The organism is Microbacterium excoecariae (assembly GCF_011326725.1).
Taxonomy (GTDB): Bacteria; Actinomycetota; Actinomycetes; order Actinomycetales; family Microbacteriaceae; genus Microbacterium; species Microbacterium excoecariae.
This window is the reverse complement of the sequence record NZ_JAANCO010000001.1, coordinates 1,521,366-1,576,860: the sequence shown is the minus strand read 5'-3', so window position 1 is coordinate 1,576,860 and position 55,495 is coordinate 1,521,366. Positions and strand designations below refer to the sequence as shown.

Here is a 55,495-nt window from a genome sequence, read left to right as displayed (position 1 = left end):
CGGGACGCCGGCGGCGGCGGCCTCGATCGCGGCGGTCGAGCTCACGGTCACGAGGCCCTCCGCCGACTGGAGGGCCTCCGACATCGGCGCGTACGACACGACGAGGTTCGCCGGGGCCGCGCCGTGCTCGGCGACAAGATCCGGGTACGCGTCGGCCTCGCGGTGGGTCTGGTGCTCCCCCGGGCGCCCGCGCAGCTTCACGACCACACGCCGATCCGGATCCGCGCGCGCGGCGTCGAGGAGGATCCCGGCCACGCGGCGGCGGTCGTCCGGCTCCCGGGGCACGATCGCCTGCGCGGCGAAGACGAGGTCCGTCCCGCCGGCCGGGGCCGATTCGCCCGCGCCCCGCGCGAACGGCAGCGTCGCGAGGGCGAAGTCCTGCGGGATCCCCCGCTCGCGCGCGAGCGCCGCGAACTCGCGCACCTCCCGGTGGGAGTGGAGGACGAACAGGTCGCAGCCCCGCCGAAAGTGGAGCGCGCGCCACGTCGCGGGCACCGAGATGCCCGGGAGCCCCGTCGCGATCACCGCGCGCGGGAGCTCCTCGCGCACCGCCCGTGCCACGACACGCACGACGGGCCCGCGGGCCGCGACGAGGACGACGTCCGCGTCGCGGCACGCGTCGGCGATCGCCTCGAGTCGCGCGCGGCGCACGCGCCCGTCCGCGAGCCCGGACCCCGCGAGCGCCGCCGTCAGCTGCGCGTCGCTCACGACGAGCTCCGTCTCGAGGACGACGAGCGAGCCGTCGACCCGCGCGTCGGCGACGAGGGCGGCCGCCCACTTCACGTAGGAATCGGTGTCCGCGATCGCCGTGATCCGCAGGCGGCGCGGATCCGCCGTCACGCGCCGACGCGGCGCAGCTTGGCCTTGGGGGCCTCCTCGCCGGGGAAGACGCGCTTGACGCCGTCGCCACGGGCCGCCTCGATGATGCGGATGTCGCGGACGAGCGTGCCGAGGCCGCCCGGCTCGAGCGACGCGGCGTGGTCCGAGCCCCACATGGTGCGATCCAGCGTGATGTGGCGCTCGACCGCGACCGCGCCCACCGCGACCGCCGCCAGCGAGATCTGCAGCCCGCGCTCGTGCCCCGAGTAGCCCACGGGAACCCCCGGGAAGCGATCGCGCAGGACGGGGATCATGCGGAGGTTCGCCTCTTCGGGCTCCATCGGGTAGGTCGACGTGGCGTGCATGATGACGAGGTCGTCGGTGCCGAGCGCGTCGACGGCGCGGTCGATCTCGGCCATGGTCGACATCCCCGTGGAGAGGATGACCGGCTTGCCCGTGTCGCGCAGCGCGCCAAGGAGCTCGAGGTCGGTCAGGCTCGCCGAGGCGACCTTGTGCGCGACGACGCCGAGGTCCTCCAGGAACTCTACGCTCGGGACGTCCCACGGCGACGCGAACCACTCGAGCCCGCGCATCACGGCGTGATCGCCGACCTCGACGTACTCGTCGCGGCCGAACTCCACCCGGTGGCGGTACTCGAGGTAGCTCATCGTGCCCCACGGCGTCTCGCGCGGCACGTCGCGCATGTGCTCCGGGGTCGCGATCTCGGGGGTGCGCTTCTGGAACTTCACCGCGTCGGCGCCGGCGTCCGCCGCGACGTCGATGAGCTGCTTGGCGAGCTCCACCGAGCCGTTGTGGTTGAGGCCGATCTCCGCGATCACAAACGCGGGCGCGCCGCCTCCGACCTGGTGGTTTCCGATGGTGACGCTCATGTGCGCTCCCCTTTCTGTGGTGCGAGGGCGTCCCGCCTGGCGACGAGCACGCGATCCGCCACCTCGCGCACCGCGCCAGCACCGCCGGGGCGGGTGAGCACGACGCGCGCGGCGGCGAGGACGAGCGGGTGAGAACCCGCCACGGCGATGGGCCACCCGACCGATTCGAGCGCTCCGAGATCGTTGACGTCGTTGCCGACGTAGGCGACGCCGGACAGCGGGATCTCGCGCTCCGCCGCCCAGGCGGCGAGCGCCCGCGCCTTGTCGCTCGAGCCCTGCACGACGTCGACCCCGAGCTTCCGCGCCCGCGCGGAGACGACCGGGTTCTTCTCGGTGGACAGGATGAGGACGGGCACGCCGGCGCGCCGCAGCAGCGCGACGCCCATGCCGTCGGAGCGGCTCACCCGCACGCTCTCCGTCCCGTCCTCGGCGACGATCGCGGTGTCGTCGGTGTGGACGCCGTCGAAGTCGGTCACGACCGCCCGGGCCGCGATCGCGCCGTCCTCGCTCTCCGCCAGCAGGCGGGCCAGGTCCAGCTCCTCGGCCGTGTCGATCTCGATCGCGAGGCGCTCGGGCACCGGCACGATCTCCGTGCGGCCGAAGAAGCGGTGCCGCGCGCGGCGGAAGCCGGCCGCGTCGAAGACGTAGAACGCGCCCGTCTCGATGAACAGCGGATCCCTGTCCTGGCGCCGCGGGCGCACGTCGCGATCGTGGCCGACCGGATCCGCGCCGCCGGGGCCGTCGGCCCAGAAGAACGCGTAGGACTCGCGCGCGGAGAACGCGCACTCCGCGCGGCCGCTCGCCACCCGCGCGACCGCGTCGCCGAGCGCGTCTGACGGGATGAACGGGCTCGTGGCCTGCAGGAAGGCGACGGTGCCGACCGCGACCCCGTCCCCCTCGAGGGCGTCGAGCGCGTGCAGAATCGCGGACTCGGATCCCGCGGTGTCCCCCGACAGCTCCCGCGGTCGCCAGACGACCTCGGCGCCCCATTCGCGCGCGACGCCCGCGATCTCGGAGTCGTCCGTCGAGACGACGACCCGGTCGATCGCGCCCGAATCGCGGGCGGCGCGGACCGCCCGGGCGACGAGCGGGATCCCACCGACCCGCGCCAGGTTCTTCCGCGGCACGCCCTTGGACCCGCCGCGGGCAGGGATAATCGCGACGACCTCGCCAGTCATCCGCGCGCCTCGGCCACGCGCGCGTCCGCGCCGCGCTCGACAACGACACACTCGCTCGCTCGCAGCACGCGGCGAAGCGTCGTCGCGGCGCTCGAGGGAAGCGTCACGATCTCCCGCGGCGTCGGATCCCCCGCGAGCACGAGCTCGATGGGCAGCCCCGGCTCGGCGACCCGGATCCGCGGGACGGCCGCGACCGCGGCGATGAGCTCGCGCGACTCGCGGCGGTGGGGGACGTACACGGCGCCGCCCGCGCTCGCCTCCGCGCGGATCCACGCCAGGTAGTCCTCCCGCGGCAGGAGGCCGTCGACCACGCGCGCGCTCCCGAGGAGCACCCGGCCGCCCGGGAGCGGGCGCGCCGCGCGGGTGCCGCGCACCCAGGCGAAGTCGTGCTCCTCGACGCGGGCCCCGAGGTCGCCCAGCGCCTGCGTACGCGCGCGGCCCATCTCGAACGCGGTGAAGATCGACACGCGCCCCGCGGCCGCGCGGAGCCGGATGAGGTCCATCGTGAGAGGCGCGACCCGGCGCGCGAGCCCCCGCTCCGACGCGCCGGGCCGCGAGAATGCGCGGGCGCCCGTGAGGGCGTCCGCGAAGGAGACGGCCTGCAGGCCGTCGTCCAAGAAGGTGAGGGTCCGCGGCCGGAGCACGGCGGCCGCGAGGCGGAACTGGCCCGAGAAGCCGTCACCGACGAGCCAGTGATCGCTCCCGCGCAGCATCGCCCAGGGGATCCCGTAGAACCCGGCCTGGCGCGCGAAGAGCGCGCCCCGGGCGGTGAGCTCCGCCGCCGTGGCCTCGACCTGCGTCGTCAGCCGGCCGGCGAGGTCGACGCGGGTGCCGCGCGCGCGGGCCCACTCCGCCGCGCCGATCATCTGCAGCGGCGACTCCACCCAGGCCACCGGTGTCGCGCGATCTCGCGGCATCTGCCCTCCGAAGCTCGCCGCCGCGCGGTGCGGCGGATCCGTTCGCACAGCGTGCGCGGCGCGCGTGAACGGCGCGCGAGTCCCGGGTTACGCGCGGGCGTCGCGACCGTGAACGATCCGCGCCTCGGCCAGCGCCTCGGCCGCGCGCTCCAGCGCATCCGCCGCGCCGCCGGGTTCGGCGCCCGCCGGCCAGGCGTGGTCGATCGCCTGGCGCCAGACCCCCTCGAGCTGCACGAGGTTCGCGTGCGCGCGATCCGTCGCCACCAGCGGCGTCTCGCGGCGGTCCGCGGCGCCGGGGCGACGCTCGGCCAGGCCCTTCTCCCGCAGGCCGCGGACAGCGGCCGAGACGTTCGGCCGTCGCATCCCGACACGGTCGGCGATCTCGCTCGGCGTCACGCCCGGGTGCTGGTCGATGACCCGCATCACGATGCGCTCGGTCGGCGTGAGGGTGACGATGTCCGGATCCGCGTCGTGCCGGAGCTCGAGCTCGCGCGAGATGGCGAGGATGGCGCGCGCGAGGCGGACGCGCGCGTCGTCGTGTTCCGGCGTCGGGAAGGAGCTCACCCGAGCAGTCTACGAAGCCCGCTAAACTAATGATGACTTCGTAATCATAAGGACACACATGACGACCCCCACACGCACCACCCCCGCACGCACGGCCCCGACGCGGACCGCCCCCGGCGGCGTTCCCACCTCTCTCCTCCTCGTCCTCGCCCTCCTGGCGGCGGTCGCCCCCTTCGCGACCGACCTTTACCTGCCGGCGTTCCCGCAGATGACCACCGACCTCGGCACCGACGCGACGGGGGTCCAGCTCACGCTGACGGCGTTCCTCGTCGGGGTGGCGGCCGGTCAGCTCCTGTTCGGACCGCTCTCCGACCGCCTCGGCCGCAAGGCGCCGCTCGTCGCGGGCGCCGCGCTCTTCGTCGCCTCAAGCATCGTCGTGGTCGTCGCCCCGAACGCCGCGGTCCTCACCGTCGCGCGTGCGGTGCAGGGCATCTCGGGCGCCGCGGGGATGGTCCTCGGCCGCGCGATCATCTCGGACCTCGCGACGGGCCAGGCGGCCGCGCGCGCGTTCAGCCTCATGATGATCGTCGGGGGCGTCGCGCCCGTCGTCGCGCCGCTCGCCGGCGGCTTCCTCACCGGCCCCCTCGGGTGGCGCGGCGTCCTCGGGGTCGTCCTCGCGCTCGCGGTCCTCATGCTCGTCGCGGTGCTCGCGGTCGTGCGCGAGACCCTTCCCGCCGGGCGGCGGGCCGCCCTCGCCGCCGAGCGCCCGGGCGGCGCGAGACGGGAAATGCGCTCGCGCGGGTACATCGGTTTTACTGCGGCCTTCGCCTTCGCGTTCGCCATCATGATGGCGTATATCTCGGCGTCGCCGTTCGTCTACCAGGACATGATGGGGCTCACCGAGACGCAGTACGGCCTGGCGTTCGGCCTCAACGCGCTCGCGCTCGTCGTCACAAGTGCCCTCTCGGCCCGGATGGTCGGCCGCTTCGGGCCGCGTGCGCTCGCGGGCGCGGGGATTGCCACGTCCTTCGCGGCGTCGGTCGCCCTCCTCGTGCTCGTCGCGTGCGGCGTGCCCGCGGGGTGGTTCGCCGTCCCGCTGTTCGTCGCGGTCGGATCCCTCGGGTTCGTCCTGGGCAACGCGACCGCCCTGGCTCTCGGGTACGTGCCGCACGCGGCCGGATCCGCGTCGGCCGTGCTCGGCGCCGCGCAGTTCGGGCTCGCCGCGGCCGTGTCGCCGATCGTGGGCATCGCGGGCGAGGACAACGCGCTGCCGCTGGCGCTCACCATGGTGGGCGCGGGCCTCGTCGCGCTCCTGGCCTTCGGCGCTGCGCGGAGGGCGCCGCACACGGCCGCCTAGGCGCGGCGCGCGGGGGCGGCCCGGGCCGGTTCACGCGACGCGGTGCGCCCCTGCGTAGACGTTCATCGTGTCCCCGCGCACGAACCCCACGAGCGTCATGCCCGCCTCCTCGGCGAGCTCGACCGCGAGGGAGGTGGGCGCCGACACTGCCGCGACGATCGGCACGCCCGCAACGAACGCCTTCTGCACGATCTCGAAGGCGACGCGGCCGGAAACCATGAGCGCGTGGCCGCCGAGCGGAAGGCACCCATTCATCGCCGCCCACCCGAGCACCTTGTCGACGGCGTTGTGCCGTCCGACGTCCTCGCGCAGCGCGACCATCTCGCCCGACGCGACGTCGAAGAGCGCCGCGGCGTGGATCCCGCCCGTCTTGTCGAAGGCCGCCTGCGCGCCCCGGAGGACCGGCGGCATCTGCGCGATGGCCGCGGCGCTGACGCGCGAGGCGTCGCCCGCGACGTCGAACGGCGAGGCGGTGCGCACGGCCTCGATCGATGCCGTGCCGCACACGCCGCACGAGCTCGTCGTGTACGTCCTCCGGGCGGCGCCCTCGGCGGGCCGCGGCGCGTCCGCGGCGAGGGTGACATCGAGCACGTTGTAGGTGTTGCCCTCGCCGCCCGTCCCGGGACCGCCGCAGTGGATCGCGGCCGCGATGTCGTCGGCGCGGCGGAGGATCCCCTCCGAGAGCAGGAATCCGGTCGCGAGCTCCACGTCGTGGCCCGGCGTGCGCATGGTCACGGCGAACACCTCGCCGCCCACGCGGATCTCGAGGGGCTCCTCCACCGCGAGGGCGTCGGGGCGGCGACGCGGGGCCTCCCCCACGACCACGCGGGTCACGGGCCGGCGCGTGACGATGCGCCCCATGTCAGCCCCGCGCCTCGAGGCGCACGACGATCGCCTTCGACGTCGGCGTGCCGCTGACTTCGGCGGTCGAGTCCAGCGGCACGAGCACGTTCGTCTCCGGGTAATACGCCGCGGCGTTCCGGCGGGGCGTGTCGTACGCCACGACGCGGAAGCGCTCCGCGCGGCGCTCCTCGACGGATCCGTCCGGCCGCGTCCACTCCGAGACGAGGTCGACGATCTCGCCGTCGGCCACGCCGGCCGCCCGGATGTCGTCCGGGTGCAGGAGCACGACGCGGCGGCCGCCGCGGATCCCGCGGTAGCGGTCGTCCTTGCCGTAAATCGTCGTGTTGTACTGATCGTGCGAGCGCAGCGTCTGGAGCAGCACCCGCCCCTCGGGGATCCGCGGGTACTCGAGCGCGTTCGCGGTGAACATTGCGCGCCCCGTTGCCGTGTCGAAGCGCCGCTCGTCGCGCGGGCCGTTCGGGAGGAAGAACGTCCGCCCCCTGTCGATCCGCTCCTCGTAACGCTCGAAGCCGGGGACGACCCGCGCGATGTGCGCGCGGATCGCGCCGTAGTCGCCCTCCCACCCCGCCCAGTCGACGCGCGGCGCGCCCGCGCGCCCGCGGAAGACACGCTCCGCGAGGCGCGTGAGGATTGCCACCTCGCTCGGGAGGTCCGCCGCGGGCGGGGCGAGCCGCCCGCGCGAGGCGTGCACCGCGCCCATCGAGTCCTCGACGCTGACGCGCTGGTCGCGCCCGCCGCGCGTGTCCCGGTCGGTGCGGCCGAGCGTCGGCAGGATCAGCGCGCGGCGCCCCGTGACGACGTGGGAACGGTTGAGCTTGGTCGACACGTGCACGGTGAGACCGACGCGCGCCATCGCCCGCTCGACGACGCCCGTGTCGGGGGTCGCGCTGACGAAGTTGCCGCCGAGGGCGAAGAAGACGCCGACGTCGCCGTCGCGCATCGCACGAATCGCGCCCACGGTGTCGAACCCGTGCGCCCGCGGCGCGGTGAAGGAGAACTCCTCGTCGAGGGCGCGGAGGAAGCCCTCGACGGGCTTCTCGTGGATGCCCATGGTGCGGTCGCCCTGGACGTTCGAGTGCCCGCGCACGGGGCAGACCCCGGCGCCGGGGCGGCCGATGTTGCCCTGCAGCAGGAGCACGTTCACGACGTCGCGCAGCGTCGCCACCGAGTGGCGGTGCTGGGTTAGCCCCATCGCCCAGCACACGATCGTCTTCCCGGATCCGCGCACGCGCTCCGCGATGCCGCGCATGCGGTCCTCGGTGAGCCCCGTCGCGCGCTCCAGGGCGGCCCACTCGACGCCGGCCATCGCCCGCGCGTATTCGGCGAACCCGGACGTGTGCCGGCCGACGAACTCCTCGTCGACGACGTCACCCGTGGCCGCGTGGCGCTCCAGGAGGTGCTTGCCGATGGCCTGGAACAGGGCCTGGTCGCCGCCCAGGCGGATCTGGACGAGGTCCCCGGCGATCGGCGTCCCGCCGAGGAGGACGCCGCGGGGCGTCTGCGGGTTGTCGAAGCGGATGAGCCCCGCCTCGGGCAGGGGGTTGACCGCGATGACGCTCGCCCCGCGGTGCACGGCCTTCTCGAGGGCGCTGAGCATGCGCGGGTGGTTCGTCCCCGGGTTCTGGCCGGCCACGATAATCAGGTCGGCGTCGTGGATGTCGTCGATCGACACCGTTCCCTTGCCGATCCCGAGGGTCTCCGTGAGGGCGGATCCGCTCGACTCGTGGCACATGTTCGAGCAGTCCGGGAGGTTGTTCGTCCCGAACCCGCGCACGAGGAGCTGGTAGACGAAGGCCGCCTCGTTGGACGCGCGGCCGGACGTGTAGAAGACGGCCTCGTTCGGGTCGGCAAGGGCACGCAGCGCGCCCGCGACCTCGTCGAGCGCCTCGTCCCAGGACACGGGACGGTAGTGCGTCGCGCCCTCCTCGAGCAGGACGGGCTCGGTCAGCCGGCCCTGCTGCCCGAGCCAGTAGTCGTCGTGCGCGCGGAGCTCGGCGACGGCGTGATCGCGGAAGAAGTCGGCGCCGACCCGCCGGAGGGTCGCCTCCTCGGCGACCGCCTTCGCCCCGTTCTCGCAGAACTCGGCGGCGTGGCGGCGATCCTCCTCGGGCCAGGCGCAGCCCGGGCAGTCAAACCCGTCCTTCTGGTTCACCCGCAGCAGCGCCCGGGCGCTGCGCGCGATGCCCATCTGCTCGCGCGCGATCTGCAGCGCGTGAACGACGGCCGGCACCCCGACCGCGCGCCGTTTCGGCGGGCCGACCTCGATCCGGGACTCGTCGATGTCATCCGTCGGGGGCCGCGTCACCATGGCGCCATGCTAGATCAGGCGGAGCGGTCGGCGTGGCCGAGCGACTTCTCCGGGGCGATGATGTCGCGCACGCGACGCTTGAGCTCGGTGATCTCCGGAAATCCGCCGTCCCGCTTGCGATTCCACACGCGCGCCTCGCCGATGTCGACGCGGAACACGCCGCCCGTGGCCGGGACGAGCGCGACCTCGCCGATCTCCTCGGGGAACGACTGGAGCAGCTCCCCCGCGTACCATTGCGCGCGCAGCTGCCACTTGCACTGGGTGCAGAACGTGATTTCGATGCGAGGATCGGCCATGCCCTCAGCGTGGCATGCCGCGAGCGGAATAGGATCCGCCAGGCGTGTGTTGAGCCACGAGAACGACGAGACGGAGCCCTCATGACCCACGTTCCCGGACGTCCCCTCGACATCGAGGTGTGGAGCGACGTGCTCTGCCCCTGGTGCTACATCGGCGACGAGCGCCTCGAGAAGGCGATCGCGGCCTCGGGCCGCGAAGACGACATCCGCGTGCGCGTGCGCGCCTTCCAGCTGGACCCCACCGCGCCGTCGGAGCCGCGCTCGACGGTCGCGTATCTCGCGGAAAAGTACGGCACCTCGGTCGACGAGGCCCGCGGCATGGAGGAGAACGTCCAGAAGCTCGCCCACGAGGAGGGCCTCGCGTACGAGGTCGAGCACGCCGTGCAGAACACCCTCGACCTGCTGCGCGTCGTGAAGCTGGCCGACACCTTCGGCGCCGGGTGGCGCGTCATGAAGGCGATGCAGGCCGAGCTGTTCGGTGGGAGCCCCGACGCCTTCGCTCCCGAGACCGCGGTGCGGATCGCGGCGGAGGCGGGCGTTCCCGAGGCCGAGGTGCGCGACGTGCTCGCGTCCGATCGCTTCGCCGACGAGGTGCGCGCCGACCAGGCCGAGGCGCAGGCGCTCGGCGCCCGCGGCGTGCCCTTCACCGTGCTCGATCGACGCCTCGGGATCCCGGGCGCCGTCCCCACCGAAATGTACGGCCAGGCGATCGCGCAGGCGTTGGGGGCCGGCGGTGCCTGAGCCGGAGGAGTTCCCCGGCCTGGCGCTGTTCGCCGCGCCCAACACGATGATCTGCGACGCCGAGACCGGGGTGTGCCACGTCCCGTCCGCCGCGGATCCGCGACCCGCGGCGGACTGACCGCCGGTCCTACGCGCCGGGCGCGAGGATCCGATCGACGAGGTCCGTGACCGTCACGACACCCGTCATGCGTCCGTCGGACGTCACGACGGCGAGCTGCTCGCCGCCCTGGCGCATTCGCGCGAGCGCGTCCGACGCGAGCGTCGTCCCGGCCAGCTCGAGCGGATCCCGCACAAGCGCGGCCGCGGGGGTGCTCTCGTCCTGGTCGAGCGTGTCGCGCACGTGCACGACGCCGGGCGTGTCCTCGTCTCGCGCGACGAGGATCCGGAGGTGTCCCGAGGCGAGCGCCGCCTCTTGCACGTCGCGAATCGTCGCGTCGCGCGCCACCGCCGTCGCCGCGCGCCCCGCGACCATGTCTCCGAGCGTGAGGCTCGGAAGGTCCAGGACGGCGGCCAGGCGTGCCTCGTGGCTCGCATCGAGGGTGCCGGAGGCGGCCGAGTGCTCGACGAGCTGGCGGATCGTCGCGGCGTCCTGACCGCCGACGGCCGCGCTATCGACGGGTTCGACGCCGCTCGCGCTCACGAGCCTGTTCGCCACCCGGTTGATCCAGGACAGGATCGGGTGGAAGACGCGCGCGAGCGCCCGTGCCGGGAGCCCGATCGTCTTCGCGGCGAGCTCCGGATGCGCGATCGCCCAGGACTTCGGCGCCATCTCCCCGACGACGAGGTGGAGGAAGGTCACGAGGAGCAGCGAGAGGACGAACGCCGCGGAGTCGGCGAACCAGCCCGGCAGGCCGACGGCGGCGAGGAGCGGCCCCAGGGCCTTGTCCACGGCGGGCTTCGTGACCGCGCCCAGCGCGAACGTGCACACCGTGATCCCCAGCTGCGCGACCGCGAGCATGATCGTCAGCTCGTTCATGCCGCGCAGCGCCGCGCGGGCGGCGGCGCTCCGGGGCGCATCCTCCTCGAGGCGGTGCCGACGCGCGCCCAGGAGCGCGAACTCGATCACGACGAAGAACGCGCTCGCCGCGATCAGCGCCGCGGTCGCGGCCGCGGTCAGCCAGCCATCCAGCGCGCTCATCGCTCCCCCTCCGGGTCGGTCGTCGTCACGCGCTCGGCCCGGGCCCTGGCGGGCACGTGGTGGCGGAGCTCGAGCACCTCGACGCGCAGGATCCGCCGCGTGTGCTCGGCCGAGACGAGGTCGTCCGGGTCGGGCTCGAGCGGGATGTCGATCACGTCTCGCGCGGCGGGGAGGGCGCCCGTTTCGGCGATCAGCAGGCCCGCGAAGGTCTCCGCCTCGCCCGGTGCGAACGAGGCGCCGATCGCGCGCTCGACCTCATCGAGGGGCGTCTCGCCGTCGACGATCCAGCCGGTTTCGTCCTCGGCGATGCCGGCCGGCGGAGAGTCGTCGTGCTCGTCGGTGAGCTCGCCGACGAGCTCCTCGGCCAGGTCCTCGACCGTCACGATCCCCGCGAAACCGCCGAACTCGTCGACGACGCACGCGAGCTCCGAGCGCGCCTCGCGCATGGCGGCGAGGGCGTCGGGGAGCGACATGACGACCGGCACGACGACCGGGGCGCGCATGATGCCCGCCACGGGCGAGGACGGATCCGTCGCCGCGAGCACGTCGATGAGTTCCACGACGCCGACCGGCGAGTCCTCCGCGGACACCACCGGGTATCGGGTGTGTCCGCCCGCCATCTCGGCGCGGGCCGCGGCGATCGTCGCGTCGGGCGCGAGCGTGCGCACGCGGGAGTGCGGCACGATCGCGTGCTCCACGTCGCGCTCGGGAAAGTCGAGCACGCGGTCGATGAGCGTCGACAGGTCTTCGGGGAGGTGCCCGCTCGCGCGGGAGTCCGCGACCGCGCGCCGCAGGTCGTGCGGGGTCGCGCTCGCGTCGACGTCGTGCACGGGCGCGATCCGGAGCGCGCGCAGGAGGAGGTTCGCGGCCCGATCGAAGACCGCGATGAGCCAGCCGAACACTGTCAGGTACGCGAGCGTGGATCCCGCGAGGCGCCGGGCGAGCGGCCCGGGGCTCGCGATGGCGAGATTCTTCGGGTAGAGCTCGCCGAAGATCATCTGCACGACGGTCGCGAGCGCGAGCGCGCCGACGGTTCCGACGGCGATGCTCACCCCCGCGGGGATACCGGCGCCGCCGAGGAGCGTGCCGATCGAGGCGCCGATGAGGGGCTCGGCGACGTACCCGACGAGGAGGCCCGTGATCGTGATGCCGAGCTGCGCCCCCGAGAGCATGAACGAGGTGCGCTTCGTGACGGCGAGGGCGCGACGCGCCCGCGCGTCGCCCGCCTCGGCCTGGGCGCGCAGCGCCGACCGGTCAACGGACATGAACGCGAACTCCTGCGCGACGAAGTAGCCGTTGGCGGCGATGATGATGCCGCTGAGGACGATGCCGACGAGGAGCGTGAGGACCGCGGCGATCACGAGCAGATCACCGCCCGGCCACGGGGCGCGCGCGGCCAGCGCGCGGAAAGAACGGAGGTCGGACTATGGGACGGGCCGTCTTGCGACGACCCCGGGCTCGCGGACGAGTCCATCAGCGGTGTTCACTCTCCTGAGTACCGGGGCCCGCGTCTTTCGCGGGTCGCCGGGTGGATCGACTGTAGCAGGATCCCGGCGGGGCGTCCCCCAGGCCTCACACACCCTCGGCGAGGGACGCGACGATGTCCGCGGCCGGCGCCCGGACCGCCGCGCGGTACCCCGTCCCGGCCCACAGGTGGAGGGCCTCGGGGTCGCCGTGCGCGCCCGCGGCCCGGCGCAGCCCCCGCGTGAGGTGATGCACGGCGGGGTAGGCAGCGGGAGCGGCGCTGCTGTGACGGTCGGCGAACGCGTTGCGCAGGGCGCGCGCCGGGCGCCCCGTGAAGGCGCGGGTGAGTACGGTCTCGTCGAACCGCGGATCCGCGAGCGCCCGCCGGTGCGTCGGCGACGTGCCCGCCTCGTCGGCCGTCAGGAATAGCGTCCCGACCGCGACGGCGTCGGCGCCCGCGGCGCGGAGCATGCGGACGTCCGGCGCGCCGCCCGTGCCGCCGGCCGCGACGAGCGGACGGGCGCTCGCCGCGCGTACGGCCCGCACGACGTCGGCCGTCGCCGCGTCCGTCGGCGTCCGTCGGGGGTCGAAGCAGGCGCTGTGCCCGCCCGCGCGGGGGCCCTGCACGACGAGCCCGTCCACGCCGGCCTCCTCCGCGAGACGCGCCTCGGCGGGCGTGGTCACGCTCGCGAGGACGACGGATCCCGCCCGCCGGAGGGAGGCGATGTCCGCGGCCGACGGGAGCCCGAAGGTCAGCGACACGACCGGCACGGGATGCGCGCGGAGCAGCGCGAGCTTGTCGTCCCACGCGTCGTCGTCGGGCACGAGCGCGCGATCGGGGTCGAGCGACACCCCGGCCCGCCGCGCGTCCTCCTCGAGCCGACGCGCGTAGGCCCGCACCTCGTCCGCGTCCGGGGTCGCGGCCGAGGGCACGAAGAGATTGACGCCGAACGCGGGCACGTCGCCGCGCACCTCGTCGATGTCCGCGGCGAGCTGCTCCGCCGACCGATAACCGCCGGCGAGGAACCCGAACGCGCCGGCGGCGGACACCGCCCGCACGAGCTGCGGGGTCGACGGGCCTCCCGCCATGGGCGCGGCGGCCAGCGGGAGCGAGGCATCGAACGGCGTCATGGGTCACCTTTCCGTGGAGAGCGCGCGGGAGGCGCGGATCCATTGTGTCGCGGACTACCGTGGGCACCATGAGGGTGCTTCCCGCGATCCGCGCCGCGCGCCGGGCGCCGCTCGTGCAGGTCGCGAAGTCGGCCGTCGCGACCCTGGCGGCGTGGGGGCTGTCGCTGCTGGTGATCCCCGACGGGCCGCCGCCCGTGTTCGCGGCGATCGCGGCGCTGCTCGTCGTCCAACCGAGCGTGAGCCAGTCGATGACGAAGGCGATCGAGCGATCGACCGGCGTGCTCGTCGGCGTCGTCATCGCCTCGGCGCTGGGGCTCGCGTTCGGATCCGCCACCTGGGTCCTCATGCTCGCCATCGCCGTCGCGCTCCTCGCGGCGTGGGCGCTCAAGATGACGCCGGGAACGACGAACCAGGTCGGCATCAGCGCGCTCCTCGTGCTCGCCCTCGGAGCGGCGACGCCGGACTACGCGGTCGCGCGCGTCGTGGAGACCCTCGTGGGCGCCGCGATCGGCTTCGTCGTGAACCTCGCGATCGTTCCCCCCGTCGCGGTAGGGCCCGCGCATCGGGCGCTGGACGGCGTGGGCAAGGAGCTCGCGGCCACGCTCGAGCGCCTCGCGGACGCGCTCGCCTCCCCCGTCGAACCGGCGCGGCGCGAGGAGCTGCTCCTGACCGCGCGCCTGCTCCGCCCCATGCGAGACCAGGCCGAGACGGCCATCGAGGACGCGCGGGATTCGCTCGCGCTCAACCCGCGGGGCCGCCGGCACCGGCGGGAACTCGACGAGGTCGAGCGGGTGCTCGAGACGCTCTCCCCCGTCGTGACCCAGGTGATCGGCATGAGCCGCGCCTTCTACGACCGCTACGACGACGCGATCAGCGCCGAGCCCGTGTTCGCCGATATCGCCGAACAGCTCCGGCGCGCCGCGCACGACGTGCGTCTGACGCTCCGCCGCACCCCGACGGCCGCCGCCGCGGCCCCCGAAACGACGACCGTCCCGGCGCTCACCCGCCCCTTACGCGTCGTGACCCCCTCGGACGCGAACTGGATCCTCGCGGGCGCGCTCCTCGAGGACCTGCGGCGGATCCACGAGGAGCTCACCGGCGACGCATAGCGGGATACCGCACCACGGGGACACGGACACCGGATAGTGTGGCGCCCACCTACGCGCCTCGGCTTCGAGGAGGCGCCGCACCGAGGAGGGATCGCACGATGAACGATCAGGTCGACGACGGCACCGGGGTCTCCACGCACGCGGAGTGGGGCGCGGGCCACCCGCGCCTGCGGATCTCGCGCGGCGACGAGCGATTCGAGCACGCGCTGGCGGAGGACGACACGACGATCGGGTCGGCCGCGGGCAGCTCTCTCCGCTTGGAGGGGATCGACGCCCTACACGCGACGATCACGCACGACGACCGGGACGAGTACGTCCTCACCCTGCACGGCGAGGGCGAGATGAACGCGAATCCCGACGCCGCCGGCACGCACGCGGGCGACCGCACGGAGACGCTCCGCACGGGAGCGCGCTTCACCGCCGGCGAGTGGGCGTTCGTCTACGCCCGCGAGGAATACGCCGACCACGGCCGCCCCTACGGCGGTCGCAACGGCGGCGAGCTCTCGGACCAGCCCGAGCAGCCGGCCCGCCCCGACTACTCTGGCGGGCACGCAACGCCGCGCGAGGGCACCGAGCTCAACGAGCACTGACACGGGCGGGACCGGGGGCAGCCCGGTCCCGGCCCGACCCGCCGTTCCGCGCGTTTCAGCGGGCGGAACACCTCTCGTAGACGTAGGCGTGGTCGCCGGCCACGACGAGCCCTCGGTCCCGCAGGATCATCGACGCGGGAGAATCCGGATCCTCGCACATGGCGGAGAAGCCACGAGGCAGCGAGTCGGTGTATTCGACGGCGAGGACCGCGTCGCCATACGCCGCGGTATAGGCGGCGCACTCCTCGTAGGCGGCGCATTCCTCGGCCACCGCGAAATCGAATCCGGCGCGCGCACGCAGCTCTGCGGTGAACTCGGCAGCGTTCTTCTGCCCCACGGTGAGCCCCTCGGCGTGCGCGATACGTGCGAGGTCGGTTGCCAGCGCAAGATTGTCCGCGAACGTCAATGCACCGCCAGAACGCGTGAAGCTATCGATGTTGTCGAACTCGACGCCGCGGAAACCGTCGGCGGCGCAGCCCCGGACCCACGGCGCGACGGTGTCGAGGATCCGCTCACGGCCGTCGGGCGTGGACGTATCGAGGAGGATCTCGTCGGGCCATTCGGCATCGATCACCGGTCCACTCGCGTCACGCAGCAACGCCTCGTCGGGCCAAAGATCGTGCTCTCCGGGCTGTGTCTGGAAGGCGTTCACGTAGCAGACCGAATACGTTCCCACCTCGGGAGGGGCTGTGCGGTCGCGGACGACGACCTCCGCGCCGGCTGGAGACGAATACGCTCCACCCAGCTGATAGTCGAACACCGGAGCATGCGGGAACGTCTCCTCGGCAACGGATTCGCGATCATGGTCGCCGCCATCTCCGGCCATCACCGAGCCGCACCCGGCGAGGAGGACCGCCGCGCCTATCGCGGCGGTCGCCGCTCGGAGCGACGGCACGGGGCGAAAACGGTGACGCACGAAGCGATCATAGTGACCACGACCGAATGGATCTTACGCGTCAGCCTTTCGGGGCGGACCGACTCCGCAACAACCTCGCCGAGAAACAGAAAAGCCCCCGGCGAACCGGGGGCTTCGTGGTGGACCCAGGGGGACTCGAACCCCCGACCCCCTGCATGCCATGCAGGTGCGCTACCAGCTGCGCCATGGGCCCATTTTGTTGAGTTGTTCGCCCTCGCGGGCAACTCCATAAGCTTACAACACCCGCCGGACTCAGGCGAAATCGGCCTCGACCGACGGGCGTGTCGGCAGCTCGAACGGCACCGTCGGGCAGTCCTTCCACAGGCGCTCCAGGCCGTAGAACTCGCGCTCCTCGCGGTGGAACACGTGCACGACGAGGTCGCCGAAGTCGCAGAGGATCCATCGGCCCTCAGCCTTCCCCTCGCGGCGCAGCAGCTTGTGGCCGGCCTGGTGCAGCTCGCGCTCGATCTCGTCTGAGATCGCCGCGACGTTGCGCTCCGAGCGACCCGTGACGATGAAGAAGATGTCGGCGAGCGGCATCGGCTGCGAGACGTCGAGGGCGACGAGCTCCTCGCCGCCCATCTTGTCGGCGGCGACGGCCGCGATCTGCAGCATGTCCGAGGACGAGGCGTTCACTAGTTGAAGACTCCCATGAAGTAGGCGGTGGCGAGGCTCCCCACCACGACGATGCCGAGGACGCCGGCCGTGATACCGAGCGCGAACACGAGACCGCGGCCCTTCTCCGGCGCGGGGGGCCGGATCACGTCGCCCGCGCTCTTCTGCGTCGAGATCGCGGCGGACGCCGCGATCGGCGTGGGCGAGGAGTGCGCGGGCAGCTCGCCGTCGATCAGGACCGCGTCGACCTCGCGGCCGTCCGTGGTTCCGAGGGCCGCGCCCGTCGAGCCCAGCCCCTCGGGAAGGCGGTGCGAGCTCGTCATGATGATCGAGCTCGGGGACGTCGTGGCGTACTGGTCCAACAGGTCGTCGAAGGAACGCGCCGACGGGGCCGACGGGCCGCGCCCGATGTGCTCGCCGAACGCGGGGTCGAGCTTCGGGACCTCCGTGACGACGTCTCCGACGGTCGTGTCGGCGGGGGGCTCGTGCGCCTCCGGCGCGGCCGGGGTCTCGGTCTCGGCGAAGTACGCGCTCGCATCGAACGCCACGGTCTGGGTCCCGGGCTCCTCGACGGCCTGGCCAGCGGGCTCCTCGTCGGGGCGAGGCGAGGACGGCACCTCGGTGACGACCTCCAGCTCCTCGGCGGGCTCTTCGGCCGGCGGCTCCTCGGCCGCGGGGGCGTCCTCGACGATCTCCCCCGCCACGGTGGGGGCGGGCGCGTCCTCGTTCTCCACGGGCGCGGCGGCCGTTTCCGGTGTCTCGGTGACGGATCCGGTGTCCGTGGTCGGGATGACGGGGACCTCGTTCGTCCGCAGGCGGCGAATCTCGCGGCGCGTGAGCGGGCGCGGCTCCGGAGCCTGCTCCTCGGTCTGGGTGCTCGCGACGACCGCGGGTTCCGCCGGCGCGGCGGCCGTCGCCTCGGCGACGGCCTGCTCGCCCCCGTGGGCGCGCAGCTCCCGCAGCTCGCGCCGGGTCAGCGGTCGGTGCCCCTGCTCGCCGGATGTGCTCATGCCCTACTCCGATAAAGATGGTGTTTCGCGATGTATTGGACGACGCCGTCCGGAACGAGATACCAGACGGGCAACCCGCGCCAGACGCGATCGCGGCAGTCAGTCGACGATATCGCGAGAGCCGGGATCTCGAGGCGACTGACGCGATCGCGCGGCAGATCCCCAATGTCCAAGACATGCCCGGGACGGGACACGGCCACGAAGTGCGCGAGCTCCCAGAGCTCGTCGTGGTCGCGCCAGCTGAGGATCTGCGCAACGGCGTCGGCGCCGGTGATGAAGAAGAACTCGGCATCCGGCCGCTCTCGCCGCAGCTCGCGCAGCGTGTCGACCGTGTACGTCGCTCCCCCGCGGTCCACGTCCACGCGGCTGACCGTGAAGCGCGGGTTCGACGCCGTCGCGATGACGGTCATCTCGTACCGCGCCTGGGCCGGCGACACCGCGGCCTTGTGCCACGGTTCGCCGGTCGGCACGAAGATGACCTCATCGAGGTCGAACGACGTCGCGACCTCGCTCGCGGCCACGAGGTGGCCGTGGTGAATGGGGTCGAACGTGCCGCCCATCACCCCGATGCGAGGAGGCCGCGACGTGTCGCTCACTCCGGCGCCTAGTGCGACTGGTCGGCGTGCTCGGCCGGATCCGCGTGACGGTTCGCGACGTGGCGGTACGAGGCCACGACCATGCCGGCGACGGCGAAGACCGCGAGCGCGACGATGCCGTAGGGAAGGGTCTCGAGGGCCACGCTCTCGTGACCGCCGGTCTCGGCGACGACGCTCAGGGCGGCGGAGGCGAACTGCATCCTGACTCCGATCAAGAGGGAAAAAACTCTGCCCCACAGCCTATCGCGTGCGGCGGGGGCGACCGCTCAGGGTCGGATCTGGCCCGATCCGCGGCCGATCCACTTCGTGCTGGTCAGCTCCGGCAGCCCCATGGGGCCGCGCGCGTGCAGCTTCTGGGTCGAGATCCCGACCTCGGCGCCGAAACCGTACTCGCCGCCGTCCGTGAAGCGGGTGGAGGCGTTGACGTAGACGGCGGCCGAATCCACCTCGGCGAGGAAGCGCTCGGCCTCGCGCACGTCGGCGGTCACGATCGTCTCGGTGTGGTGCGTGCTGTAGCGCGCGATGTGGTCGATCGCCTCGTCCAGGGTCTCCACGACCTTCATCGCGACGTCGAGGCTGAGGTACTCGGTCTCCCAGTCCTCCTCCGTCGCCGGCACGACGTCGTTCGCGAGCGAGCGCACCGTCTCGTCGCCGTGGATCGTCACGCCCGCGTCCTGGAGCGCGCGCGCCACCTGCGGGATGAGCCGCTCGGCGGCCTCCCGCACGACGAGGATGGTCTCCGCGGAATTGCACACGCTGACGCGGTGCGTCTTCGAGTTCACGGAGATGTCGCGCGCCCACTCCTCGGGGGCGCTCGCGTCGAGCACGACGTGCACGTTGCCGGCGCCGGTCTCGATCACAGGCACCGTGGAGCTCGTCACGACGGTCTCGATCAGGCCCGCGCTCCCGCGCGGGACGAGGACGTCGATGAACCCGCGACCGCGCATGAGCGCGTTCGCGCCCTCGCGGCCGAACTCGTCCACCGTCTGGATCGCCTCGGGCGTCACGCCGACGGACTCGAGCGCCTGACGCATGATCTCCACGAGCGCCATGTTCGACGACAGCGCCGCGCTCCCGCCGCGCAGCACGACGGCGTTGCCCGAGCGCAGCGCGAGCGCCGCGATGTCGACCGTGACGTTCGGGCGCGCCTCGTAGATCGCGCCCACCACGCCGAACGGCACGCGGACCTGTTCCAGCGCGATGCCGTTGGCCATCCGCTCGCCGCGCACGACCTGCCCGACCGGATCCGGGAGCGCCGCGACCTCGCGCGTCGCGTCGGCGAGGGCCGACACGCGCTCGGTCGTGAGCGCGAGGCGATCGAGCAGCGAGTCGCCGATGCCGTTCGCGCGACCGCGCTCGAGGTCCTCCGCGTTGGCCGCGATGATGCGATCCGCGTGCGCCTCCAGGGCGTCGGCGATCGCCCCGAGGGCGTCGGCCTTCTGCGTGCTCGTCAGGCGCGCGATCTCGCGCGTGGCGCCCTTCGCCAGGGCGAAGCGGGTCTCGGGGGCGTCGGTCGTCATCAGTGGTCCTCGCCTTCGTCGTCCTGCAGGATGACGGAGATCGCCTCCGTCTTCGGGTGGGTCTCGACCGCGGGCGCGAACCACGTTCCCACGTGGTGCCCGGCCAGCGCGTCCGAGATGTTGTCGGCGCTCGTGACGAGCGCGCCGACGCCGTGCTCCTGGGCGAGCCGGCCGGCCGTGGCCTTCGTCGCCGCTCCCCCGGTGCCGACGCTGTTGACGACCTTGCCGCCGAACTCGTAGTCGGCCAGGTCGTCGTCGGCCGTGATCGTGTCGATCGGACGGGATCCCTCGCGGTCCGGCGGCGCGGTGTACAGCGCGGTGATATCGCTGAGGAGCACCAGCGCGTCGGCCTTCATGAGGTGGGCCACGAGCGCCGACAGGCGGTCGTTGTCGCCGAAGCGGATCTCGTGCGTCGCGACCGTGTCGTTCTCGTTGACGATGGGGAGCACGCCGAGGGTGAGCATCCGATCGATCGCGCGCCGGGCGTTGCTGCGCGGCGTGCTGTTCTGCATGTCGCTGAGCGTCAGGAGGACCTGACCGGCGAGCACCCCGTAACGGTCCAGGCTCGACTGCCAGCGCCACAGGAGGACGTTCTGGCCGACCGCCGCCGCGGCCTGCTGGGTCGCGAGGTCAGAGGGCTTGCCCTCGCCGAGGTCCATGAGCGAGACCGCGGTCGCGATCGCGCCGGACGAGACGAGGATGATCTCCTGACCGCGAGATCGCGCCTCGACGATCGCGTCGGTGAGCATGTCGATGCGCCACGAGGCATCGCCCGAGATCGACGACGAGCCGACCTTGACGACGATCCTCTTGGCGGTTGCCAGGTCCTGACGTGCGTATGCCGTCACTGGTTACCATCCATCCCTTCGTACGCGTCGTCCTCCCCGTTCCGGGCGAGGCGGCGCTCCTCTTCCAGTGCGCGCTCGATCGTGCGCGCATCCTGTCTGGCCTTGTACGCGTCGCGGCGCTCGTTCGTCGTGCGACGACGATTCCCGTCCAGGCGCGGATCCGTCCCTCGCGGTGCCGCCGTCAGCTCGGCGGCCGAGGTCAGGGAGGGATCCCAGTCGAACACGATCCCGTCGTCGTCGCCGATGACGACGGGGGATCCGGGCTGCGCGCCCGCGCGGATGAGCTCGTTCTCCACGCCGAGCTTGTCGAGGCGGTCGGCGAGGAAGCCGACGGCCTCGTCGTTCTGGAAGTCGGTCTGCTGGACCCAGCGCTCGGGCTTCTCGCCGCGGATCCGGAACATGTCGCCGTACGTACCGCCCTCGCGCACGACGGTGAACTCACGCTCGGCGCCCTTGGGTCGCACGATCACGCGCTCCGGCGCGGCCTCGACGGGGGCCGCCAGGCGCTCGGCCGCCACGACCTCGGCGAGGGCGAACGTCAGCTCGCGCAGGCCGCGGTGCGCGACCGTGGAGATCTCGAAGACGCGGTAGCCCGCGGCCTCGAGGTCGCCGCGCACGAACGCGGCCAGCTCCTCGGCCTCCGGCACGTCGATCTTGTTGAGAACAACGATCTGCGGGCGCTCAAGGAGCGGCTTCTGCCCCTCCGGCACGGGGTAGTTCGCGAGCTCAGCGCGAATCGTCTCGAGGTCGGACACCGGGTCGCGGCCCGGCTCGAGCGTCGCGCAGTCGAGGACGTGGACAAGCGCCTGGCAGCGCTCGACGTGGCGCAGGAACTCCAGGCCGAGCCCGCGCCCGTCGGAGGCGCCTTCGATGAGGCCCGGCACGTCGGCGACCGTGAAGCGCACGTCGCCGGCCTGCACGACCCCGAGGTTCGGGTGCAGGGTCGTGAACGGGTAGTCGGCGATCTTCGGGCGGGCCGCCGAGATCGCCGCGATAAGGCTGGACTTGCCCGCCGACGGGAAGCCGACCAGGGCGACGTCGGCCAGCGTCTTGAGCTCGAGGTGGACGTCGCCCTCCCAGCCGGGCGTGCCGAGGAGCGCGAAGCCCGGGGCCTTGCGCTTGGGCGAGGACAGCGCGGCGTTGCCGAGGCCGCCCTGACCGCCCGGCGCGGCGACGAAGCGCATGCCCGGCTCGATGAGGTCGGCGAGCACCTCCCCCGACGGATCCTTCACCACGGTCCCCACGGGGACGGGCAGCTCGAGCGGCTCGCCCTGCGCGCCGGAGCGCATGTCGCCCATCCCGAAGCCGCCGTTTGCGGACTTCCGGTGCGGAGAGTGGTGGTAGCTGAGCAGCGTCGTCGTCTGCGTGTCCGCGACGAGCACGATGTCGCCACCGTCGCCGCCGTTGCCGCCGTCGGGGCCCGCGAGGGGCTTGAACTTCTCGCGACGCACGGAGACGCAGCCGTTGCCGCCACTCCCCGCGTGCAGGTGCAGGGTGACCTCGTCGACGAACGTGACCATGGTGCCTCTTCTCGAAACGGGGCCGGGTGGCCCCATGATGCCGCGTGCGGGCGTGCGCCCGCTACGCGAAAAGGGGGCGAGCAGAAGCCCGCCCCCTTCCCGGATGCAGATTGCGTGTGATGCGCGCGATTACTCGGCGGCGGCCACCACGTTGACGACCTTGCGGCCGCCCTTGTTGCCGAACTCGACCGCGCCCGCCGCGAGGGCGAACAGCGTGTCGTCGCCACCGCGACCGACGTTGGCGCCGGGGTGGAAGTGCGTTCCGCGCTGGCGAACGAGAATCTCGCCCGCGTTGACGTCCTGGCCGCCGAAGCGCTTCACGCCGAGGCGCTGCGCGTTCGAGTCACGACCGTTGCGGGTGGAGCTTGCGCCCTTTTTATGTGCCATTCCTCAAGCCTCTCCGGATTACTTGATGCCGGTGACCTTGACGCGCGTGAGCTCCTGACGGTGGCCCTGGCGCTTCTTGTAGCCGGTCTTGTTCTTGTACTTCTGGATGACGATCTTCGGCCCGCGGAGGTCCTGGAGAACCTCGGCCGTGACCGTGACCTTCGACAGCGCGTCGGCGTCGGTCGTCACGTTGTCGCCGTCGACGAAGAGGACGGCGGGCAGCTCGATCGACTCACCCTCGGCAGCCTGGACACGGTCGAGCGTGACGATCGAGCCGACCTCGACCTTCTCCTGCCGGCCACCGGCGCGAACAACTGCGTAAACCACGTTGATACCTGTTTCCTTGGGGACGAACCCCGCGGGGTCCATCCGAATCTCTCGGGAAGTCTGGGGTGTCCCAGCACGTTGCTTGCGTCGCACTGGATGTGCGAGCGCGTCGGCAAGGCTTCTGTCGCGCCGCCAGTGGGAGAGCGCGCGACCGGGGACGCACCAACGGTTAACTCTACCCGATTCTCTCCCAAACCGGGAATCGACACGACCGGCGCGTCGCGCGGGTTGTATTCTTGTGCATATGACCGTTCTCGTCGACACCCCCATGTGGCCCGCGCACGGCATGCTCTGGTCGCACCTCGTGAGCGACACGAGCCTCGAGGAGCTGCACGCGTTCGCGCGCGCCCAGGGGATCCCGCGACGAGGATTCGACCTCGATCACTACGACGTGCCGGCCGATCGCGTCGACGCGCTCGTGGTGGCCGGCGCGCGCCGCGTGAGCGCGGGCGAGCTGACCCGCGCGCTCATCGCCTCCGGGCTGCGCGTGCGCGCGAAGGACCGCCCGGCGCGCTGAGCGCGCCGGGCGGCGCCTCACTCGGCGCGCCCGGACGGGTCGTTCGTGACGGAGACGGCCGTGCCCTCGAGGGCGGCGGTCGTCACGCGCCGACGGCCGCGACCCTGGCCCGGGGCCTTCGGCTCGGGCAGCGCGTCGAGGACGGAGTCGAGCAGCGAGCTGGTCTGGCCCGTGCTCGCGGGGGCCGCGGTCGATCCGCCCGCCGAGCTCGCGCGGCGACGGCGGGGCTTGCGCGCTGGCTTCTCGCCGTCCTCGGCGGCCTCGGCCCCGCGCGGACCCTCGGGCAGCACGAGCTGGTCGAGCGACGCCGGCGACACGGCCGCGGCCGGCGCGGCGGCCGGCTCCCGCGGCTCCTCGTCGTGCGGGCGCGACGAGGCGGCGATCTTCGCGAGCGCGGACTTCGCCCCCTCGGTGTTCACGTGCGGGGCCGGATCCTTCTCCGGCGCGGGCGCGTCCTTCTGCGGCTGCGCTCCCCGACCCTTGCCGCCGCGCGAGCGGCGCGAGGATCCGGATCCGCCCCCGGAGGACGCCGCCGGGCGGTGCTTGGACACGGGGTCGTGGTGCACGATCACACCGCGGCCGGCGCACACCTCGCAGGGCTCGCTGAACGTCTCGAGCAGGCCGAGCCCGATCTTCTTGCGCGTCATCTGCACGAGCCCGAGCGATGTCACCTCGGCGACCTGGTGCTTCGTGCGGTCGCGGCTGAGGCACTCGATGAGGCGCCGCAGGACGAGGTCGCGGTTCGACTCGAGCACCATGTCGATGAAGTCGACGACGATGATGCCGCCGATGTCGCGCAGGCGCAGCTGGCGGACGATCTCCTCGGCGGCCTCGAGGTTGTTCTTCGTGACCGTCTCCTCGAGGTTGCCGCCGGACCCGACGAACTTGCCCGTGTTGACGTCGACGACGGTCATCGCCTCGGTGCGGTCGATGACGAGCGACCCGCCGGACGGCAGCCACACCTTGCGGTCGAGGGCCTTCTCGATCTGCTCGGAGATCCGGAACTCGTCGAACGGATCGCCCTCGCCCTCGTACGCCTCGATGCGCTCGAGGAGGTCGGGCGCGACGGAGGCGAGGTAGGAGCTGATCGTCTCGTGCGACGCCTCGCCCTGGATGATCATCTTCTGGAAATCCTCGTTGAAGACGTCGCGAACGATCTTCACGAGCAGGTCGGGCTCGCTGTGCAGGAGCGCCGGGGCGTTGCCCTTCTCGACCTGGCGGCCGATGTGCTCCCACTGCTGCGTGAGGCGGTTGACGTCGAGGGTGAGCTGCTCCTCGGTCGCGCCCTCGGCGGCCGTGCGCACGATCACGCCCGCGGACTCGGGGAGCACCTTCTTCAGGATCTTCTTCAGGCGGGCGCGCTCGGTGTCCGGCAGCTTGCGGGAGATGCCGTTCATGGATCCGTTCGGCACGTACACGAGGTAACGCCCGGGCAGCGAGACCTGGCTCGTGAGGCGGGCGCCCTTGTGGCCGACCGGATCCTTCGTCACCTGCACGAGCACCTTGTCGCCCGGCTTCAGGGCCAGCTCGATGCGGCGGGGCTGGTTGCCCGTCTCGACGGCGTCCCAGTCGACCTCGCCGGAGTACAGCACGGCGTTGCGGCCGCGCCCGATGTCCACGAAGGCCGCCTCCATACTCGGCAGGACGTTCTGCACGCGGCCGAGGTAGACGTTGCCGATCAGCGAGGCGTCCTGCGCGCGCGCCACGTAGTGCTCGACGAGCACTCCGTCCTCCATCACGCCGATCTGCGTGCGGTTCGGGCGGGTCCGCACGACCATCTGGCGGTCGACGGCCTCGCGGCGCGCGAGGAACTCGGCCTCGGTCACGACGGTGCGACGGCGGCCGGCCTCGCGGCCGTCGCGGCGACGCTGCTTCTTCGCCTCCAGGCGCGTGGATCCCTTGATCCGCTGCGGCTCCGTGACGACCTCGACGACGCGGCCGCGACCGCGGCCCTCCTCGTCGCCATCGCCGGATCCGCCGCGGCGCCGGCGACGGCGGCTCGAGCGGTTGCCGCCCGAGGTGCGGTCGTCGTCGAGCGGGGGAAGCGCCGGCAGGAAGCGCAGGTCCGGCGCGTGGAAGCTCAGCGCCGTGGACACCTGCGACACGAAGTCCGCGGGGATCAGGCCCAGCGAGACGGCGGTCGGGACCGCGGGCTCGGCCCCCTCGTTGGCCGCGGGCGCGTCGCCCTGCGCGGAGGCGTCCGGAACCGCGGCGGATTCGGCGGGCGCCGCGGCGGGCGACTCCTCGGGCGCCGGCACCGACGCCTCCGCGGGAGCGGGCGCGCCCGCGGTGTCGGTCGTCGTGTCCGGTTCTGTCGTGTTGTCTTCGACCATCTCTGGCGAACTCCCTGTACGGGCGGATCCCCGCCCGGAAAAATCGTGCCGATGCGCCCGGGGCGCGTCAGCGGCTCTTCGGTCTGCGACCGGCCTTCTCGGCCCTCGTCGCGCGGAGCGTTCGTTGCTCCGAAGTCTTCTGCGTCGTCACGAGCCCGCGTCGTGCGCGGGCAGGCTACGCGAGTCATTATCCCACCTCGCCCGGGATCGGTGCACCCATCCGCGCGCGCGGCATGTTCGGACCGCTCCGTCCTCAGCCTTCGGCGCCGCGCACAGTGGAAGAATCGGGGGCATGCAGAAGTCGCATCAGCGCCCCGTCGGGCTCGCCATCTGGCTCGTTCTCGCGGGCATCGTCGGACTGGGCGCGGCGTTCGCGCTCACCCTGGAGAAGTTCGAGGGCCTCGTCGACCCCGACCACGTCGCGGGGTGCGACTTCAACCCCATCGTCCAGTGCGGCGCGAACCTCGACTCGGCGCAGGGGTCCGTGTTCGGATTTCCCAACCCGCTGCTGGGCCTCGTCGGGTGGATGGCGCCGCTCGTCGTCGGCATGGCCATCCTCGCCGGCGCCCGGTTCGCGAAGTGGTTCTGGGTGCTCTTCACGCTCGGCCTGACGTTCGCGTTCGGCTTCGTGTGCTGGCTCATCGCGCAGAGCATCTTCGTCATCGGGACGCTGTGCCCGTGGTGCATGGTGACCTGGAGCGTCACGATCCCGTCGTTCTACGCGGTGCTCCTGCACAGCGTCCGGATCGGGGCGATCCCCCTGCCCGCGTCGGTCAGGCGCCTCGCCGATACCCTCATGGGCTGGCTTCCGCTCATCGTGACCGTGTCCTTCGTCGCGATCGCGGTCATCGCCGAGCTGCGCCTGCACCTGCTGGCGTTCTTCTTCTAAGCGTCGAAGCCGGCGCAACGACGAAGGAGGGGCGCCCGTCGGCACCCCTCCTTCGTCGTCAGCGGCTCAGCCGAACCAGAGCCCGAGCTCACGCGCGGCGGACTCCGGGCTGTCGGATCCGTGCACGAGGTTTTGCTGGACCTTCAGGCCCCAGTCGCGGCCGAGGTCGCCGCGGATCGTTCCCGGGGCGGCCGTCGTGGGCTCGGTGGACCCCGCCAGGGAGCGGAAGCCCTCGATGACGCGGTGACCCGCCACGCGCGCGGCCACGACGTCTCCCGACATCATGAACTCCACGAGGGGCTCGTAGAACGGCTTGCCCTCGTGCTCGGCGTAGTGCTCCGCGAGCAGCCCGCGGGCCGGGGTGAACTTCTTCAGGTCGACGAGCTCGTAGCCCTTCGCCTCGATGCGGGCGAGGATCTGTCCGGTGAGCCCGCGGCGGACGCCGTCGGGCTTAATCAGGACGAGGGTCTCTTCCGTGGCCATGACAATGCCTTCCTATGTCGTGAGGGGGGCGCATCGAACCTATCGCGCGGAGCCTATGCGCCGGGCGTGTCCGGCGCGTCGGTCTCCCGCCTCGTCGCGGCGACGCGCGCCTCGATGCGGGCTCCCCCGATCATCGCGAACGCCCACATGCCGCCGAAGACGAGGGTGATGAGGAGGATCGCGGGGACGAAGAACGCGCCCGCCGCGATGACCAGCTGCAGGATCCACCCCAGCGCGCGCCCCCAGGCCCAGCGCAGCGCGCCGCTCGTGGCCACGAGGAGGACGAGGAGGACCGAGCCGGCCACGATCCCCCACCACGGCGCGACCGGGTCGGGCAGGGCGCCCAGGCCGTAGATCACGAGGCCCGCCAGGAAGGCGACAATCGCCTCGAAGCCGAGGACGACGGATCCGACTTTCTCGGGAAGCGTGCGGTAGCGGCGCTCGCGGGGGCTCACGCGGTCCACCCCGACTTCCAGTCCTCGACCCGGGCCAGGGCGATCGCCTCGCCGCCGAGCACGACGGATCCGGCGATCACGACCGCGCGGCCCTCCTCCTCCGCCGCCCACGCGCGTGCGGCCTCCGCGGCCTCGGCGACGTCGCGGTGGACGGTCGGGCGCAGCCCCGCGGCCTCGGCGGCGTCGGCCACCTCGTCTGCGGAGGCCGCGCGCTCCGAGTCGCTCTCGGTCGCGAACAGGTGGCTCGCGACCGGCGCGAGCTCGGCCACGATGCCCGCGAGGTCCTTGTCGGCCATGGCGCCGAGGACGACGCCCCACTCGGAGAAGTCGAACGCGTCGCGCAGCGCCGCCGCGAGAGCGCGGGCGCCGTGCGGGTTGTGCGCGGCGTCCACGAGGACGGTCGGCTGCGTGCCGACGAGCTGGAGGCGGCCCGGGGAGGCGACCTCCGCGAGCCCCTGCGTGAACACCTCGGCGGCGATCTTTTGCCCGCCGCCGATGAGCGACTCCACGGCGGCGACCGCGAGGGCCGCGTTCTCGCCCTGGTGGTGCCCGTATAGCGGGAGGTACTCCTCCTCGTACGCGCCCGCGAGGCCGCGCAGCGTCACGAGCTGCCCGCCCACGGCGAGCGCGTCGCGCTCGAGCGCGAACTCCGCCCCCTCGAACGCGATCGAGGCACCCCGCTCGGCGGCCACGCGCCGCAGCACCGCCTGCACGCCCGGCTCCTGCCGCGCGGACACCACGGCGGCGCCGGGCTTGATGATGCCGGCCTTCACCTCGGCGATCGCCTCGCGCGTCGCGCCCAGCCGCGCGGCGTGATCCATGTCGACGGGGGCGATCACCGCGACGTCGCCGTCCGCCGTATTCGTCGCGTCCCAGGATCCGCCCATCCCAACCTCGAGGACGAGGACGTCGACCGGCGCGTCGGCGCACGCGACGAACGCGAGCACCGTGACGAGCTCGAAGAACGTCAGGGGCGCCTGGTCGTCGCCGGCCAGCTCCGCGTCGACGAGGTCGAGGAACGGGGCGATCTCGTCCCACGCGTCGGCGACCTGCGCGTCGCCGATCGGCTCGCCGTCGAGGAGGATCCGCTCCGTGAACCGCACGAGGTGCGGGCTCGTGAACAGCCCCGTGCGCAGCCCGTGCGCCCGGACGAGCGACTCGACGATGCGCGCCGTGGAGGTCTTCCCGTTCGTCCCCGTGACGTGGACAACGCGGTAGGTCCGCTGCGGGTTGTCGAGATACTCGAGCAGGCGGGCCGTGCGCTCGAGCCGCGGCTCGACCCAGGCCTCGCCCGCGCGGGCGAGGAGCGCCTCGTACACCGCGTCGGCGCGCCGCGCCTCGTCGGAGCCCGTCATCGCGCCACCTCCACGCGCGCGACGCCGATGCGGATCTCGCCCGCGTTCGCGTAGATGCCGCCCGCGATCGTCTGCTCGAACTCCGCGCCCGCGACGCCCTCGTCGATCGTCCAGCTCGTGGCGAGGGTCTCCCCCGCCACGCCCGCGACGTCCCACGCGCGGCGCACCGCCGATCCGTCCGCCTCGTCGGCGAAGACCAGCTGCAGGCGGATCCGGTCGCTCACCTCGAACCCGGCGTTCTTGCGGGTGTCCTGCACGGCGCGGATCACGTCGCGCGCGAGGCCCTCGGCCTCGAGCTCGGGCGTCGTCGCCGTGTCGAGGATGACGAAGCCGCCGCCCGGCAGCGTGGCGATCGCCTCGCCCGCGGGCCGACCCGACGTGTCGAGGGCGAGCTCGTACTCGCCCTCCTCAAGCGCGATGCCGCCGGCCGTGACGACGCCGCCCTCCTCCGACCAGTCGCCCGTCTTCGACGCCTTAATCACCTGCTGCACCTGCTTGCCGAGGCGCGGCCCGAGCGCGCGCGCGTTCACCGTGAGGCGGCGCGCGACGCCGTAGCGCTCGGCGGTGTCCTCGGCGAGCTCGTCGAGCGAGACCGCCTTGACGTTGAGCTCCTCGCGCAGGATGTCCTCGAACCGCGACAGCCCCTCGGCGTCGGAGGTCACGACCGTGAGGCGCGCAAGCGGGAGCCGCACCCGCAGCTTCTCGCGCTTGCGCAGCGCGTTCGCGACGCTCGAGGCCTCGCGCACGGCGTCCATGGTCGAGCGGATGTCGTCCGCGGCGGGGAAGTCCGTGCCCGCGGGCCAGTCCGTCAGGTGCACGCTCCGCCCACCCGTGAGCCCCTGCCACACCCGCTCGGAGATGAGCGGGATGAGCGGCGCCGCGACGCGGCATAGCGTCTCGAGCACGGTGTACAGCGTGTCGAACGCCTCGCGGGAGCGCGGATCCTCCGTCACGCCCTCCCAGAACCGGTCGCGCGAGCGCCGGATGTACCAGTTCGTCAGCACCTCGGCGAAGTCGCGCAGGCGCGCCGCGGCGGTCGTCGAGTCGAGCGCCTCGAGGTCGGCGCGAACGGCGTCGGCGAGCTCCCCCGTCAGCGCGAGGATGTAGCGGTCGAGCACGTCGGTCGACGCCGTCGACGCCGTCGCCTCGTAGCCGGCGGCGTTCGCGTACGTCGCGAAGAAGTACCACGAGTTCCACAGCGGCAGGAGGAACTCTCGCACGCCCGAGCGGATCCCCTCCTCCGTCACGACGAGGTTCCCGCCGCGCAGGACGCTGGAGGACATGAGGAACCAGCGCATGGCGTCGGAGCCGTCGCGGTCGAAGACCTCGTTGACGTCGGGGTAGTTGCGCAGCGACTTCGACATCTTCTGCCCGTCGCTGCCGAGCACGATGCCGTGGCAGGAGACGCCCGTGAACGCGGGGCGGTCGAACAGGGCGCCCGAGAGCACGTGCATGACGTAGAACCAGCCGCGCGTCTGGCCGATGTACTCCACGATGAAGTCGGCCGGCGCGTGGGCGTCGAACCAGTCCTTGTTCTCAAACGGATAGTGCACCTGCGCGAACGGCATGGATCCGGAGTCGAACCACACGTCGAACACGTCCTCGATGCGGCGCATCGTCGAGCGGCCCGTCGGGTCGTCCGGGTTCGGGCGGGTCAGGTCGTCGATGTACGGGCGGTGGAGGTCCACCTCGCCGTCCGCGTTGCGCGGCAGGCGTCCGAAGTCGCGCTCGATCTCGGCCAGGGATCCGTACGCGTCGACGCGGGGGTAGTTCGCGTCGTCCGACTTCCAAACGGGGATCGGGGAGCCCCAGAAGCGGTTGCGGCTGATCGACCAGTCGCGCGCGCCCTCGACCCACTTGCCGAACTGCCCGTGCTTGACGTTCTCCGGCGCCCACTCGATCTGCTCGTTGAGCTCGACGAGGCGGTCCTTGACGTCGGTGACGCGCACGAACCAGCTCGAGACGGCCTTGTAGATGAGGGGGTTCCGGCAGCGCCAGCAGTGCGGGTAGCTGTGGACGTAGGACTGCAGCCGCAGCAGGCGCCCGTCGGCCCGCAGCAGGCGCACGATGTCCATGTTCGCGTCGAGCCACAGCTTCCCCGCGACGTCCGGAACGATGTCGAGGAACCGGCCGTCCTCGCCGACCGAGACGATCGTCGGGATCCCGGCGGCGTCGTTCAGGCGCTTGTCGTCCTCACCGAACGCGGGCGCCTGGTGGACGACGCCCGTGCCGTCGGCCGTCGTGACGTACCCGTCGACGAGCACACGCCACGCCTTCTCCGTCCCCCACGCCTCGGTGTCGGTGAAGTAGTCGAAGAGCGGCTCGTAGGTGACGCCCTCCAGCTCGGATCCGCGGATCCGCTGCGCCACCGCCGCGAGCGCGTCGCCGGGCTCGGCGTAGCCGAGATCCTTCGCGTAGCCCGCGAGGAGGTCCTCGGCGAGGAGGACGCGCGCGGCGCCCAGCCCCTCCCCTGCACCTGCCGGGCCGACCGGCACGACGACGTAGGTGATGTCGGGGCCGACCGCGAGCGAGAGATTGGTGGGCAGGGTCCACGGGGTCGTCGTCCACGCGAGGGCCGCGACGCCGTCGAGGCCGAGCTCCTGGGCGCGCTCGCCCGTGAACGGGAACGCGACCGTGACGGACGGATCCTGCCGGTCCTTGTAGACGTCGTCGTCCATGCGCAGCTCGTGGTTGGACAGCGGCGTCTGGTCGCGCCAGCAGTAGGGCAGCACGCGATAGCCCTCGTACGCGAGCCCCTTGTCGAAGAGCTGCTTGAAGGCCCACAGGACGCTCTCCATGTAGGTCGCGTTCAGCGTCTTGTAGCCGCGCTCGAAGTCGACCCAGCGGGCCTGGCGGGTGACGTAGTCCTCCCAGTCGCGGGTGTAGGTCAGCACCGATTCGCGCGCCTTCACGTTGAACGCGTCGATGCCCATGGCCTCGATCTCGCTCTTCTCGGTGATCCCGAGCTGCTTCATCGCCTCGAGCTCGGCGGGAAGACCGTGCGTGTCCCACCCGAACACCCGGTCGACCTTCTGGCCGAGCATCGTGTGGAACCGGGGGAAGAGGTCCTTCGCGTAGCCGGTGAGGAGGTGGCCGTAGTGGGGCAGGCCGTTGGCGAACGGCGGGCCGTCGTAGAAGACCCACTCGTCGGCGCCCTCGCGCTGGGCGATCGAGGCGCGGAAGGTGTCATCCTCGCCCCAGAAGTCGAGGATGCCCCGCTCGATGTCGGGGAAGCGCGGCGATGGCGTGACGGGCTCGGCGGCGGGGCCGAAGGCGCTCAGGGGGTAGGTCATCTCTCTCCAGCAGTTCGGTTTCTGCGAACTGCGGGGACGACCTCTCGGCCGCGGTACCACCCCGCGTTGCGCCCGGCGACGGACGCCCCTCTCACTGCGGCTGTGACGGGCCTGCCCCGCGCGGGTCTAGTGAGCCCCGGGAGGGGCCGTTCTTCCGCGAGCTCCCCGGTGATGGCCGGATCCGCACTTTGTCTCTCCATTCTATCCCCGAAACCTCCCGTTTTCACCGCCCGACTATGCTGGCGGCAATGCGAGCAGACACCCGACCCACGCGCCCTTACGAAAACATCGCCGTGATCGGCGGTGGCGCCTGGGGTACGGCTCTCGCCGCCGTCGCCGCCCGCGCGGACCGCGAGGTGCGCCTGTGGCTCCGCGACGCCGCGCTCGCGGCAGACATCGCGGCGGGCCGCGGAAACACGCGGTACCTCGAGGGCATCGAGCTGCCGCCGGGGATCCGGCCGACGACCGATCTCGACGCGGCGCTCGCGGGCGCCGACGCGGTCCTCCTCGTCACGCCGTCGACGACGATCCGCGACATGGCCGGCCGCATCGGCGGCATCGCGGATCCGGGGGTGCCGATCTTCGTGTGCGCCAAGGGCATCGAGGCGGGCACGGGCCTGCTCATGAGCGAGGTGGCCGCCGAGGCCGCCCCCGGGCGCGCGATCGGCACCGTGACCGGCCCGACCTTCGCGACCGAGACCGCCGCGGGCGACCCGACGGCGGTCACCGTCGCGTGCACGTCGGGCGTCCGCGTGCCGCCGGCGGACCGCGCCGCGACGCGGATGGCGCTCTCGCTCGCGACGGGGGCGTTTCGCCCCTACGTCTCCGACGACATGCCGGGCGTGGAGGTCGGCGGCGCCGTGAAGAACGTCATCGCGATCGCGTGCGGGATCCTCGAGGGGGCGGGTTTCGGCGAGAACTCGCGCGCCGCGATCATCACCCGGGGCCTCGACGAGATGAAGGAGCTCGCGGTCAAGCTCGGCGGCACGCGTGAAACGGTGACGGGCCTCGGCGGCCTCGGCGACCTCATGCTGACGTGCTCCTCGCGCCAGTCGCGCAACTTCTCCTACGGGTTCCAGCGCGGGCAGGGCCTGCGCGACGACGAGGTGTTCGGCGGACGCCCCGTCGTCGTGGAGGGCCGCCACAACGCCGTCACCGTCACGGACCTCGCGCGCCTACTCGGCATCACGATGCCGATCAGCGAGATGGTGCGCTCGATCGTCGCCGACGGCAAGCCCATCGGCGACGCCTTCGCGACCTACTGGGCCGCGCCGATCCGCGCGGAACCTCGCGCACTCGACCTGGAGATCGCGCACCCCGCGGTCGAGGCCGTCACGAAGCGATTCGAGGACCTGAACGCATGACTTCCCCCGCCAACTGGACCTTCGTCCTCGCCACCGACCTTGACGGCACCTTCCTCGGCGGCAGCGCCGCCCAGCGCGAGGAGCTCTACGACTGGATCCGGCGCCACCGCGATGAGGTCGGCCTCGTGTTCGTCACGGGGCGCGACCCCGAGTACATCGAGGCGCTCTGCGGGGACGGCGCCGACGCCTGGCGCGGCGACCGCGTCGTCGCGCCGTGGCCCGACTTCGTCGTCGGCGACGTCGGGACGACCATCGCAGGGGTCCAGGGCGGTCGGGTCGCCCCCCTCGACGACCTCGAGGCGCACATCCGCGACGCGTGGGGAAACCGCGGCGACTGGATCCGCGAGGTCCTCCGGGACGCGCCCGGGCTCGTCGAGCAGGACACGGCCTTCCGCCACCGCGTCTCGTACCACTGGGATCCGGACGCCTACGACCCGGAGAGCATCCGGCCGCTCAAGGAGGCGGGGCTCGACGTGCTGATCTCCCACGGGTGCTACCTCGACGTGCTGCCGGGCGGGGTCTCGAAGGGACCCTCGCTGATGCGGCTGATCGCGCAGCTCGGCATCGACGCCGAGCGGGTGCTCGTCGCGGGCGACACGCTCAACGACCTCACGATGTTCCAGACCGGCCTCGCCGGCGCCGTGGTCGGCGGCGCCGAGCAGGTCCTCCTCGACGCGACCCGCGACCTCCCCCGCGCGCTCCACTGCTCGCTTCCCGGGGCCGCCGGCATCGCCGAGGCCATCCGCGCGTTCGCGCTCCATCCCGATCCCCCACAGGAGCTCACGTCATGACTGCCAAGACCGAAAAGAGCGACCTCGTCGTCGTCTACCACCGCCAGCCCTACGAGGAGGTCACCCTCGAGGACGGCACGACCGAGCTTCGTGAGAACTCCAGCCCCAACGGCATCGTCCCCACCATCAAGGGCGTCATGGGCCGCATGGAGTCGGCGGCCTGGGTGGCGTGGAAGCAGACCGAGACGCCCGAGGACCCGCAGTTCGAGCAGATCGTCGAGATCGACGACAGCTACGGGTCGTACCGCGTGAACCGCCTGCCGCTGACCGAGCACGAGGTGTCGAGCTTCTACCACCTCACCTCGAAGGAGGCGTTCTGGCCGATCCTGCACGGCTTCAAGGAGCGCTATAACTACGACCCGGTCGACTGGGAGACCTTCCGGTCGGTGAACCGCAAGTTCGCCCAGGCCGCGGCGGACGCCGCGAGCGACGACGCGGTCGTGTGGATCCACGATTACAACCTGTGGCTCGTGCCCGGGTTCCTCCGCGAGATCAAGCCGTCGGTGAAGATCGCGTTCTTCCACCACACGCCGTTCCCCGCCTCCGGCATGTTCAACGTGCTCCCCTGGCGCGAGGAGATCGTGCGCTCGCTCCTCGAGTGCGACTCGGTCGGCTTCCACATCCCCCGCTACGCGCAGAGCTTCGTCTCGGTCGCCCGCTCGCTCACCTCGGCGCGCACGATCGCCGATCAGCCGACGGATCCGGACATGTCGCCCCGCGGCGACGCGCTCAGCGAGCGCTGGACGCCGACGCTCATGGAGCACCACGGGCACCTGATCCACATCGAGACGAACCCCGTGGGCGTCAACGACGCGTACGTGACGGAGCTCACCGAGCGCGAGGGCTTCGCCGAGCGGGTGCAGGAGATTCGCGACTGGGTGGGGGACGCGGCGATGATCCTGTCGGTCTCGCGCACCGACTACACGAAGGGCAACATCGAGCAGCTCGAGACCTTCGAGCGCCTCCTTCAGCGCCGCCCCGAGCTGCGCGGGAAGGTGCGCCTGATGCTCGTGTCCGTCGGCGCCAACCGCAACATGGCGGCCTACGACGAGGTGCAGCAGAAGATCGAGGAGCTCACGGGCCGGATCAACGGCACCCACGGATCCTTCGAGTGGCAGCCGGTCTCGCTCGTCTCGACGGCGATCCCGATGGACGAGCTCGTCGCGTACTACCGCGCGGCCGACGTCTGCTCGATCACGCCCATCGCCGACGGGCTCAACCTCGTCGCGCCCGAGTACTGCATTGCGCAGGGTGAGGAGGGAACGGGCGCCCTGATTCTGTCGGAGTTCGCCGGCTGCGCCGTGCTGCTCGAGGGTCAGATCCCCGTGAACCCCTTCAGCTACAAGGCGATGGACCGCGCGCTCGACGCGGCGCTCGCGATGAGCGAGGGGGGGCGGCGCGAGCGCATGCGCGACCTCGTGCGCTCCTCGAAGCGGTGGAACATCACGGCGTGGTCGGACGCGACGATGAAGCTGTTCCGCGCGCTGCGCCGCGGCGAGAAGCCCGAGATCACGCCGTCGGCCGCGCTCGCGAGCGACCGCACGAGCGAGATCCCGATCATCTCGGCCGCCGACACGTCCGTCGGCTGACCCACCGCGGCGGGGGGGGGGGGGGGGGGGGGGCCCCCCCCCCCCCCCCCGGGGGGGGGGGGGGGGGGGGGGCGCCCCCCCCCCCCCCCCCCCCCCCCCCCCACGCCGCGCGTATCGGGCCGGGCCGCTCAGGCTCCCGCGGCCACGCCGTCCAGCCGCCGGTAGCTGGCCTCCATGCCGTCGACCATCCCCGTGGCGAGCACGGCGCCGCGCACCTCCGCGCTGGGATACGTGATGACGTACACGAGGAGGGTGCCGCCGGGCACGGGCGTCAGCGTCATCTCGTTGCGGGTCTCCCCCGGCATGTCCTCCATCCGCTCCGTGTGCGCGAGGCGGTGCGGGGCGTCACTTTCGAGCACCTCGCCCGCGATGGCGAAGGGCGCCCCCGCGGACGGATCCTCGGGCGCCCAGGCGTAGCGGAACGCGGATCCGGGTTCCCCGGGCGGCGTCGCCTCCGTCATCGTCCAGCCGTCGGGCCCGAGCATCCAGCGCGCAAGGAGGTCGGCGTCGTGGTGCGCGCGCCAGACCTGCTCGGGCGTGCCCGCCACCACGCGGGAGATGCGGACCTGCGTGTCGAAGAGCTCCTGCAGCTGCGTCGCGCGGTCGGCGGCGAACGCGGAGAGGTCCGCGAGGACGGCGTCGATCTGGCTCATGGCCGAGGCCGTGCCCTCCTCCATGCCCATCGCGACGAGCTGCTCGAGTTCCTCGAGCGTGTGGAAGTACGTCACCGACGTCATGCGCGTGCCGGATGCGGTCTCGTCGAAGCGGTAGGTCATCCGCATGGAGGGCATGTCGCGATTCGGCTCGCCGTCCGGCCCGCAGAATCCGTCGAGCACCTCGAAGGAGCGCGGAGCGTCCACCGCGAGGAACTCCCAGTACCCGCTCGACGTGTCGCCGTCCGGCCCCGTCATGGTGTACCGGCTCTGACCGCCCGGGAACATGTCGTGTCGCGTGAACGTCGCGGGCCACTCCTCCGGCCCCCAGAACCGCTCGATGATCCGCGGATCCGCGTACGCGTCCCAGACCTGCTGCGGGGGCGCCGCGAAGTCGGCGACGATCGTCGTCGTGAGCGCGTCGTGATCGGTGTCGATCGAGGTGATGGGCATCGGTTCACTCCTTCATGTCGTCGAGGAGGGCGTCGAGGCGCGAGACCCGCCCCCGCCAGATGTCTTCGTAGGTCGCGAGCAGCCGCTGCGCGCGCCGGATCCGCTCCGGCTCGCCCTGCACCACGCGCTCCCGGCCCCGCGGGGTCTTCGTCACGAGCCCCGCCTCTTCCAGGACCGCGATGTGCTTCTGCACCGCGGCGAAACTCATCTCGTACGCGGCCGCCAGTTGGCTGACGGACGCGCTGTCGGTGAGGGTGCGCCGCACGATGTCGCGGCGCGTCGCGTCGGCGAGGGCCCGGAAGATCCGGTCCACGTCGGCGCCGCTGAGATCTCCTTGTACAACCATTTGGTTGCACGTTAGCGCGGGGGTGGCTGATGCACAAGGGGTGCCGCACCGCGCGCGCTCGGCGCGCGCTTGTAGACTGACCCCAAACCCCACATCAGGCACGCAGACACCGTGCCGCCCATAGCGCCGCTAGGAGTTCCACGCATGGCAGACATCCCCGACAAGCCCAAACTCGAGGGGCTCGAGGCGAAGTGGGGTGAGCGCTGGGAGGCCACGGGCACCTACCGCTTCGACCGCACCGCCGCCGAGGCCTCGGGGCGCGCCGGCGTCTACTCGATCGACACGCCGCCGCCGACCGCGTCGGGATCCCTGCACATCGGCCACGTCTTCAGCTACACGCACACCGACGTCAAGGCCCGCTTCGAGCGCATGCGCGGCAAGAACGTGTTCTACCCGATCGGGTGGGACGACAACGGCCTCCCGACCGAGCGCCGCGTGCAGAACTACTACGGCGTGCGCTGCGACCCCTCGCTCCCCTACGACGCCGACTTCGTCCCGCCGTTCGAGGGCACGACGAAGAACATCAAGGCCGCCGACCAGGTGCCGATCAGCCGCCGCAACTTCACCGAGCTGTGCGAGAAGCTCACGGTCGAGGACGAGGCGAAGTTCGAGGAGCTCTGGCGCCAGCTCGGGCTCTCGGTCGACTGGACCCAGAACTACCGCACGATCTCCGACGAGACGATCCGCACGAGCCAGGCCGCGTTCCTCGCGAACGTCGAGCGCGGCGAGGCCTACCAGGCCCTCGCGCCGACGCTGTGGGACATCGACTTCCGCTCCGCCATCGCGCAGGCCGAGCTCGAGGACCGCGAGCGCCCCGCGGCCTATCACCGGCTCGCCTTCCACAAGACGGACGGATCCGGCGACATCCTCATCGAGACAACGCGCCCCGAGCTGCTCGCCGCGTGCGTCGCGCTCGTGGCCCACCCCGACGACGAGCGCTACCAGCCGTTCTTCGGCCAGACCGTCACGACGCCGCTGTTCGGCGTCGAGGTGCCCGTCCTGTCGCACCCGCTCGCCCAGCCGGACAAGGGATCCGGCATCGCGATGATCTGCACGTTCGGCGACATGAACGACATCATCTGGTGGCGCGAGCTCGACCTGCCGAACCGCACCATCATCGGCAAGGACGGCCGCGTGCTCGCCGACGCCCCCGACGTCATCGCCTCCGAGGCGGGGGTCGCGGCGTACGCGGAGCTCGCCGGCAAGACGGTCTTCAGCGCGCAGAAGCGCATCGTCGAGCTCCTCGACGCCTCGGGCGAGCTCGTCCACACGGGCGCGCAGTTCACGCACCCCGTGAAGTTCTTCGAGAAGGGCGACCGCCCGCTCGAGATCGTCTCGACGCGCCAGTGGTACATCCGCAATGGCGCGCGCGACGAGAAGCTCCGCGACGAGCTGATCTCGCTCGGCCAGCAGGTCGAATTCCACCCGGAGTTCATGCGCGTGCGCTACGAAAACTGGGTGGGCGGGCTCACCGGCGACTGGCTCGTGTCCCGCCAGCGGTTCTTCGGCGTGCCGATCCCCGTCTGGTACGGCCTCGACGAGAACGGCGCGCGCGACTACGACCGCGTGCTCGTCCCCGACGCCGCCTCGCTCCCGGTCGACCCGTCCAGCGACGTTCCCCCGGGCTTCACGGAGGACCAGCGCGGCGCCGCGAACGGCTTCGAGGCCGAGACCGACGTGTTCGACACGTGGGCGACGAGCTCCCTCACGCCGCAGCTCGCGGGGCGCTGGGGCACGAACGACGGCCTCTGGGACCTCGTCGCGCCGTTCGACGTCCGCCCGCAGGGTCAGGACATCATCCGCACCTGGCTCTTCTCGACCATGCTGCGCAGCGCGCTCGAGGACGGCCGCGCCCCCTGGCACCACGCGTCGATCTCGGGCTTCATCGTGGATCCCGACCGCAAGAAGATGTCCAAGTCGAAGGGCAACGTCGTCACGCCCGCCGACATCCTCGACCAACACGGATCCGACGCCGTCCGCTACTGGGCGGCCTCCAGCCGCCTCGGCACGGACGCGGCGTTCGACCCGCAGAACCCGACCCAGATCAAGATCGGCCGCCGCCTCGCGATCAAGGTCCTCAACGCGGCAAAGTTCGCGCTCGGATTCGACGCCCCGGACGACGCCGAGATCACCGACCCGCTCGACCTGTCGATGCTCGCGACGCTCGACGGCGTGGTCGCCCAGGCGACCGCATCCCTCGACGCGTACGACCACGCCCGGGCCCTCGAGGTGTCGGAGGCGTTCTTCTGGACGTTCTGCGACGACTACCTCGAGCTCGTCAAGGAGCGCGCTTACGCGGGCGGCGCGGCGGGCGCGTCCGCCGCCGCGGCCCTGCGCACCGCGCTGTCGACCGTGCTGCGGCTCCTCGCCCCCGTCGTGTCGTTCGCGGCCGAGGAGGCCTGGAGCTGGTTCCAGGACGGATCCGTGCACCGCGCCGCGTGGCCGGTCCCGAGCGACCTGGGCGGCGATCCCGCCGTGCTCCAGGCCGCGTCGCAGGCGCTCATCGGGATTCGCCGGGCGAAGACCGAGGCGAAGGCCTCGCAGCGTACCCCCGTCGCCTCGGCGCGCATCGTCGCCCCCGAGGCGCAGGCCGACGCCCTGCGTCTGGCCGAGGCCGACCTGCGAGCGGTCGGCCGCATCGCCCAGCTCGAGATCGCCTCAGGCGACGAGCTGAGCGTCACCTCGATCGAGCTCGCGGAACAGGAGTCCTGATGCAACTCGGAACGCGCTGGCGGGCGGGCGAACAGCCCCCCGCGTCGGTCCCCGCCGTCGTCCGCGAGGAAATCGAGAAGGTGGAGGCGACGCTCCCGGGCGTCGGGCCGCAGCCGATGTGGACCCTCACCTGGCTCGAGTCCCGCCCCATCGCGGAGCTCGACAGCGGGATCGAGATCACGCTCGGCGCCGACGGGCGCGCGACCGTGTCGACCTTCGATCCCATGGACTGAGACGTCCCCGTCGCGCAGGCGGCGCCTCCTCGCGGGGCGCCGCCTGCGTCGTAGGGTGGGCGAATGACCGGCGACAACCCGCTCCTTAACGAGAGCGGCCTGCCCTACTCCCTCCCGGATTTCGCGCGGATCCGCCCCGAGCACTATCTCCCCGCCTTCGCGCGGGCGTTCGCGGAGCACCTCGCCGAGATCGCGGAGATCGGCGCCGACGCCGCGCCGCCGACATTCGAGAACACCGCCCGCGCCCTCGAGCGCTCGGGGGCGCTGCTCGACCGCGTCACCCGGACCTTCCACACCGTCTCCGCGGCGCACGCCACGCCCGCGATCCGGGATCTTGAGGAACAGATCGCGCCGCGGCTCGCCGAGCACGCCGACCTCGTCGACATGGACGCGGCGGTCTTCGCGCGGCTCGACGCCGTGCACGCCCGGCGGGACGGCCTCGGCCTTGCACCCGTGGACCTCCTCCTCCTCGAGCGCCGGCACGCGCGGATGCGCCGCGCGGGGGCGGCGCTCGACGAGGACGACCGCGCGCGGCTGGCCGCGCTGAACCGCCGGCTCGCCGAGCTCCAGACAGCCTTCGGGCGCCACCTGCTCGACGACGCCGCGGCGCTCGCCGTGCGGGTGTCGGAGGAGGAGATGGCGGGGCTTGACGCGACGCAGACCGCGTCGGCGATTGCGGCGGCCCGCGCCCGCGACGATCACAACGGCGGGCTCCTCGGGCTCCCTCAGCCCACGCTGCACCCTCTGCTGGCCCGGCTCGAGCGCCGCGACGTGCGCGCGCGCCTGCTCGCGGCGTCGCTCGCCCGCGGGCGGCGGGGCGGCGACGGCGACAACCGCGACGTCGTGCGCGAGATCGCCGCGCTGCGCGCCGAGCGCGCGCGCCTTCTGGGCTTCGCCTCGCACGCGGCGTACGTGACGGCCGACGAGACCGCCGGCTCCCCCGAGGCGGTGCGCGAGCGGATCCTCGCCCTCGCCGCTCCCACGGCTCGAAACGTCGCGCGCGAGCGCGCGGAGATCGCGCCCGCGGCGGGCGTCGACGGCATCGCGCTGGCCGCGCACGACGTGCCGTTCTACCGCGAGCGGATCCGCGCGGATCGCGACGGGGTCGACGTCGCGGCGCTCAGGCCCTGGTTCGCGGCGGATCGGGTCCTCACTGACGGCGTGTTCTTCGCCGCCAGCCGGCTGTACGGCGTCCAGTTCGCGGAGCGCTGCGACCTGCCCGGCTACCACGAGGACGTGCGCTTCTTCGACGTCGTGGAGGAGGACGGCTCCCCCGTCGGCCTCTACGTGCTCGACCTGTTCGCGCGCGAGACGAAGCGCGGCGGCGCCTGGATGAACGCGATCGTCGCGCAATCGGACCTGCGCGGCACGCTGCCCGTCGTCGTCAACACGCTCAACGTCCCGCTGCCGGCGCCCGGCGCGACCGCGTTCCTCGGCCTCGGCGAGGTGGAGACCCTCTTCCACGAGTTCGGACACGCCCTCCACGGGCTGTTCGCGCGCGTGCCGTACCCGACCTTCGCGGGGACGGCGGTGGGGCGCGACGTCGTGGAGTTCCCCAACCAGGTGAACGAGATGTGGGCGTTTCACCCCGACGTCCTGCCGCACTACGCCCGGCACGTCGAGACGGGCGCGCCCCTCCCGGCCGGTGCCGCCGAGGCGCTCGGGGCCGCATCCCACGGTCAGGGGCACGCGACGAGCGAGTACCTGCAGGCCGCGTGGCTCGATCAGGCATGGCACGCGCTCGGGCCCGCCGAAGCGCGCGCCGTGACCGACATCGCCGACTTCGAGGCTCGCGCGCTCGCGGAGGTGGGCCTCGAAGACGAGCTCGTCCCCCCGCGCTACCACTCGACGACGTTCCGCCACATCTTCGCGGGCGCGTACAGCGCCGCCTACTACGCGTACATCTGGGCCGAGGTGCCGGCCGCCGACGCCGCCGAGTGGTTCGCGCGGGGCGGCGGACTCACGCGCGCAAACGGCGAACGCTTTCGGCGACACGTCCTCGCCGTGGGCGGGTCCGTGCCCGCGCGCGCGGCGTTCCGGGCGTTCCGCGGCCGCGACGCCGACATCGGACCGCTCCTGCGCAGCCGCGGCCTCGACGCGTAGCGGCCGCCGATCAGGCGCTCTTGCGGCGCTGGCGCAGCACGACCGTGGGCGGCGCCCCGTCGACCACGGCCGCTCGGGTCACGACGACCTTCGCGACGTCGTCGCTCGAGGGAATCTCGAACATGATCGGACCGAGGACGTCCTCCAGGATCGCGCGCAACCCGCGGGCGCCAGTCTTGCGCAGCACCGCGAGGTCGGCGATCGCGCGCAGCGCCTCCTCGTCGAAGTCGAGCTCGACGCCGTCGTAGTCGAACATGCGCTGATACTGCTTCACGAGCGCGTTGCGGGGAACCGTGAGGATGTCGACGAGCGCGTCCTGATCGAGCGGATCCACCGCCGCGATCACCGGCAGGCGGCCGATGAACTCGGGGATCAGGCCGAACTTGTGGAGGTCCTCGGGGAGCACCTCGGAGAAGAGCGCGTCGTTGTCGCGCTTGGACTGCAGCGGCGCGCCGAAGCCGACGCCCGCGCGCCCGACGCGCGAGGACACGATGTCCTCCAGCCCCGCGAACGCTCCCGCCACGATGAACAGAACGTTCGTCGTGTCGATCTGGATGAACTCCTGATGCGGATGCTTGCGGCCGCCCTGCGGCGGCACCGAGGCGGTCGCGCCCTCGAGGATCTTCAGGAGGGCCTGCTGCACGCCCTCACCCGAGACGTCGCGCGTAATCGAGGGGTTCTCGGCCTTCCGCGCGATCTTGTCGACCTCGTCGATGTAGATGATGCCCTGCTCGGCGCGCGCGACGTCGTAGTCGGCGGCCTGCAGGAGCTTCAGGAGGATGTTCTCCACGTCCTCACCGACGTAGCCCGCCTCGGTCAGGGCCGTGGCGTCGGCGACCGCGAACGGGACGTTGAGGCGCTTGGCGAGGGTCTGCGCGAGGTAGGTCTTACCCGAGCCAGTGGGCCCGAGCATGAGGATATTGCTCTTGGCGATCTCGACGTCCTCGGCCTTTTCGTCGGCCGACTTGATCTCGCCCGTGGCGCGCACGCGCTTGTAGTGGTTGTAGACCGCGACCGACAGCGCGCGCTTTGCGCCGTCCTGCCCGACCACGAACTCGTCGAGGAAGGCGAAGATCTCGCGCGGCTTCGGCAGGTCGAACTCGCTGACCTCGCCCTCGCCGGCCGACTCTGCCATGCGCTCCTCGATGATCTCGTTGCACAGCTCGACGCACTCGTCGCAGATGTACACGCCGGGACCCGCGATGAGCTGCTGCACCTGCTTCTGGCTCTTGCCGCAGAACGAGCACTTGAACAGGTCGGCGCTTTCGCCGATACGGGCCATGCGATCACTCCTTACGAGGTCTGGTCGCGGTGTTCTCTCAGGCTAGTCCAGGCCGCCGACATTCGATCGCAGGGCCCGCCGCCTGCGCGCCGCGGGGACGACTCGGCCCCGCAGGCGAGCACCTGCGGGGCCGAGTCATGGGGCATCGATCAGGCCGACTGTCCGCGCTTGCGGGTCGTCAGCACCTGGTCGACGAGGCCGTACTCGACGGCCTCGGCCGCGCCGAGGATCTTGTCGCGGTCGATGTCCTTGTGCACCTGCTCCGCCGTGCGATTGGTGTGCTTCGCCATCGTCTCCTCGAGCCACGTGCGCATGCGCATGATCTCGGCCGCCTGGATCTCGATGTCGGAGGCCTGGCCGCCGCCCTGGCCGACGGCCGGCTGGTGCATCAGCACGCGGGCGTTGGGCAGCGCGAGGCGCTTGCCGGGCGCGCCGGCCGCGAGCAGCACCGACGCCGCCGACGCGGCCTGGCCGAGCACGACGGTCTGGATCTCCGGGGAGATGTACTGCATCGTGTCGTAGATCGCCGTCATGGCCGTGAACGAGCCGCCGGGCGAGTTGATGTACATGATGATGTCGCGGTCGGGATCCTGGCTCTCGAGCACGAGGAGCTGCGCCATGACGTCGTCGGCCGACGCGTCGTCGACCTGGACGCCGAGGAAAATGACGCGGTCCTCGAAGAGCTTGTTGTAGGGATCCTGCCGCTTGAAGCCGTAGGCCGTGCGCTCCTCGAACTGCGGGAGGATGTAGCGGCTCGACGGGGTCTGGAGGCCCTGGGGTGCGGGGGTGTACGGAGTGTGCATCGTCGAAATGTCCTTACTCGCTCAGTTCGCGTCGCGGTCCGTGCCGCCGCCGCCCGTGACGTCGGTCGCGCTCTCGCGGATGTGGTCCACGAAGCCGTACTCGAGCGCCTCCTCGGCCGTGAACCAGTGGTCGCGGTCGCCGTCGGCGTTGATCTGCTCGACGGTCTTGCCCGTCTGCCCGGCTGTGATCGCGGCGAGGCGGTTCTTCATCGAGACGATGAGCTCGGCCTGCGTCTGGATGTCGCTCGCTGTGCCGCCGAAGCCGCCGTGCGGCTGGTGCAGCAGGACGCGCGCGTTGGGCGTGATGTACCGCTTGCCCTTCGTGCCGCTCGTGAGCAGCAGCTGGCCCATCGAGGCGGCCATGCCGATCCCGACCGTGACGATGTCGTTCGGCACGAACTGCATCGTGTCGTAGATCGCCATGCCGGCCGTGATCGAGCCGCCGGGCGAGTTGATGTAGAGGTAGATGTCCTTGTGGGGATCCTCCGCGGCGAGAAGCAGGATCTTCGCGCAGATCTCGTTCGCGTTCTCGTCGCGCACCTCCGACCCCAGCCAGATGATGCGGTCCTTCAGCAGCTGGTCGAAGACACTCTGTGCCATCAGCGGTTCGGGCATTCTCACTCCATTCAGGTGTGCGTTGCTTTGACACTACCGGCGCGGAAACGGGCGGATCCCCGTGTTCGCCGTGGGCATACGGCAGGCGCGCCGACACGCGCGAAGCGGGGCCCGGCGACGGATCGCCGGGCCCCGCTTCGCGCGCACAGAGGCCGGGTTACTTGGCCTCGTCGGCCTCGGTCTCGTCGGCCTCGGCGTCGTCCTCGTCGGCCGTCGCGACGAAGCCCTCAAGGTCCACGGCGTCGCCGTTCGAGTCGACGACACTCGCCTTGCCGAGCACGAGCGCGATCGCCTTGTTGCGCGCGACGTCGCCCATGATCGACTGGAGCTGGCCGCCCTGCTGGAGCGCCTGGATGAAGTCCTGCGGGCTCATCCCGTACTGGCCCGAGGCCTGGATGAGGTACTGCGTGAACTCCTCCTGGGAGACCTGCACGTCGAGGTCCTGCGCGATGCGGTCGAACAGGAGCTGCGTGCGGAACTGCTTCTCGCTCGCCTCCGTTACCTCGGCGCGGTGCTCGTCGTCCTCGAGGCGGTTCTCCTGCTCGAGGTGACGGTGCACCTCGTCCTCGATGACGCTCGCCGGGACGGGCAGCTCGACCGCGCCCAGCAGCTGCTCGACGAGCGCGTCGCGCGCCGCCTGCCCCTGCGAGAACGTGCTCTTCTGCTTCGCCTGGTCGGCCAGCGACTCGCGCAGCTCCGCGAGCGTGTCGAACTCGCTCGCCATCTGGGCGAAGTCGTCGTCGGCCTCGGGGAGCTCGCGCTCCTTGACGGCCTTGACCGTGACGTGGACCTCGGCCTCCTCGCCGGCGCGCTCGCCGCCGACGAGCTTCGAGCGGAACGTCGTGTCCTCGCCCGCGGTCAGCGAGTCGATCGCGTCGTCGGTGCCCTCGAGCAGCTCGCCCGAGCCGAGCTCATAGGACACGCCCTCGGCGCGGTCGATCTCGTCGTCGCCGATCGTCGCGACGAGGTCCAGCTCGACGAAGTCGCCCTTCGCGGCCGGGCGGTCCACGGGGACGAGCGTGCCGAAGCGCGCGCGGAGCTCCTCGAGCTCGGCGTCGATCGCGGCGTCGTCGACATCGATCGCGTCCACCGTGACCGAGAGGTTCTCCAGGTCGGGCACCTCGAACTCGGGCGCCACGTCGACCTCGATGTCGACCTCGAGGTCGCCCGAGAAGTCCTTCTCGGCCGGCCACTGGGTGATGTCGGCCTGCGGGCGGCCGAGGATCTGGAGCTCGTTCGAGACGACGGCCTCGCGGAAGAAGCCGTCGAGGCCCTCGTTCACGGCGTGCTCGATGACGGCGCCGCGGCCGACGCGCTGGTCGATGATCGGCGCGGGCACCTTGCCCTTGCGGAAGCCGGGGATCTCGACGTCCTTGGCGATGTGCTCGTAGGCGTGGTCGATGCTCGGCTTGAGCTCCTCCGGGGTGACCGTGATGTGGAGCTTGACCCGCGTGGGCCCGAGCTTCTCGACGGTGGTGTTCACCATGCTGATTCGCTTCTCCTTGTTGCGACACCCGCGCGGCTGGTCTGCGTGTGCGGGCTAGGTCTGGGGTGGGCCGGACGTCGGGGCGACAGGATTTGAACCTGCGACTTCCCGCTCCCAAAGCGGGCGCTCTACCAAGCTGAGCTACGCCCCGCGAATTCCGCGACATTCGGGAACACGAAACGGCCTCGTCGAGTCTAGCCGACGCGAGGCGCGGATCCTCACAGCTCGCGGGGCGCGCGGGCGCGCCGGCCATCCGGAGAAACCGCGCGCGAAGAAACGTGGAGGGGATGACGGGAATCGAACCCGCGTGACCAGTTTGGAAGACTGGGGCTCTACCATTGAGCTACATCCCCGCGATCGCCCGCAGGCGACCCGATCCACTCTAGCGGATCCCGCGGGGTGCTCCCGCCCCGGGCCGACACCCGGGCGCGTCAGAGGCTGTCGGCGTGCCGCTCGGCGTGCGCGAGGTACCGCTCCGCATTCGCGCGGAGCCCCGCGATCTCCTCCGCGGTCAGCGGACGGCGCACGCGCGCCGGGACGCCCGCCACGAGCGAGCGAGCGGGGATCTCGGCGCCCTCGAGCACGACCGCGCCGGCCGCGACGAGGCACTCCTCGCCTACGACGGCGCCGGACAGAACCACGGCGCCCATGCCGACGAGCGTGCCGTCCCCGATCGTGCACCCGTGCACGACCGCGCCGTGGCCGATCGAGACGCCGCTCCCCACGACCGCGGGATGCGCGGCGTCGGTATGAATCGTCACGTTGTCCTGCACGTTGCTGCGCGCACCGATGCGGATCGTTGCCACGTCGCCGCGGAGCACCGCATTCATCCACACGCTCGCGCGGTCCGCGATCGCGACGTCGCCGACGAGGCGCGCCCCCTCGGCGACGAACGCCGTGTCCGCAATCTCGGGGCGCGCGCCGCCCAGCGCGCGAATGGTCGCGCTCGAAGAGATCGTCATGCGCCGAAGCTTAGCCACCGGGACGTCGCGTCTCAGGCGCCGGGATGCCGCGGAAATAGGGACTTCTCCCGATCCGGGTAACCCGCCTCACCGGGAAGCCTGAGGTCTCGACACCCAGGAGGCCCCATGCACACCGACCCGCTTTCCGCCCTCACGCGCTATCGCGAGGACGTACACGCCGCCGAGCGCCGCCTCGCGCACGAGCATCGTCGCGCGGGCCATCCACAGCCGCGATCGCGCACCCGCTGGCGCTTCGGCCGCTCCTCATTACCGCGGCGCCGCGCTGAGACAATCGTGTCGTGAGCTTTTCGCGTTCTCTTCTCGTCGGTCGCGACGAACCCTTGCGAGCCGTCTCTCGCGCCCTCGACACCGCCGCGGAGGGCGCCTTTCGGACCCTCCTCGTCGAGGGCGAGGCCGGTATCGGGAAGACCCGGCTCGTCGCGGAAGCGCTGTCGCGGCTCGACGGGCGCCGCATCCTGGAGGGACGCTGCGTGGAGGGCGGCGAGCCGTACGCACCCCTCATCGGCGCCTTACGCCCCTCCATCGCGGAGCGCGGCCCCGCGGGGGTAGAGGCCGCAGTCGGGGGCGGGATCCATGCGCTGCGCGCCCTGTTTCCGTCCCTGGGCGCCGGACCGGCGTCCGACACGTCCGCCGGCGCGCTCCACGAGGCGCTGGCGCTTCTGATGGAAGACGCGGCGGGAACGGATCCGCTGGTCCTGGTCATCGAAGACGTGCACTGGGCGGACCCGGCCACGCTCGGCGCTCTGCGCGCCTTCGTGCGCGTTCCCCCGGCCGGTCCGATCGCGCTCGTCATGACCGCGCGCCCGGAGGACGTCGGCCGGATGGACCCGACCCGGTCGTTCCTGCGCGAGCTCGCGCGCGACCGCGGTGTCACGCGGGTGGCGCTCACGCGACTCACGGCGAGTGGAGTGCGTCGCATGGTCGCCTCGATCACGGGTCGCGCGCCGGGCGCCACGGAGGTCGCCCGACTGGCGGCCCGGAGCGACGGCGTGCCCTTCTACGTCGAGGAGCTCGCGGGATTACCCGAGGACGACCTTCCCGACGACCTGCGTGACCTTCTCCTCGTGCGCTACGAACGACTTTCCGAGACCGCTCAGCGCGCCGCTCGCGCGCTCGCGGTCGGTGGTGCCAGAGTCGAGCACGCGCTCCTCACGGCCGTCCTCGACGGCGACGACCTGCGCGGCGACGACCTCGACGGCGCGCTGCGCGAGATGATGCGGGAGCGCTTCGTGACCCTCGAGGGCGGCGAGTGGGTCTTTCGGCACGCCCTCGTGCGCGAGGCCGTTCTCGGCGACGTCATGCCCGGCGAGCTGCAGCGCCTGCACGCGCGGTTCGCCGATGAGCTCGCCCGGACGCCCGGCGACGACGCCACGCTCGCGGCGCACCGCGAGGGCGCACGCGACCTCGGCCGTGCCTTCGCCGCGTGGCTGCGCGCGATGCGCGCGGCGCGGGAACAGCGCGCCATCGCTTCGGCAGCGGACTACGGCGAGCGCGCCCTGAGCCTCTGGGATCGCGTCGAGGATCCCGACGGAGTCGCTGGCGTCGGACACGCGGAGCTCGCCTGCGAGACCGCGGAGCACCTGCGCGACGCGGGCGAGGAAAGCCGATCCCTGCGCCTGATCGACGAGGCGTCGGCACGCATCGCCCCAGGCACGCTCGACGAAGCGCGCGCCCTCTCCGCGCGCGGGGGGAGCCTGACCATGCTGGCGCGACCCGAGTCCATGGCGTGCTATCGCGCCTGCATCGCCGTGCTCGACGCGCTTCCCGATGACCCGCCCGCGCTCTCCCTGCGGGTCCAGGCGATGACGTCGCTCGCGGGCCGCCTCATGCTCTACGGCGATCTCGCGGAGGCCGAGCGCACAGCCCGCGCCGCGGCCGACACGGCGCACGACCTCGCTGATCCGTTGCGCGAATCCATCGCCGTCAACATCGCGGCCCGATCCGCGGGTGCGCTCGGGCGGATCGACGAGGCCTTTGCGGGCATGGCTCGCGCGCACGCCCTCGCGGGTGACGACTCCCGCGCGACGATCCGCTACGCGGTCAACGCCTCGGATCTTGCCGAACGCACGGGCGATCACGACGAGGCGCTCGAACTCGCGCGTCGCGGGATGGCGGTCGCACGCGAGCGCGGCATGGCACGATCGTTCGGCGGCATTCTGGCGAGCAACGCCGCGGATCCGCTGATCGCCCTCGGGCGCTGGGAGGAGGCCACGCGCGAGATCGAGCGCGCCCTCACCCTGGATCCCTCCGCCATGCATCGCTCCTATCTCGCCCGCGCCCGGGCGTCGATGGAGACCTGGCGCGACGAGCTGGACGCCGCGGAAGACACTCTCATCGCGGAAGCGCGCACGTTTCGCGCGCTCGAGGCGATCGACCAGCAGTCCCGGCTCGAGGTCGCGCGCGTGCGCGCCGACCTGAACCTCGCGCGGGGACGCGGCGACGATGCGTGGCGGGCCGTCGCACCGTTCTTCGCCCGTGACGACGAATCGTTTGACGCCTCGCACGTGTTTCCGCTCGCCTGGACGGTGGCGCGCGCGATCGTCCAGGCCGCGGCGACGTCCCGCGAGATCGACCCCGCCTCAGAATCGCGGCGGCTTCGCCGGCGTCTCGATGCGGTGGCGTGGTGGCCGTCCGCGCCCGCGTGGCGCACGGTCATCGAGGCCGAACTCGCCGGCACCGCCGAGGGGTGGCGCGCCGCGATCGAGGTGGCCGACGACCCGCACCTGACCGCGGCCGTGGCACCCCACGCCCGGGTGCGTCTCGGCGCCGCGCTCCTCGCCCGCGAGGACCGCGAGGGGGCTCGCGCGGAGCTCGCACATGCGATCGCGCTCGCCGATGCACGCGGCGTGCGGCTCGTGGCGCGACAGGCGCGCGAGCTCACGCGCGAGGCCGGGTTCGGCCCTCGTGCCGCCCACGGGGAGCTGACCGCGCGGGAGCGGCAGGTGCTCGAGCTCGTCGCCGAGGGCCTGGGCAATCGCGATATCGCGGCGCGCCTGTTCATCAGCCAGAAGACCGTGAGCGTGCACGTGTCCGCCGTCCTCCGGAAGCTCGGGGCCACGAATCGCACGGACGCCGCCCGGCGCCTGCCCACGCTCGAGGCACACCCGAGCGACCACACTTAGGCAAGGCTCACATTTCCCAGGTCACGCATCATTTCAGCCCAGGCTTCCCTTGCTTGCGCGGAATGCGGATCCGAGTAGCGTTGTTGTCATCACGGCGGGAGCACCCTCCCGCCACTCAGATGAGAAGGGGATTCGCATGAGCAACAAGACCATTGCCACGACCGCAGCCGACCCGACCGTGGCCGCCGCCGCGAGCCAGTTCCTCTCCCCCGTCGTCCTGGGCCTCCAGGCCCTCACCGTCAACGGCAAGCAGGCGCACTGGCACGTGCGCGGCGCGAACTTCATCGGCGTGCACGAGTTCCTCGACACGCTCGTCGAGCACGTCGGCGGCTGGGCCGACGAGGCCGCCGAGCGAATCGTCGCCCTCGGCCTCCCGATCGACGCGCGACTCGAGAAGATCGCCGACACCGTTCCCGCCACGGGCGCCCCCGCGGGCTTCGCGCAGTCGGACGCCGTGATCGCCGGCATCGTCGGCGACATCGACGCCGTGATCGCGAACCTCGACGCGGCGATCGACGGCCTCGACGAGATCGACCTCACGAGCCAGGACGTCGCGATCGGCATCAAGGCCGGCCTCGAGAAGGACCGCTGGTTCCTCGTGGCCCACGTCGCCGAGTAAGACGCACGGCCCACAGCGCGCCCCGCCGACTCCGGCGGGGCGCGCTGGCGTCTGCGGCGGCGGCGGTGCCAGACTGGTCGCGTGGCCGACGACGACACGCATCCGTCCTCCTTCCCCGGGGGCACCTCGCTTAGCCTGCTCGAGGCCTACGACGACGCCGCGGGAGACGGCCTGGCCGGCGGAAGCCCCCACATGCACCTCGTCTCGACAGAGGCGTACATCGTCACGGGCGGGCGCGGCGCGCTGCAGACCCTCGACCGGTCCGGCTTCCGGGAAACGCCGCTCGCCGCCGGATCCGTCGTCTGGTTCACGCCCGGCACGATCCACCGCGCCGTCAACCACGGCGCGCTCACGGCCGTCGTACTCATGTCGAACGCGGGGCTGCCCGAGGCCGGCGACGCCGTCCTGACGTTCCCCGACGCCCACCTCGCGAGCGAGACCGCGTACGCCGAGGCGGCCGCGATCGACCGACCCGGGTCGGATCCGCGCGCGCTCGCCCGCGCGCGCCGTGATCTCGCCGTCGCGGGATTCCTCGAGCTGAAGGAGGCCGCCGAGGCGGGGGACGACGCGCCGCTGACGGCGTTCTTCGACCGCGCCGCCCGCCTCGTCGCGGGCCGGGCGCCGGGGTGGCGCGGGCTGATCGAGCGGGGCCCGCTCGCGCAGGCGCGCGCCAGCGTCGAGGTCGCGACGCGCCTCGCCGCGGGCGACGCGGCGCACCTCGCGCACGGCGGCGTCCACCGGCCACGCCCGTCCGCCGGCGCGACGCGGCTCGGGATGTGCGGGCACCTCACAACGTTCGACGTCGCGGAGGGTCCCGTCACGCCGCGTGCGTGACCCGGCCTCCCAGGAGCGTCGCCTGCACGGGCATCGACCGCAACGACGCGGCGTCCCGGCAGCGGAGCGGATCCGCCGACACGACGGCGAGATCGGCCGCGTGTCCGGGGAGGATCACCTGCGGATCCGCGGATCCGCCCGCCGTCGACGCGGCGAGCGCCGTGCGGATGTCCAGCGCCTGCTCCGGGCGCCACGGCGCGCGCTCGTCGTCCGTCCGGAACACCGCCGCGGCCATCTGGGCCCAGGGGTCGAGCGGGGACACGGGCGCGTCGGACCCGAAGAGGAGATTGGCGTCGCGGGCCGCCAGCGTGGCGAGCGGGTAGGGCGTCGCGTGCTGGCACGACCAGTACGCGTCCGTGAGGTCGCGATCGTCCACGAGGTGCTGCGGCTGGACGCTCGCGTCGACGCCGAGGCGGGAAAAGCGCGGCACGTCGGGCGCCGCCACGAGCTGGGCGTGCTCGATGCGCCCGGAAAGGCCCGCGCGGGCGAAAGCGTCGAGCGCAGCGGCGTTTGCCGCGTCCCCGATCGCGTGAATCGTCGTGGCGATGCCGGCCGTCGCCGCGCGCGCGACCAGCTCGACCATGCGCTCGGGATCCGTGCCCAGGGCACCCCGATGGCCCGCGTGGCCGTCGTAGTCGACCGTCGTCGCCGCCGTGCGGCTACCGAGCGCCCCGTCCCCGAACACCTTCAGCATGCCCATCCGCACGAGCGGGTTCGCCCCGAGCGGATCCCCCGTCGCCAGGCCCTCCGCGATGGCCCGCTCCAGGTCGTCGGGGTACACGTTCGAGAATACGCGTAGGGCGTCCCACCCCGCGTCGGCGCGGCGGCGCCACGGGCCGTGGTTCTCGCCGAACTCGAGGTCCCAGATCCCCACGACGCCGCGCGCGGCCGCGGCGCGCGCGGCCCGGTCGTGGGCCGCGTCGGCCACGGAGCCCGCGACGTCGTCGAGGTCGTCGATCAGCGCGAAGGCCGCCGCCTCCCGCACGAGGCCGTCGTGCGTGGGCTCCAGGCGCTCACGCCGGAACGCCGCGGAATTCAGCCACACGGCGTGCACGTCGGAGCTGAGGAGGTAGGTCGGGACGTCGCCGGTGGCCGCGTCGAGAACCGCACGCGTCGGCGCCGCCGCCCAGAGGCCGTCGCGCCAGTGGGTGAGCACGCGCCGCCCGTCCGCGCCCGGCGCGATGCCCGCGGCGAACCGCGCGGCCTCCTCGGGCGAGGCGGCGTGCTGAACCGAGGGGCGCGTCGTCGCGAGCGACCACTGCAGGAAATGGGTGTGGTGGTCCCAGAGGCCCGGCACGAGCCAGCCGCCCCCCGCGTCGAGGACCCGCCCCCGACGCGGGAGCGCGCCCGCCGGGGCGATGTCCGCGATCGCGCCCGCGGCGAGCCACACGTCAAACACCCCGTCGCGCTCGACGTCGGGGTGCGCGAGCAGCGCGCGCCCCTCGCCCGCAACGCGCACGTTCGCGACGACGTCGATGTGCTCGCCGATCATGGTCGTTCTCCCCTCACCGCTGGCACGTGGGGCACCAGTACAGCTTGCGCGCCTGCATCTCCTCGAGGACGATCTCCGTCCCGCAAACCCGGCACGGCAGGCCCGCGCGGTGGTACACCCAGTGGCGGTCGTCCCGCGAGGCCATCGCGGCGCGCCACTCGGCGTCCGAGAGGCCGTCCATCGTCATCATCTGGCCGGTCTCGACGCCGATGGCAAGGAGGCGCGTCCAGTCGCGCCAGAGCTCACGCACGAGCTCCTCCGGGATCCGCTTGCCCGGGGTGTGAGGATCGAGGCGCGCGCGAAACAGCATCTCGGCGCGATAGACATTGCCGATCCCGCTCACGACGGCCTGGTCCATGAGGAGCTGCCCGATGGCCACGCCGCGCCGGCGCACGGCGGCGACGAACCGCTCCTCATTCTCCGCCGGGTCCCCGACGAGCGGATCCGGCCCGAGCCGGTCCGTGACCTCGCGCACCTCGTCGGGCGTCGCGACGACGCACGCCGTCGGCCCCCTCAGGTCCGCGCAGGTGAGGTCGGTGAGGAGGCGGGCGCGCACCTGCCCCACGACGGGCGGCGGCCACTCGGCCTCGCCCGCGTCCGCGATGCCCCGCGTCTGTTCCGACATCCGCACGTGGCCGCGCGCCTTCCGCGGCGCGCCGATCGACGCGAGCGAGTTCTCGCCCGCGTCGTCCAGGATCCGCTCGGCGTCGGTCCCGCGCTGGTTGGTCTGGCCCATGCGCCCGTTCGCCGACGCGATCGTGGGGTCGACGAGGATCTCCCCCGCGAAGTCCCACGCACCGTAGAGCCCGAGGTGCACGCGAAGCCACGCCTGGCCCGCAAACTCGAGGAACATCTGCTTCCCGACGGCGCGTGCGCCCGTCATCTCCCGCCCGTCGAGCGCGGCCGCGCCGTCGGCGAAGCGCCCCTGCGGGCTCGAGACGGCGACGGGGCGCCCGACGAAGTTCCGGGCGAACTGGCGCGCGATGCGGTGGACCGAATGCCCCTCGGGCATCCGTCAGGCCCGCTCGCGCGGCGCCGGGGTGTCGACGAGCTCGCCCGCGCGCTCGTACGCGCCGACCTGGGCGATGCGGCGCGCGTGGCGCTCCTCCCCCGAGAACGGCGTCTCGATGAAGCGGTCGATGAACCGGGCCGCCTCCTCGAAGGTGTGCTGGCGGGCGCCGATCGAGATCACGTTGGCGTCGTTGTGCTCGCGCGCGAGCTCGGCGGTCGACAGGTTCCACACGAGCGCCGCGCGCACGCCCTCGACCTTGTTCGCCGCGATCTGCTCGCCGTTACCGGATCCACCGAACACGACGCCGAGCGCCGCGCGCCCCGCCCGCTGGTCGGCGACGACCGCGGCCGCCGCGCGGACGCAGAAGGCCGGGTAGTCGTCGACCGGGTCGAAGTGGTCGGGGCCGTGATCGATGACGACGTGGCCGCGCGCCGCGAGGTGGTGCTGCAGCTGCGTCGAGAACTCCAGGCCGGCGTGATCGGTCGCGATGTGGATGCGCATGAGGACGATTCTTCCCTATCTCGGCCGGGTCACGGCGCGAGGCCGGCGGCGGCGGGGCGGAAGCCGAGGCGGGCGTTCTCGCACTCGCCGGGACGCGGGATGTCGTGCCACGGTCCGAGGTCCGTCACGTGC

53 protein-coding genes and 3 tRNA genes (2 of these 56 only partly in view) are annotated in these 55,495 nt (G+C 72.3%); 16 read left to right on the top strand and 40 right to left on the bottom strand.

The window, feature by feature from the left end; all coding sequences use genetic code 11:
• The 5 genes from G8E01_RS07360 to G8E01_RS07340 all read right to left on the bottom strand — a co-directional run.
• On the bottom strand, positions 1–840 hold the 5' portion of the coding sequence (locus G8E01_RS07360) for a DUF6716 putative glycosyltransferase (RefSeq protein WP_166317920.1). 405 nt of this gene lie to the left of the window's left edge; 840 of the gene's 1,245 nt are visible here — the first part of the coding sequence; its start codon is at positions 838–840; its stop codon lies off the left edge, out of view.
• Entirely contained in the window at positions 837–1,709 is an 873-nt protein-coding gene (locus G8E01_RS07355; RefSeq protein ID WP_166317917.1) for an N-acetylneuraminate synthase family protein, read from the bottom strand. The genes G8E01_RS07360 and G8E01_RS07355 overlap by 4 nt, the downstream gene beginning before the upstream one ends.
• Positions 1,706–2,887, bottom strand: a complete 1,182-nt coding sequence (locus G8E01_RS07350) for an acylneuraminate cytidylyltransferase (protein ID WP_166317914.1) — start codon at positions 2,885–2,887, stop codon at positions 1,706–1,708. The genes G8E01_RS07355 and G8E01_RS07350 overlap by 4 nt, the downstream gene beginning before the upstream one ends.
• A complete protein-coding gene (locus G8E01_RS07345) occupies positions 2,884–3,804 on the bottom strand; it encodes a hypothetical protein (protein ID WP_166317911.1) in 921 nt (306 codons plus the stop codon). Before G8E01_RS07345 ends, G8E01_RS07350 begins: the two co-directional genes overlap by 4 nt.
• A gap of 87 nt (positions 3,805–3,891) precedes the next feature.
• Positions 3,892–4,368, bottom strand: a complete 477-nt coding sequence (locus tag G8E01_RS07340) for a MarR family transcriptional regulator (protein ID WP_166317908.1) — start codon at positions 4,366–4,368, stop codon at positions 3,892–3,894.
• Positions 4,369–4,426: 58 nt separating this feature from the next.
• Here G8E01_RS07340 and G8E01_RS07335 point away from each other — a divergent pair, with 58 nt between their 5' ends.
• The gene (locus G8E01_RS07335; RefSeq protein WP_166317905.1) at positions 4,427–5,665 is read left to right on the top strand and encodes a multidrug effflux MFS transporter; all 1,239 of its coding nucleotides are present in this window, start codon (positions 4,427–4,429) and stop codon (positions 5,663–5,665) included.
• A 30-nt stretch (positions 5,666–5,695) separates the two neighbouring features.
• Here the strand turns inward: G8E01_RS07335 and fdhD are convergent, their stop codons facing one another.
• From fdhD to G8E01_RS07320, 3 genes are read right to left on the bottom strand one after another with little or no spacing between them, the layout of a single operon-like run.
• Positions 5,696–6,526, bottom strand: a complete 831-nt coding sequence (gene fdhD, locus G8E01_RS07330; protein WP_166317902.1) for a formate dehydrogenase accessory sulfurtransferase FdhD — start codon at positions 6,524–6,526, stop codon at positions 5,696–5,698.
• A gap of 1 nt (position 6,527) precedes the next feature.
• Complete coding sequence (locus G8E01_RS07325) at positions 6,528–8,837, bottom strand: FdhF/YdeP family oxidoreductase (RefSeq protein ID WP_166317899.1); 2,310 nt, start codon at positions 8,835–8,837, stop codon at positions 6,528–6,530.
• A 14-nt stretch (positions 8,838–8,851) separates the two neighbouring features.
• Positions 8,852–9,133, bottom strand: a complete 282-nt coding sequence (locus G8E01_RS07320; protein WP_166317896.1) for an Rdx family protein — start codon at positions 9,131–9,133, stop codon at positions 8,852–8,854.
• A gap of 81 nt (positions 9,134–9,214) precedes the next feature.
• On the opposite strand from G8E01_RS07320, the gene G8E01_RS07315 reads away from it, so the two are divergent.
• Both G8E01_RS07315 and G8E01_RS12970 read left to right on the top strand, forming a co-directional pair.
• Positions 9,215–9,874, top strand: coding sequence for a DsbA family oxidoreductase (locus G8E01_RS07315; protein WP_166317893.1), 660 nt, complete (start codon positions 9,215–9,217; stop codon positions 9,872–9,874).
• Positions 9,867–9,992, top strand: a complete 126-nt coding sequence (locus G8E01_RS12970) for a hypothetical protein (protein ID WP_277343621.1) — start codon at positions 9,867–9,869, stop codon at positions 9,990–9,992. Before G8E01_RS07315 ends, G8E01_RS12970 begins: the two co-directional genes overlap by 8 nt.
• 9 nt (positions 9,993–10,001) lie before the next feature.
• Here the strand turns inward: G8E01_RS12970 and G8E01_RS07310 are convergent, their stop codons facing one another.
• The 3 genes from G8E01_RS07310 to G8E01_RS07300 all read right to left on the bottom strand — a co-directional run bounded on the left by G8E01_RS07310 (position 10,002) and on the right by G8E01_RS07300 (position 13,607).
• The gene (locus G8E01_RS07310) at positions 10,002–11,012 is read right to left on the bottom strand and encodes a CNNM domain-containing protein (protein ID WP_166317890.1); all 1,011 of its coding nucleotides are present in this window, start codon (positions 11,010–11,012) and stop codon (positions 10,002–10,004) included.
• Positions 11,009–12,373, bottom strand: coding sequence for a CNNM domain-containing protein (locus tag G8E01_RS07305; protein WP_166317887.1), 1,365 nt, complete (start codon positions 12,371–12,373; stop codon positions 11,009–11,011). Before G8E01_RS07305 ends, G8E01_RS07310 begins: the two co-directional genes overlap by 4 nt.
• Positions 12,374–12,584: 211 nt before the next feature.
• Positions 12,585–13,607: an NAD(P)H-dependent flavin oxidoreductase gene (locus G8E01_RS07300; RefSeq protein ID WP_166317884.1), complete on the bottom strand. Its 1,023-nt coding sequence runs from the start codon at positions 13,605–13,607 to the stop codon at positions 12,585–12,587.
• 68 nt (positions 13,608–13,675) lie between these two features.
• Here G8E01_RS07300 and G8E01_RS07295 point away from each other — a divergent pair, with 68 nt between their 5' ends.
• Positions 13,676–14,716, top strand: coding sequence for an FUSC family protein (locus tag G8E01_RS07295; protein WP_166317881.1), 1,041 nt, complete (start codon positions 13,676–13,678; stop codon positions 14,714–14,716).
• Positions 14,717–14,814: 98 nt separating this feature from the next.
• Entirely contained in the window at positions 14,815–15,306 is a 492-nt protein-coding gene (locus G8E01_RS07290) for an FHA domain-containing protein (protein ID WP_166317878.1), read from the top strand.
• A 55-nt stretch (positions 15,307–15,361) separates the two neighbouring features.
• On the opposite strand, the gene G8E01_RS07285 is transcribed toward G8E01_RS07290, so the two are convergent.
• From G8E01_RS07285 to rplU, 11 genes are all read right to left on the bottom strand, one after another.
• Positions 15,362–16,222, bottom strand: a complete 861-nt coding sequence (locus G8E01_RS07285) for an endo alpha-1,4 polygalactosaminidase (protein ID WP_166317875.1) — start codon at positions 16,220–16,222, stop codon at positions 15,362–15,364.
• Between the two features lie 117 nt (positions 16,223–16,339).
• Positions 16,340–16,415: transfer RNA gene (locus G8E01_RS07280), tRNA-Ala, on the bottom strand.
• A gap of 59 nt (positions 16,416–16,474) precedes the next feature.
• Positions 16,475–16,837 carry a ribosome silencing factor gene (gene rsfS, locus G8E01_RS07275; RefSeq protein WP_155048521.1) on the bottom strand — a complete coding sequence of 121 codons (363 nt, stop codon included), beginning with the start codon at positions 16,835–16,837 and terminating at the stop codon, positions 16,475–16,477.
• Between the two features lie 20 nt (positions 16,838–16,857).
• The gene (locus G8E01_RS07270) at positions 16,858–17,847 is read right to left on the bottom strand and encodes a hypothetical protein (RefSeq protein ID WP_166317872.1); all 990 of its coding nucleotides are present in this window, start codon (positions 17,845–17,847) and stop codon (positions 16,858–16,860) included.
• Entirely contained in the window at positions 17,844–18,443 is a 600-nt protein-coding gene (gene nadD, locus G8E01_RS07265; protein WP_338100765.1) for a nicotinate-nucleotide adenylyltransferase, read from the bottom strand. The genes G8E01_RS07270 and nadD overlap by 4 nt, the downstream gene beginning before the upstream one ends.
• An 8-nt stretch (positions 18,444–18,451) precedes the next feature.
• Entirely contained in the window at positions 18,452–18,643 is a 192-nt protein-coding gene (locus G8E01_RS07260; protein ID WP_166317869.1) for a hypothetical protein, read from the bottom strand.
• 66 nt (positions 18,644–18,709) lie between these two features.
• On the bottom strand, positions 18,710–19,963 hold the full coding sequence (locus tag G8E01_RS07255; protein ID WP_166317866.1) for a glutamate-5-semialdehyde dehydrogenase: 1,254 nt from the start codon (positions 19,961–19,963) through the stop codon (positions 18,710–18,712).
• Complete coding sequence (gene proB / locus G8E01_RS07250) at positions 19,963–20,811, bottom strand: glutamate 5-kinase (protein ID WP_166317863.1); 849 nt, start codon at positions 20,809–20,811, stop codon at positions 19,963–19,965. Before proB ends, G8E01_RS07255 begins: the two co-directional genes overlap by 1 nt.
• On the bottom strand, positions 20,808–22,331 hold the full coding sequence (gene obgE / locus G8E01_RS07245; RefSeq protein ID WP_166317859.1) for a GTPase ObgE: 1,524 nt from the start codon (positions 22,329–22,331) through the stop codon (positions 20,808–20,810). The genes proB and obgE overlap by 4 nt, the downstream gene beginning before the upstream one ends.
• Positions 22,332–22,460: 129 nt before the next feature.
• Positions 22,461–22,718, bottom strand: coding sequence for a 50S ribosomal protein L27 (gene rpmA / locus G8E01_RS07240; protein ID WP_029149810.1), 258 nt, complete (start codon positions 22,716–22,718; stop codon positions 22,461–22,463).
• Between the two features lie 18 nt (positions 22,719–22,736).
• Positions 22,737–23,045 carry a 50S ribosomal protein L21 gene (gene rplU, locus G8E01_RS07235; RefSeq protein WP_166317856.1) on the bottom strand — a complete coding sequence of 103 codons (309 nt, stop codon included), beginning with the start codon at positions 23,043–23,045 and terminating at the stop codon, positions 22,737–22,739.
• Positions 23,046–23,289: 244 nt separating this feature from the next.
• On the opposite strand from rplU, the gene G8E01_RS07230 reads away from it, so the two are divergent.
• On the top strand, positions 23,290–23,562 hold the full coding sequence (locus G8E01_RS07230) for a DUF4031 domain-containing protein (RefSeq protein WP_166317853.1): 273 nt from the start codon (positions 23,290–23,292) through the stop codon (positions 23,560–23,562).
• A gap of 17 nt (positions 23,563–23,579) precedes the next feature.
• Here the strand turns inward: G8E01_RS07230 and G8E01_RS07225 are convergent, their stop codons facing one another.
• Positions 23,580–25,895 (bottom strand): Rne/Rng family ribonuclease, encoded by a 2,316-nt coding sequence (locus G8E01_RS07225; RefSeq protein WP_166317850.1) that lies wholly within the window; start codon positions 25,893–25,895, stop codon positions 23,580–23,582.
• A 292-nt stretch (positions 25,896–26,187) separates the two neighbouring features.
• On the opposite strand from G8E01_RS07225, the gene G8E01_RS07220 reads away from it, so the two are divergent.
• Positions 26,188–26,784: a vitamin K epoxide reductase family protein gene (locus G8E01_RS07220; RefSeq protein ID WP_166317847.1), complete on the top strand. Its 597-nt coding sequence runs from the start codon at positions 26,188–26,190 to the stop codon at positions 26,782–26,784.
• A gap of 66 nt (positions 26,785–26,850) precedes the next feature.
• Here G8E01_RS07220 and ndk read toward each other — a convergent pair whose 3' ends face one another.
• Genes ndk through ileS form a run of 4 tightly spaced genes read right to left on the bottom strand, consistent with a single transcriptional unit; the run spans position 26,851 to position 32,370 of the window.
• Entirely contained in the window at positions 26,851–27,267 is a 417-nt protein-coding gene (gene ndk, locus G8E01_RS07215) for a nucleoside-diphosphate kinase (RefSeq protein ID WP_166317844.1), read from the bottom strand.
• Between the two features lie 53 nt (positions 27,268–27,320).
• Positions 27,321–27,722 (bottom strand): DUF4233 domain-containing protein, encoded by a 402-nt coding sequence (locus tag G8E01_RS07210; protein WP_166317841.1) that lies wholly within the window; start codon positions 27,720–27,722, stop codon positions 27,321–27,323.
• Entirely contained in the window at positions 27,719–29,077 is a 1,359-nt protein-coding gene (locus G8E01_RS07205) for a bifunctional folylpolyglutamate synthase/dihydrofolate synthase (protein WP_166317838.1), read from the bottom strand. The genes G8E01_RS07210 and G8E01_RS07205 overlap by 4 nt, the downstream gene beginning before the upstream one ends.
• The gene (gene ileS, locus G8E01_RS07200) at positions 29,074–32,370 is read right to left on the bottom strand and encodes an isoleucine--tRNA ligase (RefSeq protein WP_166317836.1); all 3,297 of its coding nucleotides are present in this window, start codon (positions 32,368–32,370) and stop codon (positions 29,074–29,076) included. The genes G8E01_RS07205 and ileS overlap by 4 nt, the downstream gene beginning before the upstream one ends.
• Positions 32,371–32,618: 248 nt before the next feature.
• Between ileS and G8E01_RS07195 the strand changes: the two genes are divergently transcribed.
• From G8E01_RS07195 to ggpS, 3 genes are read left to right on the top strand one after another with little or no spacing between them, the layout of a single operon-like run.
• Positions 32,619–33,734 (top strand): NAD(P)H-dependent glycerol-3-phosphate dehydrogenase, encoded by a 1,116-nt coding sequence (locus G8E01_RS07195; protein ID WP_205827240.1) that lies wholly within the window; start codon positions 32,619–32,621, stop codon positions 33,732–33,734.
• Complete coding sequence (locus tag G8E01_RS07190; protein WP_166317833.1) at positions 33,731–34,525, top strand: HAD family hydrolase; 795 nt, start codon at positions 33,731–33,733, stop codon at positions 34,523–34,525. Before G8E01_RS07195 ends, G8E01_RS07190 begins: the two co-directional genes overlap by 4 nt.
• Positions 34,522–36,114, top strand: a complete 1,593-nt coding sequence (ggpS, locus tag G8E01_RS07185) for a glucosylglycerol-phosphate synthase (RefSeq protein WP_166317830.1) — start codon at positions 34,522–34,524, stop codon at positions 36,112–36,114. Before G8E01_RS07190 ends, ggpS begins: the two co-directional genes overlap by 4 nt.
• Positions 36,115–36,242: 128 nt before the next feature.
• Here ggpS and G8E01_RS07180 read toward each other — a convergent pair whose 3' ends face one another.
• Together G8E01_RS07180 and G8E01_RS07175 are read right to left on the bottom strand one after the other, a co-directional pair.
• On the bottom strand, positions 36,243–37,220 hold the full coding sequence (locus G8E01_RS07180; protein WP_166317827.1) for an SRPBCC family protein: 978 nt from the start codon (positions 37,218–37,220) through the stop codon (positions 36,243–36,245).
• Positions 37,221–37,224: 4 nt separating this feature from the next.
• Positions 37,225–37,566, bottom strand: coding sequence for an ArsR/SmtB family transcription factor (locus G8E01_RS07175; RefSeq protein WP_166317824.1), 342 nt, complete (start codon positions 37,564–37,566; stop codon positions 37,225–37,227).
• Positions 37,567–37,710: 144 nt separating this feature from the next.
• On the opposite strand from G8E01_RS07175, the gene valS reads away from it, so the two are divergent.
• From valS to G8E01_RS07160, 3 genes are all read left to right on the top strand, one after another.
• Positions 37,711–40,278, top strand: coding sequence for a valine--tRNA ligase (valS, locus tag G8E01_RS07170; protein WP_166317821.1), 2,568 nt, complete (start codon positions 37,711–37,713; stop codon positions 40,276–40,278).
• Positions 40,278–40,511 carry a hypothetical protein gene (locus G8E01_RS07165; RefSeq protein ID WP_155048420.1) on the top strand — a complete coding sequence of 78 codons (234 nt, stop codon included), beginning with the start codon at positions 40,278–40,280 and terminating at the stop codon, positions 40,509–40,511. The genes valS and G8E01_RS07165 overlap by 1 nt, the downstream gene beginning before the upstream one ends.
• Before the next feature lie 63 nt (positions 40,512–40,574).
• Positions 40,575–42,614, top strand: coding sequence for a M3 family metallopeptidase (locus tag G8E01_RS07160; protein WP_166317818.1), 2,040 nt, complete (start codon positions 40,575–40,577; stop codon positions 42,612–42,614).
• A 10-nt stretch (positions 42,615–42,624) separates the two neighbouring features.
• Here the strand turns inward: G8E01_RS07160 and clpX are convergent, their stop codons facing one another.
• The 7 genes from clpX to G8E01_RS07125 all read right to left on the bottom strand — a co-directional run bounded on the left by clpX (position 42,625) and on the right by G8E01_RS07125 (position 47,762).
• On the bottom strand, positions 42,625–43,896 hold the full coding sequence (clpX, locus tag G8E01_RS07155) for an ATP-dependent Clp protease ATP-binding subunit ClpX (RefSeq protein WP_155048418.1): 1,272 nt from the start codon (positions 43,894–43,896) through the stop codon (positions 42,625–42,627).
• A gap of 149 nt (positions 43,897–44,045) precedes the next feature.
• The gene (locus G8E01_RS07150; RefSeq protein ID WP_166317815.1) at positions 44,046–44,699 is read right to left on the bottom strand and encodes an ATP-dependent Clp protease proteolytic subunit; all 654 of its coding nucleotides are present in this window, start codon (positions 44,697–44,699) and stop codon (positions 44,046–44,048) included.
• 21 nt (positions 44,700–44,720) lie between these two features.
• Complete coding sequence (locus tag G8E01_RS07145; RefSeq protein WP_166317812.1) at positions 44,721–45,314, bottom strand: ATP-dependent Clp protease proteolytic subunit; 594 nt, start codon at positions 45,312–45,314, stop codon at positions 44,721–44,723.
• Positions 45,315–45,471: 157 nt separating this feature from the next.
• Complete coding sequence (gene tig / locus G8E01_RS07140) at positions 45,472–46,800, bottom strand: trigger factor (RefSeq protein WP_166317809.1); 1,329 nt, start codon at positions 46,798–46,800, stop codon at positions 45,472–45,474.
• A 77-nt stretch (positions 46,801–46,877) separates the two neighbouring features.
• Positions 46,878–46,951: transfer RNA gene (locus G8E01_RS07135), tRNA-Pro, on the bottom strand.
• A gap of 128 nt (positions 46,952–47,079) precedes the next feature.
• A tRNA-Gly gene (locus tag G8E01_RS07130) sits at positions 47,080–47,153 on the bottom strand.
• A gap of 78 nt (positions 47,154–47,231) precedes the next feature.
• Positions 47,232–47,762 (bottom strand): gamma carbonic anhydrase family protein, encoded by a 531-nt coding sequence (locus tag G8E01_RS07125; protein ID WP_166317806.1) that lies wholly within the window; start codon positions 47,760–47,762, stop codon positions 47,232–47,234.
• Between the two features lie 299 nt (positions 47,763–48,061).
• Here G8E01_RS07125 and G8E01_RS13040 point away from each other — a divergent pair, with 299 nt between their 5' ends.
• The 3 genes from G8E01_RS13040 (at position 48,062) to G8E01_RS07110 (ending at position 52,358) form a co-directional block, all read left to right on the top strand.
• A complete protein-coding gene (locus G8E01_RS13040; RefSeq protein WP_166317803.1) occupies positions 48,062–50,905 on the top strand; it encodes an AAA family ATPase in 2,844 nt (947 codons plus the stop codon).
• Between the two features lie 136 nt (positions 50,906–51,041).
• Positions 51,042–51,524, top strand: a complete 483-nt coding sequence (locus G8E01_RS07115) for a Dps family protein (RefSeq protein ID WP_155048413.1) — start codon at positions 51,042–51,044, stop codon at positions 51,522–51,524.
• Positions 51,525–51,605: 81 nt separating this feature from the next.
• On the top strand, positions 51,606–52,358 hold the full coding sequence (locus G8E01_RS07110) for a cupin domain-containing protein (protein ID WP_338100764.1): 753 nt from the start codon (positions 51,606–51,608) through the stop codon (positions 52,356–52,358).
• Here the strand turns inward: G8E01_RS07110 and G8E01_RS07105 are convergent.
• The 4 genes in view from G8E01_RS07105 to G8E01_RS07090 are tightly spaced (at most 29 nt apart) and all read right to left on the bottom strand, a layout consistent with a single transcriptional unit that may run on beyond the window.
• On the bottom strand, positions 52,342–53,850 hold the full coding sequence (locus G8E01_RS07105; RefSeq protein ID WP_166317800.1) for an amidohydrolase: 1,509 nt from the start codon (positions 53,848–53,850) through the stop codon (positions 52,342–52,344). The genes G8E01_RS07110 and G8E01_RS07105 overlap by 17 nt on opposite strands.
• A gap of 13 nt (positions 53,851–53,863) precedes the next feature.
• Entirely contained in the window at positions 53,864–54,862 is a 999-nt protein-coding gene (locus tag G8E01_RS07100; RefSeq protein ID WP_166317797.1) for an Fpg/Nei family DNA glycosylase, read from the bottom strand.
• 3 nt (positions 54,863–54,865) lie between these two features.
• Positions 54,866–55,363 carry a ribose-5-phosphate isomerase gene (locus G8E01_RS07095; RefSeq protein WP_155048410.1) on the bottom strand — a complete coding sequence of 166 codons (498 nt, stop codon included), beginning with the start codon at positions 55,361–55,363 and terminating at the stop codon, positions 54,866–54,868.
• A gap of 29 nt (positions 55,364–55,392) precedes the next feature.
• Positions 55,393–55,495, bottom strand: the end of a protein-coding gene (locus tag G8E01_RS07090; RefSeq protein ID WP_166317794.1) for a ferrochelatase. It continues 1,127 nt past the right edge of the window; 103 of the gene's 1,230 nt are visible here — the last part of the coding sequence; its start codon lies off the right edge, out of view; it ends in the stop codon at positions 55,393–55,395.

Excerpts from the sequence above, each read along its gene's own strand:
- G8E01_RS07355 (WP_166317917.1), bottom strand. The coding sequence starts at position 1,709 with ATGAGCGTCACCATCGGAAACCACCAGGTCGGAGGCGGCGCGCCCGCG.
- G8E01_RS07350 (WP_166317914.1), bottom strand. The coding sequence starts at position 2,887 with ATGACTGGCGAGGTCGTCGCGATTATCCCTGCCCGCGGCGGGTCCAAG.
- G8E01_RS07345 (WP_166317911.1), bottom strand. The coding sequence starts at position 3,804 with ATGCCGCGAGATCGCGCGACACCGGTGGCCTGGGTGGAGTCGCCGCTG.
- G8E01_RS07335 (WP_166317905.1), top strand. The coding sequence starts at position 4,427 with ATGACGACCCCCACACGCACCACCCCCGCACGCACGGCCCCGACGCGG.
- fdhD (WP_166317902.1), bottom strand. The coding sequence starts at position 6,526 with ATGGGGCGCATCGTCACGCGCCGGCCCGTGACCCGCGTGGTCGTGGGG.
- G8E01_RS07325 (WP_166317899.1), bottom strand. The coding sequence starts at position 8,837 with ATGGTGACGCGGCCCCCGACGGATGACATCGACGAGTCCCGGATCGAG.
- G8E01_RS07320 (WP_166317896.1), bottom strand. The coding sequence starts at position 9,133 with ATGGCCGATCCTCGCATCGAAATCACGTTCTGCACCCAGTGCAAGTGG.
- G8E01_RS07315 (WP_166317893.1), top strand. The coding sequence starts at position 9,215 with ATGACCCACGTTCCCGGACGTCCCCTCGACATCGAGGTGTGGAGCGAC.
- G8E01_RS07310 (WP_166317890.1), bottom strand. The coding sequence starts at position 11,012 with ATGAGCGCGCTGGATGGCTGGCTGACCGCGGCCGCGACCGCGGCGCTG.
- G8E01_RS07300 (WP_166317884.1), bottom strand. The coding sequence starts at position 13,607 with ATGACGCCGTTCGATGCCTCGCTCCCGCTGGCCGCCGCGCCCATGGCG.
- G8E01_RS07295 (WP_166317881.1), top strand. The coding sequence starts at position 13,676 with ATGAGGGTGCTTCCCGCGATCCGCGCCGCGCGCCGGGCGCCGCTCGTG.
- G8E01_RS07290 (WP_166317878.1), top strand. The coding sequence starts at position 14,815 with ATGAACGATCAGGTCGACGACGGCACCGGGGTCTCCACGCACGCGGAG.
- rsfS (WP_155048521.1), bottom strand. The coding sequence starts at position 16,837 with ATGCTGCAGATCGCGGCCGTCGCCGCCGACAAGATGGGCGGCGAGGAG.
- G8E01_RS07270 (WP_166317872.1), bottom strand. The coding sequence starts at position 17,847 with ATGAGCACATCCGGCGAGCAGGGGCACCGACCGCTGACCCGGCGCGAG.
- G8E01_RS07260 (WP_166317869.1), bottom strand. The coding sequence starts at position 18,643 with ATGCAGTTCGCCTCCGCCGCCCTGAGCGTCGTCGCCGAGACCGGCGGT.
- G8E01_RS07255 (WP_166317866.1), bottom strand. The coding sequence starts at position 19,963 with ATGACGACCGACGCCCCCGAGACCCGCTTCGCCCTGGCGAAGGGCGCC.
- obgE (WP_166317859.1), bottom strand. The coding sequence starts at position 22,331 with ATGGTCACGTTCGTCGACGAGGTCACCCTGCACCTGCACGCGGGGAGT.
- rpmA (WP_029149810.1), bottom strand. The coding sequence starts at position 22,718 with ATGGCACATAAAAAGGGCGCAAGCTCCACCCGCAACGGTCGTGACTCG.
- G8E01_RS07230 (WP_166317853.1), top strand. The coding sequence starts at position 23,290 with ATGACCGTTCTCGTCGACACCCCCATGTGGCCCGCGCACGGCATGCTC.
- G8E01_RS07225 (WP_166317850.1), bottom strand. The coding sequence starts at position 25,895 with ATGGTCGAAGACAACACGACAGAACCGGACACGACGACCGACACCGCG.
- G8E01_RS07220 (WP_166317847.1), top strand. The coding sequence starts at position 26,188 with ATGCAGAAGTCGCATCAGCGCCCCGTCGGGCTCGCCATCTGGCTCGTT.
- ndk (WP_166317844.1), bottom strand. The coding sequence starts at position 27,267 with ATGGCCACGGAAGAGACCCTCGTCCTGATTAAGCCCGACGGCGTCCGC.
- G8E01_RS07205 (WP_166317838.1), bottom strand. The coding sequence starts at position 29,077 with ATGACGGGCTCCGACGAGGCGCGGCGCGCCGACGCGGTGTACGAGGCG.
- ileS (WP_166317836.1), bottom strand. The coding sequence starts at position 32,370 with ATGACCTACCCCCTGAGCGCCTTCGGCCCCGCCGCCGAGCCCGTCACG.
- G8E01_RS07195 (WP_205827240.1), top strand. The coding sequence starts at position 32,619 with ATGCGAGCAGACACCCGACCCACGCGCCCTTACGAAAACATCGCCGTG.
- G8E01_RS07190 (WP_166317833.1), top strand. The coding sequence starts at position 33,731 with ATGACTTCCCCCGCCAACTGGACCTTCGTCCTCGCCACCGACCTTGAC.
- ggpS (WP_166317830.1), top strand. The coding sequence starts at position 34,522 with ATGACTGCCAAGACCGAAAAGAGCGACCTCGTCGTCGTCTACCACCGC.
- G8E01_RS07180 (WP_166317827.1), bottom strand. The coding sequence starts at position 37,220 with ATGCCCATCACCTCGATCGACACCGATCACGACGCGCTCACGACGACG.
- G8E01_RS07175 (WP_166317824.1), bottom strand. The coding sequence starts at position 37,566 with ATGGTTGTACAAGGAGATCTCAGCGGCGCCGACGTGGACCGGATCTTC.
- valS (WP_166317821.1), top strand. The coding sequence starts at position 37,711 with ATGGCAGACATCCCCGACAAGCCCAAACTCGAGGGGCTCGAGGCGAAG.
- G8E01_RS07165 (WP_155048420.1), top strand. The coding sequence starts at position 40,278 with ATGCAACTCGGAACGCGCTGGCGGGCGGGCGAACAGCCCCCCGCGTCG.
- G8E01_RS07160 (WP_166317818.1), top strand. The coding sequence starts at position 40,575 with ATGACCGGCGACAACCCGCTCCTTAACGAGAGCGGCCTGCCCTACTCC.
- clpX (WP_155048418.1), bottom strand. The coding sequence starts at position 43,896 with ATGGCCCGTATCGGCGAAAGCGCCGACCTGTTCAAGTGCTCGTTCTGC.
- G8E01_RS07150 (WP_166317815.1), bottom strand. The coding sequence starts at position 44,699 with ATGCACACTCCGTACACCCCCGCACCCCAGGGCCTCCAGACCCCGTCG.
- G8E01_RS07145 (WP_166317812.1), bottom strand. The coding sequence starts at position 45,314 with ATGCCCGAACCGCTGATGGCACAGAGTGTCTTCGACCAGCTGCTGAAG.
- tig (WP_166317809.1), bottom strand. The coding sequence starts at position 46,800 with ATGGTGAACACCACCGTCGAGAAGCTCGGGCCCACGCGGGTCAAGCTC.
- G8E01_RS07125 (WP_166317806.1), bottom strand. The coding sequence starts at position 47,762 with ATGACGATCTCTTCGAGCGCGACCATTCGCGCGCTGGGCGGCGCGCGC.
- G8E01_RS07115 (WP_155048413.1), top strand. The coding sequence starts at position 51,042 with ATGAGCAACAAGACCATTGCCACGACCGCAGCCGACCCGACCGTGGCC.
- G8E01_RS07105 (WP_166317800.1), bottom strand. The coding sequence starts at position 53,850 with ATGATCGGCGAGCACATCGACGTCGTCGCGAACGTGCGCGTTGCGGGC.
- G8E01_RS07100 (WP_166317797.1), bottom strand. The coding sequence starts at position 54,862 with ATGCCCGAGGGGCATTCGGTCCACCGCATCGCGCGCCAGTTCGCCCGG.
- G8E01_RS07095 (WP_155048410.1), bottom strand. The coding sequence starts at position 55,363 with ATGCGCATCCACATCGCGACCGATCACGCCGGCCTGGAGTTCTCGACG.